The 56,532-nt window shown below is 63.2% G+C and carries 53 protein-coding genes; 24 read left to right on the top strand and 29 right to left on the bottom strand.

Going from position 1 to position 56,532, the window contains the following annotated elements; translation table 11 throughout:
• Positions 1–210: 210 nt before the first annotated feature.
• A complete protein-coding gene (locus F757_RS0116010; RefSeq protein ID WP_027212279.1) occupies positions 211–1,620 on the top strand; it encodes a CoA transferase in 1,410 nt (469 codons plus the stop codon).
• A gap of 15 nt (positions 1,621–1,635) precedes the next feature.
• On the opposite strand, the gene F757_RS0116015 is transcribed toward F757_RS0116010, so the two are convergent.
• Positions 1,636–2,382 (bottom strand): GntR family transcriptional regulator, encoded by a 747-nt coding sequence (locus F757_RS0116015; RefSeq protein ID WP_020069137.1) that lies wholly within the window; start codon positions 2,380–2,382, stop codon positions 1,636–1,638.
• A gap of 5 nt (positions 2,383–2,387) precedes the next feature.
• Positions 2,388–2,762, bottom strand: coding sequence for a hypothetical protein (locus F757_RS35820; protein ID WP_035466970.1), 375 nt, complete (start codon positions 2,760–2,762; stop codon positions 2,388–2,390).
• A 33-nt stretch (positions 2,763–2,795) separates the two neighbouring features.
• Here F757_RS35820 and F757_RS0116025 point away from each other — a divergent pair, with 33 nt between their 5' ends.
• A complete protein-coding gene (locus F757_RS0116025; protein WP_027212280.1) occupies positions 2,796–3,641 on the top strand; it encodes an aldo/keto reductase in 846 nt (281 codons plus the stop codon).
• An 85-nt stretch (positions 3,642–3,726) separates the two neighbouring features.
• On the opposite strand, the gene F757_RS0116030 is transcribed toward F757_RS0116025, so the two are convergent.
• The 11 genes from F757_RS0116030 to F757_RS0116080 form a co-directional block, all read right to left on the bottom strand.
• Positions 3,727–4,209, bottom strand: coding sequence for a hypothetical protein (locus tag F757_RS0116030; RefSeq protein ID WP_027212281.1), 483 nt, complete (start codon positions 4,207–4,209; stop codon positions 3,727–3,729).
• An 87-nt stretch (positions 4,210–4,296) separates the two neighbouring features.
• Positions 4,297–6,456: an ABC transporter ATP-binding protein gene (locus tag F757_RS0116035; RefSeq protein WP_027212282.1), complete on the bottom strand. Its 2,160-nt coding sequence runs from the start codon at positions 6,454–6,456 to the stop codon at positions 4,297–4,299.
• A complete protein-coding gene (locus F757_RS0116040; RefSeq protein WP_027212283.1) occupies positions 6,453–7,322 on the bottom strand; it encodes an ABC transporter permease in 870 nt (289 codons plus the stop codon). Before F757_RS0116040 ends, F757_RS0116035 begins: the two co-directional genes overlap by 4 nt.
• A complete protein-coding gene (locus F757_RS0116045; RefSeq protein ID WP_027212284.1) occupies positions 7,319–8,326 on the bottom strand; it encodes an ABC transporter permease in 1,008 nt (335 codons plus the stop codon). The genes F757_RS0116040 and F757_RS0116045 overlap by 4 nt, the downstream gene beginning before the upstream one ends.
• A 40-nt stretch (positions 8,327–8,366) precedes the next feature.
• Positions 8,367–10,040 (bottom strand): ABC transporter substrate-binding protein, encoded by a 1,674-nt coding sequence (locus F757_RS0116050; protein ID WP_027212285.1) that lies wholly within the window; start codon positions 10,038–10,040, stop codon positions 8,367–8,369.
• 517 nt (positions 10,041–10,557) lie between these two features.
• Positions 10,558–11,586: a HoxN/HupN/NixA family nickel/cobalt transporter gene (locus F757_RS0116055; protein ID WP_027212286.1), complete on the bottom strand. Its 1,029-nt coding sequence runs from the start codon at positions 11,584–11,586 to the stop codon at positions 10,558–10,560.
• 34 nt (positions 11,587–11,620) lie between these two features.
• Positions 11,621–12,142 (bottom strand): cupin domain-containing protein, encoded by a 522-nt coding sequence (locus F757_RS0116060; RefSeq protein WP_027212287.1) that lies wholly within the window; start codon positions 12,140–12,142, stop codon positions 11,621–11,623.
• A 252-nt stretch (positions 12,143–12,394) separates the two neighbouring features.
• Positions 12,395–14,500: an elongation factor G gene (gene fusA, locus F757_RS0116065; RefSeq protein ID WP_027212288.1), complete on the bottom strand. Its 2,106-nt coding sequence runs from the start codon at positions 14,498–14,500 to the stop codon at positions 12,395–12,397.
• A 544-nt stretch (positions 14,501–15,044) separates the two neighbouring features.
• Complete coding sequence (locus F757_RS0116070; RefSeq protein WP_027212289.1) at positions 15,045–15,563, bottom strand: DUF192 domain-containing protein; 519 nt, start codon at positions 15,561–15,563, stop codon at positions 15,045–15,047.
• A gap of 142 nt (positions 15,564–15,705) precedes the next feature.
• Complete coding sequence (locus F757_RS0116075; protein ID WP_027212290.1) at positions 15,706–15,900, bottom strand: hypothetical protein; 195 nt, start codon at positions 15,898–15,900, stop codon at positions 15,706–15,708.
• Between the two features lie 385 nt (positions 15,901–16,285).
• A complete protein-coding gene (locus tag F757_RS0116080) occupies positions 16,286–16,855 on the bottom strand; it encodes a pseudouridine synthase (protein ID WP_027212291.1) in 570 nt (189 codons plus the stop codon).
• Positions 16,856–17,189: 334 nt separating this feature from the next.
• On the opposite strand from F757_RS0116080, the gene icd reads away from it, so the two are divergent.
• The 6 genes from icd to F757_RS0116110 all read left to right on the top strand — a co-directional run bounded on the left by icd (position 17,190) and on the right by F757_RS0116110 (position 21,394).
• A complete protein-coding gene (gene icd / locus F757_RS0116085) occupies positions 17,190–18,452 on the top strand; it encodes an NADP-dependent isocitrate dehydrogenase (protein WP_027212292.1) in 1,263 nt (420 codons plus the stop codon).
• A gap of 342 nt (positions 18,453–18,794) precedes the next feature.
• The gene (locus F757_RS0116090) at positions 18,795–19,208 is read left to right on the top strand and encodes a PAAR domain-containing protein (protein ID WP_027212293.1); all 414 of its coding nucleotides are present in this window, start codon (positions 18,795–18,797) and stop codon (positions 19,206–19,208) included.
• A gap of 3 nt (positions 19,209–19,211) precedes the next feature.
• Positions 19,212–19,703 (top strand): DUF4123 domain-containing protein, encoded by a 492-nt coding sequence (locus F757_RS0116095; protein WP_027212294.1) that lies wholly within the window; start codon positions 19,212–19,214, stop codon positions 19,701–19,703.
• Positions 19,696–20,163 carry a hypothetical protein gene (locus F757_RS36615; RefSeq protein WP_084530917.1) on the top strand — a complete coding sequence of 156 codons (468 nt, stop codon included), beginning with the start codon at positions 19,696–19,698 and terminating at the stop codon, positions 20,161–20,163. The genes F757_RS0116095 and F757_RS36615 overlap by 8 nt, the downstream gene beginning before the upstream one ends.
• Positions 20,051–20,653, top strand: a complete 603-nt coding sequence (locus F757_RS0116105) for a restriction endonuclease fold toxin 5 domain-containing protein (protein ID WP_084530919.1) — start codon at positions 20,051–20,053, stop codon at positions 20,651–20,653. The genes F757_RS36615 and F757_RS0116105 overlap by 113 nt, the downstream gene beginning before the upstream one ends.
• A gap of 3 nt (positions 20,654–20,656) precedes the next feature.
• Complete coding sequence (locus F757_RS0116110; RefSeq protein WP_027212297.1) at positions 20,657–21,394, top strand: immunity 52 family protein; 738 nt, start codon at positions 20,657–20,659, stop codon at positions 21,392–21,394.
• A 186-nt stretch (positions 21,395–21,580) separates the two neighbouring features.
• On the opposite strand, the gene F757_RS0116115 is transcribed toward F757_RS0116110, so the two are convergent.
• Positions 21,581–21,787 carry a cold-shock protein gene (locus F757_RS0116115; RefSeq protein WP_007180614.1) on the bottom strand — a complete coding sequence of 69 codons (207 nt, stop codon included), beginning with the start codon at positions 21,785–21,787 and terminating at the stop codon, positions 21,581–21,583.
• Positions 21,788–22,336: 549 nt separating this feature from the next.
• On the opposite strand from F757_RS0116115, the gene clpS reads away from it, so the two are divergent.
• Both clpS and clpA read left to right on the top strand, forming a co-directional pair.
• Positions 22,337–22,651: an ATP-dependent Clp protease adapter ClpS gene (gene clpS, locus F757_RS0116120; RefSeq protein WP_006050100.1), complete on the top strand. Its 315-nt coding sequence runs from the start codon at positions 22,337–22,339 to the stop codon at positions 22,649–22,651.
• The gene (clpA, locus tag F757_RS0116125) at positions 22,648–24,945 is read left to right on the top strand and encodes an ATP-dependent Clp protease ATP-binding subunit ClpA (RefSeq protein WP_027212298.1); all 2,298 of its coding nucleotides are present in this window, start codon (positions 22,648–22,650) and stop codon (positions 24,943–24,945) included. The genes clpS and clpA overlap by 4 nt, the downstream gene beginning before the upstream one ends.
• An 86-nt stretch (positions 24,946–25,031) precedes the next feature.
• Here clpA and dut read toward each other — a convergent pair whose 3' ends face one another.
• The 6 genes from dut to F757_RS0116160 form a co-directional block, all read right to left on the bottom strand.
• Positions 25,032–25,478: a dUTP diphosphatase gene (gene dut / locus F757_RS0116130; RefSeq protein WP_027212299.1), complete on the bottom strand. Its 447-nt coding sequence runs from the start codon at positions 25,476–25,478 to the stop codon at positions 25,032–25,034.
• A 14-nt stretch (positions 25,479–25,492) separates the two neighbouring features.
• Positions 25,493–26,512, bottom strand: coding sequence for an LLM class flavin-dependent oxidoreductase (locus F757_RS0116135; RefSeq protein ID WP_027212300.1), 1,020 nt, complete (start codon positions 26,510–26,512; stop codon positions 25,493–25,495).
• Between the two features lie 93 nt (positions 26,513–26,605).
• Positions 26,606–27,820 carry a bifunctional phosphopantothenoylcysteine decarboxylase/phosphopantothenate--cysteine ligase CoaBC gene (gene coaBC, locus F757_RS0116140; RefSeq protein ID WP_027212301.1) on the bottom strand — a complete coding sequence of 405 codons (1,215 nt, stop codon included), beginning with the start codon at positions 27,818–27,820 and terminating at the stop codon, positions 26,606–26,608.
• Between the two features lie 134 nt (positions 27,821–27,954).
• Positions 27,955–28,473 carry a signal peptidase II gene (gene lspA / locus F757_RS0116150; RefSeq protein WP_027212302.1) on the bottom strand — a complete coding sequence of 173 codons (519 nt, stop codon included), beginning with the start codon at positions 28,471–28,473 and terminating at the stop codon, positions 27,955–27,957.
• A complete protein-coding gene (ileS, locus tag F757_RS0116155; protein WP_027212303.1) occupies positions 28,473–31,310 on the bottom strand; it encodes an isoleucine--tRNA ligase in 2,838 nt (945 codons plus the stop codon). Before ileS ends, lspA begins: the two co-directional genes overlap by 1 nt.
• A 165-nt stretch (positions 31,311–31,475) precedes the next feature.
• A complete protein-coding gene (locus tag F757_RS0116160) occupies positions 31,476–32,471 on the bottom strand; it encodes a bifunctional riboflavin kinase/FAD synthetase (RefSeq protein ID WP_013340278.1) in 996 nt (331 codons plus the stop codon).
• A 116-nt stretch (positions 32,472–32,587) separates the two neighbouring features.
• On the opposite strand from F757_RS0116160, the gene purN reads away from it, so the two are divergent.
• The 6 genes from purN to nadC all read left to right on the top strand — a co-directional run bounded on the left by purN (position 32,588) and on the right by nadC (position 39,576).
• A complete protein-coding gene (gene purN, locus F757_RS0116165) occupies positions 32,588–33,241 on the top strand; it encodes a phosphoribosylglycinamide formyltransferase (protein WP_027212304.1) in 654 nt (217 codons plus the stop codon).
• Positions 33,238–34,497 carry an RsmB/NOP family class I SAM-dependent RNA methyltransferase gene (locus F757_RS0116170; protein WP_027212305.1) on the top strand — a complete coding sequence of 420 codons (1,260 nt, stop codon included), beginning with the start codon at positions 33,238–33,240 and terminating at the stop codon, positions 34,495–34,497. Before purN ends, F757_RS0116170 begins: the two co-directional genes overlap by 4 nt.
• Positions 34,498–34,582: 85 nt before the next feature.
• The gene (locus F757_RS0116175; protein WP_027212306.1) at positions 34,583–35,980 is read left to right on the top strand and encodes a mechanosensitive ion channel family protein; all 1,398 of its coding nucleotides are present in this window, start codon (positions 34,583–34,585) and stop codon (positions 35,978–35,980) included.
• A gap of 201 nt (positions 35,981–36,181) precedes the next feature.
• On the top strand, positions 36,182–37,378 hold the full coding sequence (locus tag F757_RS0116180; RefSeq protein WP_027212307.1) for a DesA family fatty acid desaturase: 1,197 nt from the start codon (positions 36,182–36,184) through the stop codon (positions 37,376–37,378).
• Between the two features lie 129 nt (positions 37,379–37,507).
• A complete protein-coding gene (gene nadA / locus F757_RS0116185) occupies positions 37,508–38,647 on the top strand; it encodes a quinolinate synthase NadA (protein WP_027212308.1) in 1,140 nt (379 codons plus the stop codon).
• Positions 38,647–39,576, top strand: coding sequence for a carboxylating nicotinate-nucleotide diphosphorylase (gene nadC / locus F757_RS0116190; protein WP_027212309.1), 930 nt, complete (start codon positions 38,647–38,649; stop codon positions 39,574–39,576). Before nadA ends, nadC begins: the two co-directional genes overlap by 1 nt.
• 179 nt (positions 39,577–39,755) lie before the next feature.
• On the opposite strand, the gene nadB is transcribed toward nadC, so the two are convergent.
• From nadB to radC, 4 genes are all read right to left on the bottom strand, one after another.
• Positions 39,756–41,354, bottom strand: coding sequence for an L-aspartate oxidase (nadB, locus tag F757_RS0116195; RefSeq protein ID WP_027212310.1), 1,599 nt, complete (start codon positions 41,352–41,354; stop codon positions 39,756–39,758).
• Between the two features lie 292 nt (positions 41,355–41,646).
• Positions 41,647–41,814, bottom strand: a complete 168-nt coding sequence (gene rpmG / locus F757_RS0116200) for a 50S ribosomal protein L33 (RefSeq protein ID WP_006050116.1) — start codon at positions 41,812–41,814, stop codon at positions 41,647–41,649.
• A gap of 10 nt (positions 41,815–41,824) precedes the next feature.
• Positions 41,825–42,058 (bottom strand): 50S ribosomal protein L28, encoded by a 234-nt coding sequence (gene rpmB / locus F757_RS0116205; RefSeq protein WP_006050117.1) that lies wholly within the window; start codon positions 42,056–42,058, stop codon positions 41,825–41,827.
• 274 nt (positions 42,059–42,332) lie between these two features.
• Complete coding sequence (radC, locus tag F757_RS33670; protein ID WP_027212311.1) at positions 42,333–43,214, bottom strand: RadC family protein; 882 nt, start codon at positions 43,212–43,214, stop codon at positions 42,333–42,335.
• Between the two features lie 178 nt (positions 43,215–43,392).
• Between radC and F757_RS0116215 the strand changes: the two genes are divergently transcribed.
• The 7 genes from F757_RS0116215 (at position 43,393) to F757_RS0116245 (ending at position 50,498) form a co-directional block, all read left to right on the top strand.
• The gene (locus F757_RS0116215; protein ID WP_027212312.1) at positions 43,393–43,848 is read left to right on the top strand and encodes an FKBP-type peptidyl-prolyl cis-trans isomerase; all 456 of its coding nucleotides are present in this window, start codon (positions 43,393–43,395) and stop codon (positions 43,846–43,848) included.
• A 2-nt stretch (positions 43,849–43,850) separates the two neighbouring features.
• Positions 43,851–44,810, top strand: coding sequence for a 4-hydroxy-3-methylbut-2-enyl diphosphate reductase (ispH, locus tag F757_RS0116220; protein WP_013340268.1), 960 nt, complete (start codon positions 43,851–43,853; stop codon positions 44,808–44,810).
• A gap of 538 nt (positions 44,811–45,348) precedes the next feature.
• Positions 45,349–46,551 carry a branched-chain amino acid ABC transporter substrate-binding protein gene (locus F757_RS0116225; RefSeq protein WP_027212313.1) on the top strand — a complete coding sequence of 401 codons (1,203 nt, stop codon included), beginning with the start codon at positions 45,349–45,351 and terminating at the stop codon, positions 46,549–46,551.
• 229 nt (positions 46,552–46,780) lie between these two features.
• Positions 46,781–47,731 (top strand): branched-chain amino acid ABC transporter permease, encoded by a 951-nt coding sequence (locus F757_RS0116230; RefSeq protein ID WP_013340266.1) that lies wholly within the window; start codon positions 46,781–46,783, stop codon positions 47,729–47,731.
• 22 nt (positions 47,732–47,753) lie between these two features.
• Positions 47,754–48,923 carry an ABC transporter permease subunit gene (locus F757_RS0116235; RefSeq protein WP_027212314.1) on the top strand — a complete coding sequence of 390 codons (1,170 nt, stop codon included), beginning with the start codon at positions 47,754–47,756 and terminating at the stop codon, positions 48,921–48,923.
• 79 nt (positions 48,924–49,002) lie between these two features.
• Positions 49,003–49,776: an ABC transporter ATP-binding protein gene (locus F757_RS0116240; protein WP_013340264.1), complete on the top strand. Its 774-nt coding sequence runs from the start codon at positions 49,003–49,005 to the stop codon at positions 49,774–49,776.
• A 17-nt stretch (positions 49,777–49,793) separates the two neighbouring features.
• Positions 49,794–50,498, top strand: coding sequence for an ABC transporter ATP-binding protein (locus tag F757_RS0116245; protein WP_027212315.1), 705 nt, complete (start codon positions 49,794–49,796; stop codon positions 50,496–50,498).
• Positions 50,499–50,661: 163 nt separating this feature from the next.
• Here F757_RS0116245 and F757_RS0116250 read toward each other — a convergent pair whose 3' ends face one another.
• From F757_RS0116250 to F757_RS0116260, 3 genes are all read right to left on the bottom strand, one after another.
• Entirely contained in the window at positions 50,662–51,129 is a 468-nt protein-coding gene (locus tag F757_RS0116250) for a GNAT family acetyltransferase (protein WP_027212316.1), read from the bottom strand.
• 17 nt (positions 51,130–51,146) lie between these two features.
• Positions 51,147–52,331, bottom strand: a complete 1,185-nt coding sequence (locus F757_RS0116255) for an acetylornithine transaminase (RefSeq protein ID WP_027212317.1) — start codon at positions 52,329–52,331, stop codon at positions 51,147–51,149.
• 440 nt (positions 52,332–52,771) lie between these two features.
• The gene (locus tag F757_RS0116260) at positions 52,772–53,803 is read right to left on the bottom strand and encodes a CDP-6-deoxy-delta-3,4-glucoseen reductase (RefSeq protein ID WP_027212318.1); all 1,032 of its coding nucleotides are present in this window, start codon (positions 53,801–53,803) and stop codon (positions 52,772–52,774) included.
• A gap of 155 nt (positions 53,804–53,958) precedes the next feature.
• Here F757_RS0116260 and F757_RS0116265 point away from each other — a divergent pair, with 155 nt between their 5' ends.
• The gene (locus F757_RS0116265) at positions 53,959–54,999 is read left to right on the top strand and encodes an NAD-dependent dehydratase (protein ID WP_027212319.1); all 1,041 of its coding nucleotides are present in this window, start codon (positions 53,959–53,961) and stop codon (positions 54,997–54,999) included.
• A 193-nt stretch (positions 55,000–55,192) separates the two neighbouring features.
• Here the strand turns inward: F757_RS0116265 and F757_RS0116270 are convergent, their stop codons facing one another.
• Both F757_RS0116270 and F757_RS0116275 read right to left on the bottom strand, forming a co-directional pair.
• Positions 55,193–55,381: a hypothetical protein gene (locus F757_RS0116270; RefSeq protein WP_027212320.1), complete on the bottom strand. Its 189-nt coding sequence runs from the start codon at positions 55,379–55,381 to the stop codon at positions 55,193–55,195.
• 169 nt (positions 55,382–55,550) lie between these two features.
• Positions 55,551–56,270 (bottom strand): 16S rRNA pseudouridine(516) synthase, encoded by a 720-nt coding sequence (locus F757_RS0116275; protein WP_027212321.1) that lies wholly within the window; start codon positions 56,268–56,270, stop codon positions 55,551–55,553.
• Between the last annotated feature and the right edge of the window lie 262 nt (positions 56,271–56,532).

The raw sequence follows: 56,532 nt of genomic DNA on the forward strand, positions 1-56,532 counted from the left end.
GCCCCAGCAAGTAGCCCCAGCAAGTAGCCCCAGCAAGTAGCCCCAGCAAGTAGCCCCAGCAAGTAGCCCCAGCAAGTAGCCCCAGCAAGTAGCCCAGCAAGTAGCCGGCGACCAAAGAAATCAATATACGTTGATTATCACAATCAAGATTGATTCAGGCAAGGCGCACACCTAGACTCGTTCACATTTCTCGATTCAACTGTGACCGCCATGACCCCCGAACTCGCGCTCGATTCTCTTTGGACGCTTGCTGGCTGCGAGCCGGCCGCGCTCCGCTCGGTGCACTTCAGCGGTACGGAGCCGGCGTTGCCGTCCGTGTTTCGCGTCGGCGCGCTGGCGTCGGCGACCATTGCTGCAACGGGGCTGGCGGCGGCTGAATATCATCGGCTGCGCACGGGGCGCGGGCAGCGTGTGAGCGTGGACATGCGGCGTGCGCTGGCATCCTTTCGCAGCGAGCGTTATCTGCGAATCGACGGCGGGCCGCCGCCCGCGCTGCGCGATCCGGTAACGGGCTTCTACGAGACGCGCGACAGCCGCTGGATCCAACTGCACACCAACTTCGCGCATCACCTTGCGGGCGTACTGAAGGTGCTGGGCTGCGAGAACGATCGCGCGGCGGTCGCTTCAGCGATACGCGGCTGGGACGGTGCCACGCTGGATAACACGCTCGCCGAGGCGGGGCTGTGCGCTGCGCTGATCCGCACTTCGAACGAGTGGGCCGCGCTCGAACAGGCCAAGGCGATCGCGCGTCTGCCGCTCTTCGAGATCGAGCGTATCGGCGACGCGCCTGCACAGTTGCCGACGCGCCATGCATCGCCGCCGGGCCACGGCGGCAGCAGGCCGCTCTCCGGCGTGCGCGTGCTGGACCTGTCGCGCATCATTGCCGGGCCGGTCGGCGGGCGCGCGCTTGCGCAGCATGGCGCCGAGGTGTTGATGATCAACGGTCCGCATCTGCCGAACATTGCGCCGCTCGTCATCGACAACAGCCGCGGCAAGCGCTCGGCCGTGCTCGATCTGCGCGATGCGGCGGGCCGCGAAACGCTGCGCGGTTTGACGCGCGATGCCGACGTGTTTCTGCAGGCCTATCGCCCCGGCGCATTGGCGGCGCATGGCTTCGGTCCCGACGATGCTGCGCGCCTGCGGCCGGGCATTGTGTATGTGTCGGTGTGCGCGTATGGATATGAAGGGCCGTGGGCCGCGCGGCGCGGCTTCGATAGTCTCGTGCAGTCCGCGAGCGGTATCGCGGTGACCGAACAGCGCGCGGCGGGATTGCACGAGCCGAGACACCTGCCGTGTCAGGCGCTCGATCACGCGACGGGCTATCTCGCCGCTTTCGGTGCGATGGCCGCGTTGTCGCGCCGCGCGATAGAGGGCGGAAGCTGGCACGTAAAGGTGTCGCTGGCACAGACTGGCCGGTGGCTGCAATCGTTCGGCGAAATTCCTGACGGATGGAAGGCGCCTGACGTCACGCTCGACGACGTGCGCGACTGCCTCGATACCGTTCAGTCTGAGTTCGGAGGCGTGCAGGCCGTGCAGCCGGCGGAACGACTCGAGGAGACCCCGGCGTTTCTCGCGTTGCCGCCCTCGCGCATCGGCGCGCATGAGGCGAAATGGCTTTGACCGACCGAGCGCCGCTTACTTGCGCAATTCCGCCACGAAGTCGTAGTAATCGTTGCGGCAATAGGTATCGGTCAGTTCGATTGCGCGTTGATCCGCCGTGTAGCCCACACGCGTGATCAACAGCAGCGCTTCGTTCGGCGCAATGCTCATCTGCTGCGCGATCTCCTCGCTCGCGTTGACCGCGCGAAAATGCTGCAGCGCGCGCACGATCGTCAATCCGCGATTCTCCAGATAGGTGTACAACGAATCGCCAATCGCCTGCGGATCGGGAATCACTGCTGCGGGAAAGGTCGAGTTCTCGACCGCCATCACGATGCCGTCGGCAAGACGCAAGCGCCGCAGGCGCGTGACGGCCGCAGCCGGCGAAAGCCCGAGCTGGATCACTTCTTCGCGATTGGCCGGCAGGATCTCGCGCGACAGCCACTTTGAACTCGGCGTGAAACCTCGGCGCCGCAGCATTTCGCTAAAGCTCGACAGACGCGACAGCGGATCTTCATAGCGCGGTGTGATGAAACTGCCGGCGCCTTGGGTGCGCCGAATCAAGCCCTGTTCGACGAGTAGAGCGATCGCCTTGCGTGACGTGATTCGCGAAACGCCCAGCGCCTCCGAGAGTACGCGCTCGGAAGGCAGCGCTTCGCCGGCGTTCCAGCGGTTCTCGTGAATCGCCGTGCCCAGCTTGCGGGCAAGTTGCAGATAAAGCGGCGTGTCGTTTTCCGGGTCCGGGCGCAGATCGCGCCAGCGGTCTTCCGAGGCAGAGGTCATGGGGCTTACGCTAGAAGGGCGAGGAGCAATTCTAAGACATCGGCGCGTCGCGTTATAGCGGGCTTTTGCCTGGTGGCCTGCCGGATCGCAGCGCAGCCGCTAAACTCGTCGCTATGAATCGGGCAGCATCGTTGCGCGTATGCGCCTTGTGCGTCGGCGCCGGCGTAGGGTCGCAAGCGGCGGTAAAAATCGGCCGCGGACTGTATGGTCAGCAGGATCAGCGCGGTCCGCAAGATCAGCACGACCAGCACGATCAGCACGATCAGCACGATCAGCACGATCAGCACGATCAGCACGATCAGCACGATCAGCGCGGTCGGCATGATCTGCACGATCAACACCGTCCACAACAGCCAGCATAGCCAGCCATAGCCAGCCATAGCCAGCCAAAGTCAGCCACTTCAGGAGTCAGCATGACGAGCGATATTGCAAGCGTGAACCTGCCCGACGGCGAGCGCATCCCCAAACTCGGGCAAGGTACATGGGAAATGGGCGAGCAGCCCGCGCGCCGCGCGGCGGAGATCGACGCGTTGAGATGCGGAATCGAGCTCGGCATGACGCTCGTCGATACAGCTGAAATGTACGGCGACGGTGCAACCGAGTCTCTGCTCGGCGAAGCGCTCGCGGGACTGCGCGACAAGGTGTTCCTCGTCAGCAAGGTGTATCCGCATAACGCGAGCCGGCGCGGCGTGATCGCAGCGTGCGAACAGAGCCTCAAGCGTCTGAAGACGGACCGGCTCGATCTGTATCTGCTGCACTGGCGCGGCTCGGTGCCGCTCGCAGAGACGGTGGGCGCTTTCGAGGCGCTGCGCGCGGCCGGCAAGATTCGCCACTGGGGCGTGAGCAACTTCGATACCGACGACATGGAAGAACTCGTCGCCACTGCCGGCGGCGCAACGTGTGCGACGAATCAGATCCTGTACAACGTGGCGCGCCGTGGGCCGGAGTTCGATCTGCTGCCTTGGCTTGCCGCGCGCAACATGCCGGCTATGGCCTACAGTCCCGTGGATCACGCGCGTTTGCCCAAACGCTCGCCGCTCGACGACATTGCGAGCGCGCGCGGCGTTTCCGTGTTCCAGGTCGCGCTTGCGTGGGTATTGCAGCAGCCGGGCGTGTTCGCGATTCCCAAGGCGGGCCGCGTCGAGCATGTGCACGACAACTACCGCGCGCTCGAATTGCGGCTCGAGCCACACGAACTGGCCGCCATTGACGGCTATTTCAAGCCGCCGCGCGGCAAGCGCGCGTTGGAAATGCTCTGAGCGTGGCGCGTGCCGCAACCACTACATGCAAAGAGCGGACATGGCGCGCACGAAAATCGCGGCGCCATGCAGGCGCCGCGTATCGTCAGTTGCAGCTGTGATGCATGTGCACGGAGCCTAGCACCGCGACTTCGGCGGGCGTGTGCTTGAGCGAGTCGTCGTTGACCTGCGCCGCATCCGCGACGAACTCGTCGACGAGCGTGGACACCGGCGTGTTGCGCAGACACAGCGACACGCGCTGCGTTTCGTTGGCGGGCAGCGACGCGCGCTGGCCGAGGAACAGCACGCCGTACTGATAGCCGTGGATGATGCCGCGAATGGCACCCACACATTGGCCATGCGCGACGTTATCGCTCTTCTGCTTGCAGGTCTGCGCGAGCGAGTAGGCCGAGAAGCTCGGATCGACAGGCGGCGCGGACTGCGACAACGTGGGCGACAGCGGCTGCGCGGCGGGCGCCGCAGCGGGCGTGCCGGTCTGCGCATGGGCGAGCGCAGCGAAGCCGAAAGCGGTGACCGCTGCAAGACCCGCGACCGCTCGTGCCGCAAAGCTGGGGACGTTTGGATGCATGTTGTGGTGCCCTCATATCGAACGTTGAATCTGATATGAGGCAATTGCCGCGCTTTGGTTCCTGGCTCACGCACGCGCCGGCCAGATCTATTGCGATGAGTCCGGCCGGGGTCTCTTTGCCGGGCCGCTCGGCGCGTCGTCGGAAACGTCATGCGACTCGCGTCGCGGGGCCGTTTGCAGCACGCGCAACTCGTCGACGGGAATATGACAGCGGATCAGGTGTGTGGCGCCGTCGCCTGCCTGCGCAAACGGCGGGTCCTGCTGTTCGCAGATCGCGCCCAGCTTGCGCGGGCAGCGCGTATGGAACACGCAGCCGTACGGCGGCGAGGCGGCGCTCGGCAAATCGCCGGAAAGGCGGATGCGGGTTTTGCCCGGATTGCCGCCAAGCGTCGGCACCGACGACAGCAGCGCTTCCGTATAAGGATGCTGCGGCCCGTCGAACACCGCGGCGGCGGGCCCGATTTCAAGCAGCCGGCCGAGATACAGCACGGCGATGCGGTCGGACAGATAACGCACGACATGCAGATCGTGCGAGATGAATACATAGCTGACGCCGCGCTCGCGTTGCAGGTCGGCGAGCAGGTTGAGAATCGCCGCCTGCACCGAGACGTCGAGCGCGGACGTCGGCTCGTCGCACACCACCACGCGCGGCTCACCGGCGAAGGCGCGCGCAATGGCCACGCGCTGCTTGAGCCCGCCGGAAAGCTGGCGGGTGCGCGAGTCGAGATAGCGCTCCGGCAAACGCACCGCGGCGCTCAGGCTGGCAAGCCGCTCGTCGACGGCGGCACCGCGCAGCGCGCCAAGACGCGACAACGCGCGGCCGATCAGCCGCTTGACCGAATGGGCGCGGTTCAGCGCGGAATCCGGATTCTGGAACACGATCTGCAGTGACTTGACCTGCTCGTCGTTGCGTCGCGTGACGCGTGCGGCGAGCGGCGCGCCGTCGAGTTCGAGCACGCTGCCGGCGTCCGGCGTGAGAAGGCCGAGCAGCAGCTTCGCGAGCGTCGTTTTTCCGCTGCCCGATTCGCCGACGAGGCCGAGCGTCTCCCCGGCACCGAGATCGAGCGACACGTTGTCCACTGCACGCAGCGTCGTGCCGGAGACATGGAATGTCTTCGACAGATTCTGGGCGCGCAGCACGGGCTCACACGGCGTGCCGCCGCTCGTCGCATGAGTCTTTACGGGTAAAAGCGCGCTTGCGCGGGGCAACTCGATCGCACGCTCGTGATAATGGCAACGCGACATCTGATCGCCATGCGCCGCGCTCACGCGGTATGGCGGCGGTGCCTCGCGGCGGCAGCGCTCGTCGGCGAGACGGCAACGCTCCGCATAGATGCAGCCTTGCGCCACTGAACCGGGCGCAGGCAGGCCGCCGGCAATCGTGTCGAGCCGCTCGCTGTCCTTGCTGCGTCCCTGCGTGGGCAGGCAGCGCAACAGCCCCACTGTGTACGGATGACGCGGGCGCGTGAAGACGTCCTGGGTCGCGCCTTCCTCGACCAGTTTGCCCGCATACAGCACGCCGACGCGTTCGCACATGCGCCCGATCACGGCGAGGTTGTGGCTGATGAAGAGCACCGCGGTGCCGAGCTCCACGCGCAGTTGCGCGACGAGGTCGAGCACTTCGGCTTCGACGGTGGCGTCGAGGCCGGTGGTGGGTTCGTCGAGAATCAGCAGCGCGGGGTTCGACGCAAGCGCCATCGCAATCACCACGCGCTGTTGCATGCCGCCCGACAATTGATGAGGATAACTGTCCATCACGCGTTCTGGCGACGCAATGCGCACGCGTTGCAGCATCTCGAGCGAGCGCTGCATTGCTTCGTTGTGGGCGACCCCTGCGGCTTCGAATGCCTCCGACACTTGCCGCGCGATCGTCAGCGACGGATTCAGCGCACGGCCCGGGTCCTGATAGACCATCGAAATGGTGTTGGCGCGCAGCATGCGCAGAGCGTCGGCGTCGAGCTTGTTTACCTCGGCGCCCGCGATGACGATCTTGCCCGCCTTGACCTTGCCGTTGCGCGGCAGATAGCGCAGCGCTGCCATCGCCACCGTCGACTTGCCGCAACCCGATTCGCCGACAAGGCCGTACGCTTCGCCGCGCCGCACGCGAAACGACACGTCTTGCAGGACCTCGCGATCGCGCCCGCGTATCCGGTAGGTCACCGTCAGGCCGACGATAGTCAGCGCATCCGTGCGGTCGCTCTTCGACACGTCGAAGGCGGGAAACGAAGAGGGCGGCGGTCCGTTCATCGGTCGAGCACGCCTTGTACGCCGTCGGCAATCAGATTCACGCCTACGACGAGCGTGGCGATTGCGCCGGCCGCGAACACCACGGTCCACCATGCGCCGCCGGCCATCAGCGTGTACGACTCGGACAGCGCGAGGCCCCAGTCGGCGGAAGGCGGCTGAATGCCGAAGCCCAGAAACGACAGCGTGGCCACCGCGAAGATCGCGTACCCGAGCCGCACGGTGGCCTCGACGACGATGGGCGGCAGCACGTTCGGCAGGATTTCCGCGAACATGATGTAGGGCGCGCGTTCCCCGCGCAATTGCGCAGCGGCCACGTAGTCCAGATGACGCTCGGCGAATACGGCGGCGCGCACGGTGCGCGCGGTGATCGGCGCGAAGGTGATGCCGATCACCAGGATCACCGTGAAGTTCGAGGCGCCCACGGCCGCCAGCGCGAGCAGCGCGACGATCACGAGCGGCAGCGCGAGGACGGCGTCGATCGCGCGGCCCACCACGTTGTCGACCCAGCCGTCGAAGTAGCCGACCACGAGCCCGAGCGCCGTGCCACTCACGGTGCCGAGCAGCGTGGCGAGCGGCGCGATGGTGAGAATGTCGCGCGCGCCGACAATCACACGTGAGAACACGTCGCGGCCGAGCTGGTCGGTGCCGAACCAATGCGCGTGATCCGGCGGCATCAGCGAATTGAGCGGGTCGGACGCATACGGATCGACCGGCACGAACCACGGTCCGGCTATCGCGCAACCGATCCACCACGCGACGATCAGCACGCCCACGACAAAAGTCGGCGAGCGCAGCAGCACGCGCAAGCGGTCGAAGCGCGGCTCGCTGGCGGCGCGCGGCGCGGCCGGCGGAACGATCGTGCTCATTCGGCGCTCCTCACGCGCAGGCGCGGATTGAGCAGCACGTGCAACGCATCCGCGACCAGGTTGGCGACGGTGTACACCACACCGATGGTCAGTACGCCGGCTTCGAGCATCGGGAAGTCCTTGGCTTTCGCGGCGTTGTAAATTAGCGAGCCGATGCCCGGATAGCGGAACAGCGTCTCCACCACGACGAGGCCGCCGATCATGTAGCCGAGCTGGGTCGCGGCCACGGTGATGGTCGGCAGGAGCGCATTGCGCAACACGTGCCGCCAGATCACGACGTGACGCGGCAGGCCCTTGAGAATCGCGGTGCGCGTGTAGTCCGCGTCGAGCGCTTCGACGGTGCCCGCACGCGCCATGCGCGCGATGTAGCCGAAGAACACCAGCACCAGCGGCAGCACGGGCAGGACCAGATAGCGCGATTGTTCGAGCGCGTTGGCGTCGGGCGGATACGAGGCCTCGATAGGCAGCCAGCGCAGCCACACGCCGAAGACGAGGATCAGCACGATCGACGAGACGAATTCCGGCACCACGGTGGCCGACAGTCCCGCGATGCTGATCGTGCGATCGAGCCAGCGTCCGGCATGCATGGCCGACCACACGCCGCCCGCAATGCCTAGCGGCACCACCACGATGAACGCGAGCAAGCCGAGCTTCGCGGAATGCGCGAGCGCGTCGCCGATGAACGGCGCCACCGGCTCGCGATACGCGTAGGAAAGCCCCATGTCGCCGCGCACGAAACGCGCGATCCACTCGGCGTATTGCGTCATCAGCGGGCGGTCGGCGCCTAGTTGATGATTGAGCGCCGCGACCGCGCGCGCGTCCGCGAGCGGCCCGAGCACCGCGCGGCCAATGTCGCCGGGCAGCAGTTGCCCGCCGGCGAATACGATCACCGACAACAGCCACAGCGTAATCAGCGACAAGCCGACGCGTGTCGCAAGAAAGCGTGTGACGCGGCCGGCATTGCCGTGCCGCGCGGAAGCGAAAGAGTTCACAGTGCTCGACATGGTGAAGCCTGGCCGGTCAAACACGGCGCACGCGAGACGCTCACGCGCTCAGCACCGCGCGGTCGAAATAAAGCTGCGCGAGCGCGGTGAAGCGTACGCCATTCACGCCCTTGCGCATGGCGATCAGTTGATCGTAGAAGAATGGAATGATGATCGGCGTTTCGTCGAGCAACAGTGTCTGGATCTGGCCGGAGATCTTCTTCTGCGAGGCGAGGTCCACGGCGGCGACGAACTGCGCGACCAGTTGATCGTATTGCGGATTCCTGAAGTGCGCCGCGTTCCATGTGCCGTTGCTCGTGAGCGGCGCATTCAGGAACACGTTGGGCACGCCGCGATGACCGTAGTCGGTGATGCCGAGCGGCGAGTCGAGCCAGTCCGATTTGCCTGGCGTGCCGGCTCCGTAATAGAGCGACTGGCTCTCGACCTTCAGATTGATGCGCACGCCGATTGCCTTCGCCGCGTTCTGCACGACGACCGCGAGATCGGGAATCTCCATGTACTTTTCGGTGGTCAGCGTGACATCGAAGCCGTTCGGTACACCCGCTTGCGCGAGCAGTTGTTTTGCCTTCGCTATGTCGAGCTTGCGCTGCGGCACGCCCGCATCCGATGACGGAAACACGGGCGCAAACGGACTGTCGTTGCCAAGCTGCGCACGGCCCTTGAAGAGCCCGCGCACCAGCACGTCGCGATCGAGCGAGAGGGCTAGCGCCTGGCGCACGCGCTTGTCCTTGAAGAGCGGATTGTCGTTGCGCATATGAATCTGCCGATGCGCGCTCGACTTCACGCCCACTGCCTTGTAGTCCGGATTGTTCAGGATCGCGGCGCCGCCCTGCACGGTGAAGGTGCCCATCACGTCCGCACGGTGGCCTTGCAGCGCGAGCAGTTGTGCCTGCTGATCCGCATAGAACGAAAACTGTACGCGCTCCGGTAACGCTTTCTCGCCCCAGTAGTCGGGGTTGCGCACGAACGACGCGCCCACCTTCGGCTGATACTTCTCGAGCCTGAACGGCCCGGTGCCGATAAAGGTCTTTTCATAACCGCCCGCGTAGTTCGCGGGCAGAATCACGGCGTTGTAATTGTCCGAGGAAACGTAGTAGGGGAAGTTGCCGTTCGGCGCATCCAGATGGAAAGCGACGGTGTGCTCGTCAACCACTTTGGCGCCGCCCTTGGAGAGCACGCCCTTCAAAACCGACAGTGCGGCCGAGCCGCTGGCCGGATCGGCAAGGCGGTCGAAGGTGGCCACCACGTCTTTGGCAGTGAAAGCCTGGCCGTCGTGGAACTTGACGTTCTCGCGCAGCTTGAAGGTCCACACGTCGCCCTTGTCGTTCGGCTTCCACGACAACGCGAGCGCCGGCTTGAGCATGAGTTTTTCGCCGTCGTCGTCGATCAGGAATTCGCCGGTCTGATTGAGCAGCGCGAGGCTCGCGGCATCCGTCACCGTGAGCGGGTCCACGGCGCCCGCCGGCGTGAGATGGGCCACACGAATCGTCTGGTTTGAAGGCGTGCCCGGTTTTGCGCTGCCCTGTGCCGACGCGCGCGGCGCGTCGAGCAGGCCCCCGCCCGCGAGCGACAAACCGATCACGCTCGCATAGCGCAGCAGTTCGCGCCGTGTGATGCGGCCGGCGAGAAATTCGTCGATGGCATGATGGCCATAGGCGTCGGCGTTGCGACGGGCGAGTTCGAGAGCGGGGAATCGGTCTGCGGGAGTCTTCATCGTGGGAATGTCCAGTCCGTTCGGTTGCCGGTTGTGATACGCCGCGCCAGGTGCGCGGCAGGCGACTGCGCGGCGGGCGCAAGTTCGGCGATGCAAGGCTGTTTCAGTTTAAGCGATTGCTCATGGATTGGAGCGCTTGCGGCGGCGGGAGGTTCGCGATCAGCAGATAAAAGGGCCGGTGTGTGTCGTCGCCACAACGGTTGCGCCGCATCCGGGCAGACGGCGCAGACGCTGTGCCGTGCGTGGCGCGCGGCATGCTGCGCGGTGGCGCTCCGCTTGCTGGCGTGATAGCGAACGAACCGCTGTGATGAAATCGCTGCGAGCAAAACAGCCGCCGAACACAAACCGAAGAAGCAAAACCGAAGAAGCCAAAGCGCCGAAGCCAAGGCGCGGAAGCAAAAGCGACGAAGCTAAACCGCCGCAAGAAACCGCAAACGAAAAGCCCCACACAAAACGCCGCACATGAACCGGAAAAATACTCGCCGCAAGCTAGTCCAGCGTTTAAGCGCGGTCGCAGTTACCGCATCGCCGCGGCCGGCCTCCGCCAGCGATGAAACAGCACCGAGCCGATCCAGCACGCAATGAACGCAGCGACGATCCCATAGCCAAGCACACCGAACTGGTCGTTGATGCGCGTCACTGCGTCCCACACCCCGCCATTCAGGCCGAGGCTGTCAGACAGCAGTCGCAGCGCCTCAACGCCGCCGATCACGATCGCCACCATCGCCGAAACGAACGTGATGCTCGCGTTGTAGTAGAGCTTGCGTTTGGGGTCGTCCATGGCCCAGCCGTAGGCGTGGATCATCAGCACGTTGTCCGTCGAATCGACGAGCGTCATGCCCGCGGTGAAAAGCGCGGGAAACACCAGAATCGAATACAGCGGCAGGCCCTTGCCCGCTTCGGACGCGGCAATCGCGAGCAGGCCGATTTCGGTAGCGGTGTCAAAGCCGAGGCCGAACAGTACGCCTACCGGGTACATATGCCAGCTTCGGGTCACGAGCCGGAACAGCGGCCGCAGCGCGCGTGCCAGAAGACCGCCGGGAGCGGACGTCTGCGCGATGTCGAGCGCGGCAACGGCCGCTTCGCCGTGATGTTGCACATGACGATAACGGCGCCATACGTCGCGCAGAATCACCAGGTTCACCGCCGCGAGTATCAGCAGGAACGTCGCCGAAACGAGTGTGCCCAGTGTTGCGCCCACGGCCTTGAAGGTCTCGAAGCGGCCGTGCAGCGAATGCGCGCTCCACGCTATTCCCAGTGTCGCAAGAATCACGATGGTCGAGTGACCCAGCGAGAACGCAAGCCCGACGCTGAGCGGCCGCTGGCCGGTCTGCATCAGCTTGCGCGTGACGGCGTCGATGGCGGCGATATGGTCCGCGTCGACCGCATGACGAAGGCCGAAACCATACGCGAGCAACGCGGTGCCGAGCAGCAGCGGATAGTGGCGAAACGCGATCAGCGCCCATGCCCACGCGGCGAGATTGGCTGCGAGCAGAACCGCATACAACGTGAGAAGGCGAGGGCGCAGCGAGGCAGTCGGCGTCATGAGTCGCGTGGTCGAGGATGAGTGTTGGTGTTAGTTAGTGATCGTGCGGATGCTTGTGAATCGGATCGACCCAATACACCGTTTCCGGTTGCTCTACGGCGTCGATGTTCAGGTTGACCACCACGGCCTCGTTGTCGCTGCGCACCAGCACGCACTCGAGCGGTTCGTCGGTGCTCGCGTTGATCTCCTGATGCGGCACATACGGCGGCACGAAGATGAAGTCGCCGGGACCGGCCTCGGCGGTGAACTCGAGGTGCTCGCCCCAGCGCATGCGAGCCTGGCCGCGCACCACGAAAATCACGCTTTCGAGCGCGCCGTGATGATGGGCGCCGGTCTTTGCATTCGGGTGAATCGTCACCGTGCCGGCCCAGATTTTCTGCGCGCCGACTCGCGCGGCGTTGATCGCGGCGGCGCGGTTCATGCCCGGCGTCTGCGGCGTGTTGGTGTCGAGCTGATCGCCTCTGATGACCTTCACGCCGTGCTCGCGCCAATCGACAGGCACGACCCCTTGGTCCCGCTCGTCGTTGTAATGCGGATGTTCGTGATCCTGGCTCATCGCGTGTCTCCTCGTGGGCTGCAAAGGCGTGGCGAAGTTCGCGGCGCCGTCCTGCATTCTGACATGGTAAAAAAATGAGCGTGGCCGTGTGGGGCGGGCCGCCGCGGGTGCTGCGAGCGCTTCGGGCAAATGGCCGTCGGCGAAAAAAAGCCTGTCCGTGGTGGACAGGCTTTCTGTGTGGCAGTCGGGGCAGCGCGTGCCAGCCGGTGCGCCGCATAGCGGCAGCCCGGCTGTCAGGCTGGCGGCTAAGGCTTACTTCTGCTTCGCGTTGATCACGGCTTCCGCGACGTTGTTCGGCGTTTCCGCGTAGTGCTTGAACTCCATCGTGTAGGTCGCGCGGCCTTGAGTCGCAGAGCGCAGCGACGTCGAGTAGCCGAACATTTCCGCGAGCGGCACTTCGGCGCGCACCAGCTTGCCGCCGCCGCCCGCGATGTCTTCCATGCCTTGCACGAGCCCGCGGCGGCTCGACAGATCGCCCATGACGTTGCCCATGAAGTCTTCGGGTGTTTCCACCTCGACGGCCATCATCGGTTCGAGCAGCACCGGCTTCGCCTTGCGCATCGCATCCTTGAAGGCCATCGAGCCGGCCATACGGAAAGCGTTTTCGTTCGAGTCCACGTCGTGGTACGAGCCGAAGGTCAGCGTCACCTTCACGTCGACCACCGGATAACCCGCCAGTACGCCGGCCTTCAGCGTCTCCTGAATGCCCTTGTCCACCGCCGGAATGTATTCGCGCGGGATCACGCCACCCTTGATCGCGTCGACGAATTCATAGCCCTTGCCCTGCTGCGCCGGTTCGAGCGTAATCACCGCGTGACCGTACTGGCCGCGCCCGCCCGACTGCTTGACGAACTTGCCCTCGACGTCTTCGACCTTGTTGCGCACCGTCTCGCGGTACGCCACCTGCGGTTTGCCGACCGTCGCTTCCACGCCGAACTCGCGCTTCATCCGGTCGACGAGAATTTCGAGGTGCAGCTCGCCCATGCCGGAGATGATCGTCTGGCCCGACTCTTCATCCGTTTGTACGCGGAACGAAGGGTCTTCCTGCGCGAGACGATTGAGCGCGATGCCCATCTTCTCCTGGTCGGCCTTGGTCTTCGGCTCGACAGCCTGCGAGATCACCGGCTCGGGGAAGATCATCTTCTCGAGAATGATGACCTTGTTCGGGTCGCACAGCGTGTCGCCGGTGGTCGCTTCTTTCAGGCCGACGGCCGCGGCGATGTCGCCTGCGCGCACTTCCTTGATTTCCTTGCGTTCGTTCGCGTGCATCTGCAGGATCCGGCCAAGGCGTTCCTTCTTCTCCTTGACCGGGTTGTAGACCGTGTCGCCCGAATTGACCACGCCGGAATACACGCGGAAGAAAATCAGCTGGCCGACGAACGGGTCGGTCATGATCTTGAAGGCGAGCGCGGAGAACGGCTCGTCGTCGTTCGGATGACGCTCCGCTTCGTTGTCGTGTTCGTCGTGACCGAGAATCGCGGGCACGTCCACCGGCGAGGGCAGGTAGTCGATCACCGCGTCGAGCATGGCCTGCACGCCCTTGTTCTTGAACGCGCTGCCGCACAGCATCGGCACGATTTCGTTGGCGATGGTGCGCGCGCGCAGCCCCTGCTTGATCTCCTCTTCGGAGAGCGTCTCGCCGCCGAGATACTTGTCGAGCAGTTCTTCGCTTGCCTCGGCGGCGGCCTCGACCATCTTGTCGTGCCATTCCTTCGCCGTGGCCGCGAGTTCCGCCGGAATATCCTGATACTCGAACTTGATACCCTGGCTGTCGTCGTCCCAGACGATCGCCTTCATCTTGACGAGATCGACGACGCCCTGGAAGTGTTCCTCCGCGCCGACCGGAATCTGAATGGGCACGGCGACGCCCTTCAGACGCTCGCCGATCTGACGCTGCACGCGGAAAAAGTCGGCACCCACGCGGTCCATCTTGTTGACGAACGCGATGCGCGGCACCTTGTACTTGTTCGCCTGGCGCCAGACGGTTTCCGATTGCGGCTGCACGCCGCCCACCGAGTCGTACACCATGCAGGCGCCGTCGAGCACGCGCATGGAGCGCTCCACTTCGATCGTAAAGTCGACGTGTCCCGGCGTGTCGATGATGTTGATCCGATGCTCGGGATAGTTGCCGGCCATGCCTTTCCAGAAGGCGGTGGTGGCCGCCGACGTGATCGTGATGCCGCGCTCCTGCTCCTGTTCCATCCAGTCCATCGTCGCCGCACCGTCGTGAACCTCGCCGATCTTGTGGGTCACGCCGGTGTAGAACAGGATGCGTTCAGTGGTGGTGGTTTTGCCGGCATCGATGTGAGCGCTGATGCCGATATTCCGGTAGCGCTCGATGGGAGTCTTGCGGGGCACGTGAACCTCCTTGGAATAGCGCGCCTGAAACGCTTGGCCGGGCGGCACCTGGTGCCGCCCGGACCGCGGGATTGCTGCGTTGCTAAGAATACTAGGATAGCGCGTCGGCCCGTCTTTTGCAGGAATGTTGCCAGGCGGGCGGCGGGGTAAGGCGCGCGGGGCGGTGGAGTTTCGCGGGCGGCGGGTCCACGTGCGATGCGATGCGCGGCGACAAGGGCAAAGCCGGGGTGTTCGGGTGCGGGACCGGCTTGCGGTGAGAGGAGGGCTCGGTTGTGGCGTGCCGTCAGCGTCCTGGCTGATCGAGGACACGGCTATGCAGTGCGGCGCAGTCTGACGAGTATCAGGTGCCACCTGACGGAGCAACTGCCACCCGACGGGCATTGAGCCGCGCGATCAGAGGCCCCGTCTGCCGCACATTCAGACGTCCGATCAGCCCAGAACCGCGTGTGTGGCGGCGCACCCACGCGCGGCTTGCGCGCCAACTGACGCGCGATTCTGCGCCGGCTTACTGGACCGGCTTACTGCGTCTGCTTACTGCGCCGGCTTATTGCGCCGCGGGCAGCCCCTGGATTTTCATGCCTGGCTTGATGCCCTTCGACGTGAACCAGCCCTTGCTCATCTCGAGCGCGTACACGCCGTTGTTCTTCGGGCAGTGGTTGCTGGTCGTCTCGGCCTGCATCTCGTCGATGTCGGTCACAGTGCCGTCCGCGCGCATGAACGCGATCGACAACGGGATCAGCGTGTTCTTCATCCAGAAGCAATGCACTGCGTTTTCGTTGAACACGAACAGCATGCCTTCGTTCGGCGCGAGGCTCGTGCGGTACATCAGACCCTGCTCGCGGTCCGCGTCGTTAGCGGCGACGGCCGCGTCGATTACGAACATGCCGGCGGTCAGCCGCGCACGCGGAAATTCGCCGGGTTGCTTCGCGCCGGCCGGCAACTGCTGCGCATGAGCGGGGGGCGCGCTGAGCGCGGAGAACGACAGCGCTGCGAACGCCACCACAGTGGGCAACACAGCGGCGACGGCGAAACGCGCCATTAACGAGCGCAGGGGAAATCGCACGGCATGACTCCTTGCTGGAATGAATCGGAATGGTACGCGAGCGCGTCAAAAACAAAAAGGCAGATCGCCTTGCGGTGACCTGCCTTCCAACGCCGTAAGAACGGCAATGAAGCGTAGTTCTTGACTGCGTTTTACAACAAACTTACTCCGAAGCTGCCGAAGCGGCTGCTGCAGCAGCTGCCTTCTTGTGCGACTTCTTGTGAGCGTGCTTCGTGGTCTTCTTTGCCGACGAAGCTGCTGCTGCCGGAGCTGCCGAAGCTGCTGCCGGTGCCGAAGCTTGTGCGAATGCTGCCGTTGCGAAGAGGCCAGCGACCAGAGCGGCGATCAGTTTGTTCATTTTGAAAATCCTCAGCTTGAGTTAATTAACCAAATGACCCGGTTATGTTTGAGTCATGTCGGTAAACGTGCCATCCACCTTTCGGTTGACAGTCGCATCGAACAAATTTTCGACGCGTCTGCCGAGCGCTCAGACTGCCTCCACTGACCGCGCGAGCGGCATGTACAAAGGCCCTTAAGGCTGAATGCCGGACAGCTTCGGGCGGCATCTGCGTCGAATAACGCATGAGTTCGCGAGCCGGTTGACGTGAATCGTGCCGAAACTTTTCACGCGTACACTGAGGTGAACCATGTTGTGTGAAATGGGCGCGCAATTCGCTGTTTCACGCTTTTTCACCGATTCGTTTCACGGGCGGTTTCATTCGCGCATACAACGAGTTAGCGATTTATGCGACGCCTTCCCAAGGTGCGTTGAGCGGCAAATCGACGCTCTCGCCCGGCATGAGCCCGAGCGCGAAAATATCGAGCGCGCCGATGCCGACCCGCACGAGCCGCAGCGTCGGAAAGCCGACTGCGGCGGTCATGCGGCGCACCTGGCGGTTTTTGCCCTCGGCGATGGACAACTCGATCCACGTGGTCGGAATCGCGGCGCGATAGCGAATCGGGGGCGTGCGCGGCCAGAGTCTGTCAGCCGGGTCCACGTAGTCGGCGCGACACGGTTTCGTCACATAGTCGCCGAGGTCGACGCCGCGCGCGAGCTTCCTGAGCGCGGCGGCATCCACCGCGCCTTCCACTTGCGCCCAATAACGCTTGACGAGCTTGTGGCGCGGTTCGGCGATACGCGCTTGCAAGGCGCCGTCGTCGGTGAGAAGCAGCAGGCCTTCGCTGTCCGAATCGAGGCGGCCGGCCGGATAAACGCCCGGCACGCTAACCCAGTCGGCCAGCGTCGCGCGCGTCTCGTGCGCAGAAAACTGGCAGATGGTGCCGAACGGCTTGTTCAGGGCAAGTAAACGCATGAGCAAGGAATTGAGTTGTGCAGCGCGCGCCGCGGCATGGTCGGCACGGCGCGACACCGCAGCGCAGGGGCGATGCCTGCGGCAAATGGCGGGATAATAAAGCATGCGGCGTCGCCTGGCGGGCGCGGTCCTGGATACGGCGGGCGGTGGGCGCCGTGCCTGGTCGCCGCATGCATGTTGGAAAACCCCGAGCCGCCCGCGCCTCGAAGCGGCTCCCGCGTGGGCTAGAATAACCGCCAGGCCGCGTGCGCGCGTGCGGCACTGCGCGTAGCGAGAAGCACCATATTGGCAGTCTCCCCTCAGCTTTCAGCACAGCTTTCACTGGAGTCCGATCATGCCGTATCAGCACATCAAGGTTCCGACCGGTGGTGACAAGATCACCGTCAACGCGGATTTCTCGCTCAACGTTTCGGATCAGCCGATCATTCCGTTTATCGAAGGCGACGGCACCGGTCTCGACATTACGCCCGTCATGATCAAGGTCGTGGACGCCGCTGTCGAAAAAGCCTACGCGGGCAAGAGAAAAATCCAGTGGATGGAAATTTACGCTGGCGAAAAATCGACCAGGGTCTACGGCCCGGACGTGTGGTTGCCGGAAGAAACGCTGCAGGTGCTGAAGGAATATGTGGTGTCCATCAAGGGGCCGCTGACCACGCCCGTGGGCGGCGGCATCCGTTCGCTGAACGTCGCGTTGCGTCAGGAACTGGACTTGTACGTGTGCCTGCGCCCCGTGCAGTACTTCAAGGGTGTGCCCTCGCCGGTGCGCGAGCCGGAGAAGACCAACATGGTGATCTTCCGCGAGAACTCGGAAGACATCTACGCGGGTATCGAATGGCCGGCCGAATCGGAGCAGGCGAAGAAGGTCATCAAGTTCCTGCAGGAAGAAATGGGCGTGAAGAAGATCCGCTTTCCGGAAACTTCGGGAATCGGCATCAAGCCGGTGTCGCGCGAGGGCACGGAGCGTCTCGTGCGCAAGGCGATCCAGTATGCAATCGACAACGACCGCCGCTCCGTCACGCTCGTGCACAAGGGCAACATCATGAAGTACACGGAAGGCGCCTTCCGTGACTATGGCTATGCGCTCGCGCAGAAGGAATTCAATGCCGAGCTGATCGACGGCGGCCCGTGGATGAAGGTGAAGAACCCGAAGACAGGCGGCGACATTGTGGTGAAGGACGTGATTGCGGACGCTTTCCTGCAGCAGATTTTGCTTCGTCCTGCGGAATACGACGTGATCGCCACGCTGAACCTGAACGGCGACTATGTGTCGGACGCGCTCGCCGCGCAAGTGGGCGGCATCGGTATTGCGCCGGGCGCGAACATGTCCGATTCGGTCGCGATGTTCGAGGCCACTCACGGGACGGCACCGAAGTACGCGGGCAAAGACTACGTGAATCCGGGGTCGGAAATTCTCTCGGCGGAAATGATGCTGCGCCATCTCGGTTGGGTCGAGGCGGCGGATCTGATCATCAAGTCGATGGAAACGTCGATTCTGCAAAAGCGCGTCACATACGACTTCGCGCGCCTGATGGAAGGCGCGACGCAGGTTTCCTGTTCGGGCTTCGGGCAGGTGATGATCGAGAATATGAATCTTTGATTCAACGGGCGTTCCGCGACGCCCGCTCTGATTTTGAAGACCCAGCTGGATTTGACGATCGGCTGGGTTTTTTTGTTGCCGCGAGGGTGCGGCACTTTGCCGTGGCGTCAGCCTGCGGGGGCTTTCTGGCGACGTGCGTGGCTAGCGTCTCCAGCGAGTCTGGGGAGTTGCCGTTTGCGGTGTCGTTGTCCGTTCATTGCTCCATGCACGGCGCTCTGGCTCTTGTCGGTGAGCCGGAACGATGGCCTCGCAGTTGCCGCCGCGGTTTTTGAGTTCTCTCCGGTGCTTTTTGAGCAGGGCTAATGATAAAGTTCAGACAAAACAGCACAGAGAGAGGGCCACGTGTCACGCAGCATTATTTGCGTCGGCGACGCCACGTCGCACGGCGGCAGGGTACTGGAAGGCAACCCGGCTGCAACGCTGGAGGGTAGGCCCATTGCGGGCGTGGGGCACATGGTCGCGTGTCCTCAATGCAAGGGCACCTTTCCCATCTTGCCTGACGTGCTGGGCCGCCGTTATCCGCACGCAATTGACGGCCGAAACACGGCCGTGGAGGGTATGCGCACTGCATGCGGCGCGACGCTCATCGCGTCCCAGGCGAATTCAACCATTCGTGACGACGGCGAGGGGCGCGCAAGTACTGGCGCAGCGGCTGCTGCGGTCGGTGCGCTCGGGCTGTCACCAAGCCCGACACTGTGTCTCGAATGCCTGAAGGCCGCAGCGGAAAGCGGAGCAACGATGGTCATGCGGGGATAGAGCGTGGTATCGCAAATCGAGGCGTATTTCGAGCAGCGCCAGGAGCGGGTGTCGTTGCCCGTGCGACTTTACGCGCTTGTTGACGCGCTGCTTTTTGCAGGCGGCGAACAAATCAAACGGCCACTGGCCACCATCGGATTGTTCGACGGTACGGCAGACGCGTCGTTGGCCGACGCAGGACCGTGGCTGATCGATTTTGCAGAGACAACAGGCGACGTGCGGCAGTCGTTGTTCGCAATGGGCGAGAGTACCGCGGGCGTGTCGTGGCTGATCAGTGCATATCCCTTCGCTGCGCTCGCAGAGGAGCTCGCCAGACGGCTGGACGCCCGTCTGCCGGACGGGCGCACGGCATTGCTTCGCTTCTACGATGCGCGACTGATGAGCGAGATTACGAGCCTGTTTTCGTTGGCGCAGCGCGCCGAATTCTTTGTGCCGGCGTTCGATTGGCTCGTGCAGATCAATGGCGAACTCACGAAGGTGCATCCGCATGCTTGAACTGACGACGGAGCAGATAGCCGCGCTTGCCGAGATCGATGCAAAGCGATTCGTTGAGAGCGTGCGCGCTGATTTCTGCAGAGAGGATCCGAAGCTCGCCGACGACACCACACTTTCTTCGCGACTGTGGCGGGCGTTCAAAGCTGCGCGTGAACTGGGTATTGAGCGTGACGACAATCTCGTCGCTTTCCTTCGTCTCGAGGCTTACGCGCCCAGCTTTTACGACCAACCCGCGATACATGCGTGGTTGACACGGCCGGGCCGTTCTGCCGACGAACGTTTCCACGACTATTTGCGCGTCATGCGTTGGAAAATCGAACATCCCGAATTTCGGAGAGGATTGAATAATGGCGGGTCTGGCGATACCAGTGATAGAGGGGGCGGTGGAAGCCCTTGGGCCGATCTTGGCGCGCGCTGGCGCAGCTTTATTGGGCGGGGCAGCAGTGGGGGCAACGGGTAGCCTGTCCGGCGACACGAAGAAGGAGGACAGCAAAGCTGCGCCCGCTGTGCGAACCTTGCCGCGCACGGACGAAAGCTGCAAGAAATGTCCGGCCGAGGAAGGCTTGAAGGTGCGTGTCAACCATGGGGTAAATTGGACTTCGTATCGGTATCAAGCGCGAATCACAGGGTTCCCGTTCGATAGCGAAGAGTGCCGATGGAGTGACGAATGGAAGTGGCAGGGCATCGATTTCGACGGCTTCATGCCGGCTGCCTGCATGCTGCAGGAGACAAAGGGCGATTACGACCAATTCATCGACCCGTTCACCGGCGAGGTGAAGCCGTTTTTCAGCGGATTCATCGGGATGCAAGAGCAGATCGTGACGCAGGCAAACGCGGTCAACTCGCATCCTCCGGCGCGGCTGACGTGGTATTTCATGACGCCGCTTGCGCGACAGTTGATGCTTCGCGTGCTCACTCGCCAACGCGTCCTATCAGTTTACGAACCGTAATCTATGAACATTCTTGCGCAATTTCGTGACCCGCCCGACTTCGCCAGTACGGGACAGTTCGATGTTCATCTGCGGCGCTTGTGGGCCGTCGTAGAAGTGCTTGCCGCAAAGGACGACCGCCTTGCGCAATGGTTTTTGACGGGCGAAACGGAAGAAGAGGCACGCCTGTATCCGGTTTTCGAAGCTCGAGGCGTGCCGTCGTCCGCCATATTGGCCGTTCTGTCCACCCGCTACGAAGGCGCGAAGAAGAACCGGCCCAAGGTGATCGGATTCTGGAACGGGCACAACAGTCCAACGGATGGCGCGCAACTAAAACTCACGATTGACGCTGGCGTGATGCCGTCGGAAATCGAAATTGACCTACCGGACCAGTCTGAGCCGATCCAGCGATTAGGTGATTGCGTCGCGATGCAGACGGTTGTTTCCGAGATTGCTGGCAGCTATAGCCCACTCTATGTGTCGGTCGCGCCAAAAGCATATTTCGAGCGGCAGGTCTTTGACGACAAGCCCGGCGTCGGCTGGATGCTGTACCTGCCGCGCAAGATCACCGTGCAGCAGGTTCCCGAAGCGCGGGCGCTCGTTCCTGTGAAGGGGAAAGACGGCAAGGAAATCGGAACGATCATCGTGAGCGTCACGGATGCCGTGTTCTCGGTGGACAACCCGGAGCATGTCGAGGTCGCGAACCGCATCGAAATCCGCCTGGTCGATCAGGACCTGCTGCCCGCCTACGCGGATCTGTGAATGTGACACTCGCGAGTAAGAACGCGCGCCGCCCGATCGCCGGTCCGTTGCTTACCCGTTATTTGGGAACTCGCTGCGGTCGCAAACAAAAACTGAAGCAAGTAAAGCGATCGCTCTAAAAAAAATCGCCCCAAAAAGAAACCCGGCGCGAAGCCGGGTTTCAAAAGGACGGGTATCGAACAGATATCAGGCAGGTGCCTGGATGTTCGATGCCTGCTTGCCTTTCGGGCCTTGCACGACCTCGAAGGTCACCTTTTGGCCTTCCTTGAGGGTCTTGAACCCATTCATCTGGATGGCCGAGAAGTGTGCAAACAGATCCTCGCCGCCTTCATCGGGCGTGATGAATCCGAAACCTTTTGCGTCATTGAACCATTTGACCGTACCAGTTGCCATTCCAACTTCCCCTGTAACTCATGTCACTACCACGAGCCCTCGAAAAGCTCGACGACCGCGCAATGCAGCCGCTCCCTCCTCACAAGCTCACCATCGGCATTTTTTCGAATTTGGCGCAGTGAAAAAAGTGCCAGCTTGATTGTTGAGGCTCTTTATTCGGGTGTCAAGAAAATTTTGAGACGTCGTTGTACGCGTTGCAAACAGGCCGTTTCCAGGGGTTTTTCCCGCTTTCGTTATGTGCGGTTGCGCAAGCGGGCTGTCTTGAAAAGTCGCATAATCGTCTCACATGCAGTTCTGCGGGTGGCTTTGCTGCCGGTGGCGCGAGCGGGCTGCGCCCAGCCAGCTCCGGCAGGTTGTGCGATACTCGATCCGACTGCGGCGCAACAGGCCGCAAGGCAACATCTGGATCGGGGCCGGCTCCGCAATCGGCTCGTTGATTGGCGCACGCGGGCGGTGCATTTCCGCCGGGCGGCAGCGTTCGGGCGTACTGGCCGGCTGGCCGGGTTTTGACAGGATTGCGGGCCTGTCCTAGTTGTTTAGAATGGGTGTATGGCGATTATCCCGGACAAGCAGGACGGCACCGTACTGGAGCGGCAGGAGAAAAAGCTCAAGCCGCCATCCATGTACAAGGTGGTGCTGCTGAATGACGACTTCACGCCAATGGAATTTGTCGTGATGATCGTGCAGGAATATTTCAATAAAGATCGTGAAACCGCAACACAGGTTATGTTGAAGGTGCATCGCGAGGGCAGGGGAGTTTGTGGGGTCTATACGCGGGACATCGCGTCGACCAAAGTCGAGCAAGTCGTTACCCACGCACGGCAGGCCGGGCATCCGCTGCAGTGTGTGATGGAGGAAGCATGATTGCCCAGGAACTGGAAGTCAGCCTGCACATGGCGTTCATGGAAGCACGCCAGGCGCGGCACGAGTTCATAACGGTCGAACATCTTTTGCTGGCACTGTTGGACAATCCGACAGCGGCGGAGGTGTTGCGTGCATGCGCGGCCAATATCGAGGATCTGCGCCAGAACCTGCGCAACTTCATTCATGACAACACGCCGACCGTGCCAGGCACGGACGACGTCGACACGCAGCCCACGCTGGGTTTCCAGCGTGTGATCCAGCGCGCGATCATGCATGTGCAGTCCACCTCGAATGGCAAGAAGGAAGTGACCGGCGCGAACGTGCTGGTCGCAATCTTCGGCGAGAAGGATTCGCATGCGGTGTACTACCTGCAGCAGCAGGGCGTGACGCGTCTGGACGTGGTCAATTTCATCTCGCACGGCATCGCCAAGACGAGCGGTTCGGACGCCGCGAAAGCGAGCGACGCGAATGCCGAATCGGACGAAGCCGCGGCGCAGAAAGAAACGCCGCTCGCCCAGTTCACGCAGAACCTGAACCAGATGGCGAAAGACGGCCGCATCGATCCGCTGATCGGGCGCGAGTCCGAAGTCGAGCGCGTCGTGCAGGTGCTGTGCCGCCGTCGCAAGAACAATCCGCTACTGGTGGGCGAGGCCGGCGTCGGCAAGACGGCGATTGCCGAAGGGCTCGCCTGGCGAATTACGCGCGGCGAAGTGCCGGACATTCTGGCCGACGCGCAAGTGTATTCGCTCGACATGGGCGCGCTGCTCGCCGGCACGAAGTATCGCGGCGATTTCGAACAGCGCCTGAAGACGGTCCTGAAGGAACTCAAGGAGCGTCCGCACGCCATTCTGTTCATCGACGAAATTCATACGCTGATCGGCGCGGGCGCCGCGTCGGGCGGCACGCTGGATGCGTCGAACCTGCTTAAGCCGGCGCTCTCGTCGGGCACGCTCAAGTGCATCGGCGCGACCACGTTCACCGAATATCGCGGCATCTTCGAAAAAGACGCGGCTTTGTCGCGCCGTTTCCAGAAGGTCGACGTGACAGAACCGTCGGTCGAACAGACAGTGGCGATTCTGCGCGGTCTGAAGTCGCGTTTCGAAGAGCATCACGGCGTGAAATATTCGTCGGGTGCACTGTCGGCGGCGGCTGAGTTGTCGGCACGCTTCATCACGGATCGTCATTTGCCGGACAAGGCGATTGACGTGATCGACGAAGCGGGCGCGGCGCAGCGCATTCTGCCGAAGTCGAAGCAGAAGAAGACCATCGGCAAGAACGAGATCGAAGAAATCATCTCGAAGATCGCGCGCGTCCCGCCGCAAAGCGTGTCGCAAGACGATCGAAGCAAGCTGCAAACGCTGGATCGCGATCTGAAGAGTGTGGTGTTCGGGCAAGACCCGGCTATCGACGCGCTGTCGGCAGCGATCAAGATGGCGCGTGCCGGCCTCGGCAAGCTCGACAAGCCAATTGGCGCGTTCCTGTTCTCGGGCCCCACGGGCGTCGGCAAGACGGAAGTGGCGAAGCAGCTGGCGTTCACGCTCGGCATCGAGCTGATCCGCTTCGACATGTCCGAGTACATGGAGCGTCATGCGGTGAGCCGGCTGATCGGCGCGCCTCCGGGCTATGTCGGCTTCGACCAGGGCGGTCTGCTGACCGAGGCGGTCACCAAGAAGCCGCACTGCGTGCTGCTGCTCGACGAAATCGAGAAGGCGCATCCGGACATCTACAACGTGCTGCTGCAGGTCATGGACCACGGCACGCTGACGGACAACAACGGCCGCAAGGCGGATTTCCGCAACGTCATCATCATCATGACGACGAACGCGGGCGCCGAGGCAATGGGCAAGTCGGTGATCGGCTTCACGAACCGCCGCGAAACCGGCGACGAGATGGTCGACATCAAGCGCATGTTCACGCCGGAGTTCCGTAACCGTCTGGACGCGACCATCAGCTTCCGTGCGCTGGATGAGGAAATCATCATGCGCGTGGTCGACAAGTTCCTGATGCAGCTGGAAGATCAACTGCACGAGAAGAAGGTCGACGCGCTCTTCACCGACGCGCTGCGCAAGCACCTGGCGAAGCATGGTTTCGATCCGTTGATGGGCGCCCGTCCGATGCAGCGGCTGATTCAGGACACGATCCGTCGCGCGCTTGCCGACGAGTTGCTGTTCGGCAAGCTGATGAACGGCGGCCGCGTGTCGGTCGACGTCGATGCGGAAGACAAGGTGCAACTGACCTTCGACGAGCATCCGGCGCCGCGCAATCCGAATCCGGAAGCAGTCGAAGTCGAGTAAGCGTTCAGCAAGTCGGCAACGAGTTGGCCAAAACAGAAACGGCGTGGACCTCAGGGTCCACGCCGTTTTTTTATGTTGCCGCGAGCTTAGTGCTTGCCGGTGCTGCCGAAGCCGCCCGCGCCGCGCTCGCTCTGCGCAAATTCATCGACGATATTGAACCTGGCCTGCACGACCGGCACGATCACGAGTTGCGCAAGGCGCTCCATGGGGTTCAGCACGAATGTCGTTTCACCACGGTTCCACGTCGAGATCATCAATTCACCTTGGTAGTCCGAATCAATCAGACCCACCAGGTTGCCGAGCACGATGCCGTGCTTATGGCCGAGACCCGAACGCGGCAGGATCAGCGCGGCATAGCCGGGATCGCCGACATGAATCGCGAGTCCCGTCGGCACTAGCGCGGTGTCGCCCGGCTTGAGCGTCAGTGGTTCGTTCAGGCATGCGCGCAGGTCGAGGCCCGCACTGCCGCTGGTCGCGTAGGCGGGAAGCTGATCGCGCATACGCGCATCGAGGATCTTCAGGTCGAGATTCATGCAGGTTCGAAGGGTTAGGGTGTTGAAGCCGGGCGCTCGAGTTCGAACGCTTCGGCAAGAAGTTCATAGGAACGCAGGCGCGCCCGGTAACTGCCCGCGACGGTCAGCACGATGAGCTCGTCGGCCTTGAATTGCTCCTGCAAAGCGTGGAGCCGTTCGGTCACGACTTGCGGCGTGCCAATGATGCTGCGCGGTTTTTCGCGGTCGATCACCAACTGCTCGCGCTCGCCGTACTCCTGCGCGATGCCTTGTTCAACGGTCGGAATCGGCTCGTTCAGGCCATACGCCATTTGCACGCGACGCAGGTCGACGGCCTTTTCCAGGTTCGCGGCTTCCTGTTCCGTGTCCGCGCAAATCACAAAGACGGCGGCGGCCAGATACGGTTGCTGCGCCTCCCGGCTAGCCTCGAAACGCTCGCGATACGCGTGCGCGACCTGATGCCCGAAGTGGGCATTGATGAAATGCGCGAACGCAAAGCGAATGCCTAGTTGCGCCGCGAGCAGGCCGCCGAATTCGCTGGACCCCAGCATCCATAGCTGCGGACGCGTCGCGACCTGCGGTTGCAACAGCACACCTTGTGCTACATGGTCGGCAGGCAGCGCGCCGTGCATGAGTCCGACAAGATCGGCCACCTGCTGCGTGAAGATTGCGCCGCGATTGTAGTCGCCTGCGGCCACGGCTTGCGCGGTGCGCATGTCGCCGCCGGGCGCGCGGCCCACGCCGAGGTCGATGCGGTTCGGAAACAGGGCTTCCAGCATCATGAACTGTTCGGCGACCTTGAACGGGCTGTAGTACGGCAGCATGATGCCGCCGGAGCCAAGCCGGATATGCCGCGTGACGCTGCCAAGGCGCGCCAGCATTACTTCGGGGCACGGGTTTGACACCCCGCGCAAGCCGTGATGCTCGGCGCACCAGTAGCGGGTGTATCCGAGCTCGTCGGCGAGTTGCGCGAGCTCGACGGTGGCGGCAATCGCGTCCGCCACCGAGTGCCCTGCAATGACGGGCGTTTGATCGAGCACGGAAAGTAGCGTCATGTCAGTGGCTCCAGGTGCTTCGGTTCGCTCGGACTCGCTTTGCTTTGTACGGCCCGGTCCGCTTCGTTCAGGTCGCGGCGTGCCGCGGCAGGCTCAGCGAATCAGGCTGGTGTCGGGCAGACGCTTCGCGATCTCGGCGATCAGCGCGCGCGCGAGCGTCTGCTTGTCGGCGCGCGGCAGCCGGGTGGCTCCCCCGGCTTCGAAGAGGATGACTTCGTTGTCGTCCATGCCGAAAGTAAGCGGCCCCAGATTGCCGATCAGAAGCGGCACCTTCTTGCGCATGCGTTTTTCTTCGCCGTGCACCTCCAGATCGCCGCTTTCCGCAGCGAAGCCCACAGCGAACGGCGGATGCGGCAACGCGGCGACGGAAGCGAGAATGTCAGGGTTTTCGACGAACGAAAAAGTGGGCAGCGCATGGTCCGCTGCCTTTTTGATCTTGTGCTCGCTCGCGTGATCGACGCGCCAGTCGGCGACTGCGGCCACGCCAATGAAGATGTCCGCATCCGCCACCGAGCGCATCACCGCCTCGTGCATCTGCTGGGCGGTTTGCACGTCTTCGCGCAACACGCCCCACGGCGTGTCGAGCGCAACGGGGCCGGCGACGAGTTGCACTTCCGCGCCGGCTTGTTGCGCAGCGCGGGCAAGCGCGAAACCCATCTTGCCACTCGAACGATTGGTGATGCCGCGCACGGGGTCGAGCGGTTCAAACGTCGGACCGGCGGTGAGCAATACGCGGCGTCCGGAAAGAATCTTCGGCGCAAAGAACGATGCGATGGCTTCGTAGGTCGCCGCGGCTTCCAGCATGCGGCCGTCGCCGATTTCGCCACACGCCTGCGGGCCGGAGTCTGGGCCGAGTACTTCGATGCCGTCCGCGCGCAGTTGCGCGACATTGCGCTGCGTCGCCGGGTTTTGCCACATCTGCCGGTTCATCGCGGGCACGACGAGCAGTGGGCAATCACGCGCGACGCACAGCGTGGCGAGCAGATCGTCGGCCATGCCATGCGCGAGTTTGGCGAGGAAGTCGGTGGAGGCGGGCGCAATCACGATCGCGTCCGCTTCACGCGACAGATCGATGTGCGCCATGTTGTTCGCAATGCGCGCGTCCCACTGGCTGGTGTAGACCGGCCGGCCGGAGAGCGCCTGCATGGTGACGGGGGTAATGAATTGCGTGGCCGCTTCGGTCATGACAACCTGCACGGTGGCGCCCGCTTTGGTCAGTAGACGCGTGAGTTCGGCGATCTTGTAGCAGGCAATGCCGCCCGTCATGCCGAGGACGAGGTGTTTTCCTGCGAGTTCTGCGGTTGCCAACGAAAGCCTCCGACAAAGCGTGGTGGCCGGGCGCGGCGCGCTTGCACCGTTGCCGGCCGTCAAAGCGGACCTGTGGCGCGCCGCGGCGGGTCCGAACGTAATGAACCCGCCGCGCGCTGTTGAATGAGGCGCCGTTAGCGTGAGCCGCGCACGCGCCGCAACTCGTCGATCACAAGCAGAACCGCGCCGATGGTAATCGCGCTGTCGGCGAGATTGAACGCCGGCCAGTGCCAGGTGCGCACGTGAAAGTCGAGAAAGTCGATCACGTGGCCATAGGCGAGCCGGTCGATCACATTGCCGAGCGCGCCGCCGAGAATCAGCGCGAGCGCCGTGCAGAACAGTTTTTGCGCGCCGTGACGCTTGAGCAGATAGCAGATTACCAGCGCGGCGATCACGCCGAGCGCCGTGAAAGCCCAGCGCTGCCAGCCGCCCGCCATGGCGAGAAAACTGAAGGCGGCGCCGCGGTTGTACACGAGAATCAGATTGAAGAACGACGTGACCTCGTGTGGAACACCGTAGGCAAACACCTTCTGCACCGCGATTTTCGTCAGCTGATCGAACAGAATGACGATTAGCGCGACGCCCAGCCACGGCGCCAGCGAGCTGTTTGCCGCGGAAGCTTTGGATGTGGATTTCGCCATGGTTCTCGCCATTATGCCGCGCTCCTCGCTTCACCGTTGCCGAACAGATTGCTCACGCAGCGGCCGCACAGCGTGGGGTGCTCCGCGTTCGCGCCGACGTCCGCGCGGTAGTGCCAGCAGCGCTCGCACTTCAGATACTTCGACGTGATCACCTCGACGCCTTCTTCCGCTTCGCTGTCGACCTTCACCACGCTTGCGGCCGACGTGATCAGCACGAACTTCAGGTCGTCGCCGAGACTCGTCAGTGCGTCGTAACGCGCGCCGCTCGCGCGGATTTCCACTTCCGCCTGCAGCGACGAGCCGATCAGGTTCGCGACGCGCGCCTCTTCCAGCGCCTTGGTCACGTCGCCGCGCGCGGCGCGCAACAGCGTCCATTTGTCGAGCAGCGTGCCGGCGTCCGGCACGGCCGGGAACGCGTGATACGTCTCGGTGAAAATGGTCTCGCTGTCCGGCTGGAACACCTTCCACGCTTCTTCGGCGGTGAAGGAGAGGAACGGCGCCATCAGACGCAGCAAACCTTGCGCGACGTGATACAGCGCAGTTTGCGCCGAGCGGCGCGCGACCGAGTCGGCCGCGGTGGTGTACAGACGGTCCTTGAGCACGTCCAGATAAAAGCCGCCCAGATCTTCCGAGCAGAACGTTTGCAGTTTGGCGACCACCGGGTGGAACTCGTACTTGTCGTAGTGCGAGAGGATGTCGTTCTGCAGGTTTGCCGTAAGCGCTACCGCATAGCGGTCGATTTCGAGCCAGTCTTCCAACGGGCGCGCGTTTTTCGCGTAGTCGAAGTCCGACAGATTCGCGAGCAGGAAGCGCAGCGTGTTGCGAATGCGCCGATAGCTTTCCGTCACGCGTTTGAGAATTTCTTCGGAAATGGCGAGTTCGCCCGAGTAATCGGTCGAGGCGATCCACAAGCGGATGATTTCCGCGCCGAGGCGGTTCGCCACTTCGTGCGGATCGATGCCGTTGCCGAGCGACTTGCTCATCTTGCGGCCTTCGCCGTCGACGGTGAAGCCGTGCGTGAGCAGCGCGTTGTACGGCGGGCGGCCGTCCAGCATGGAAGCAGTGAGCAGCGACGAATGGAACCAGCCGCGATGCTGGTCCGAGCCCTCCAGATACAGATCGGCGGGGAACTGCAGTTCGTCTTTGTGCGAGCCGCGCAGCACGTGCCAGTGCGTGGTGCCGGAATCGAACCACACGTCGAGCGTGTCGCGGTTCTTTTCGTACAGGTTGGCTTCGTCGCCGATCAGCTCGCGCGGGTCGAGCGTTTGCCACGCTTCGATACCGGCTTGCTCCACGCGCTTCGCGACTTCTTCCAGCAACTCGAGCGTGCGCGGGTGCAGTTCGCCGGTTTCCTTGTGCACGAAGAAGGCCATAGGCACGCCCCATTGGCGTTGACGCGACAAGGTCCAGTCCGGGCGGTTCGCGATCATGCTGAAGAGGCGCTGCTTGCCCCATGCGGGATAAAACGCCGTATTCTCGATGCCTTCCAGCGCCGTTTCGCGCAGCGTCCTGCCGCTGTCGTTCGGCTTCACGTCCATGCCGGCGAACCACTGCGAGGTTGCGCGATAAATGATCGGCGTCTTGTGGCGCCAGCAATGCATGTAGCTGTGCGTGTACTTTTCGGTGCGCAGGAGCGACCCCGCGCCTTGCAGCGCTTCGACGATCTGCGGATTTGCCGCCCAGATCGACAAGCCGCCGAACAGCGCGAGCGATTCGATGTAACGGCCGTCGCCCATCACCGGATTGATGATGTCCGAGTCGGCCATGCCGTGCGCCTTGCACGACACGAAGTCTTCCACGCCGTAGGCCGGCGACGAGTGCACGATGCCCGTGCCGGTTTCGGTCGTCACATAGTCGCCGAGGTAGACGGGCGAGGTGCGCTTGTAGCCCGGATGCGCGGACGCAAGCGGATGATTGAAGCGCAGATTGACGAGCTTCGCGCCCGGCGTGGTGGCGACTACCCTGCCTTCCAGGTTGTAGGCCTTCAGGCAGGCCTCGACGCGTTCTTCAGCGAGAATCAGCAGACCGCGCGGCGTGTCGACGAGCGCATAGACGATTTCCGGGTGCAGGTTCAGCGCCTGGTTCGCCGGAATGGTCCACGGCGTGGTGGTCCAGATCACAATGCCGCCCTCGTTGCGCGGCAGCGCGTTCAGGCCGAACGCTTGCGCCGTTTTTTCCGGCTCGGCGAAGCTGAATAGTACGTCGATGGTCGGGTCGGTCTTGTCCTTGTACTCGACTTCCGCCTCGGCGAGCGCCGAGCCGCAGTCGAAACACCAGTTGACCGGCTTCAGGCCGCGGAACACGTAGCCCTTCTCCATGATCTTTGCGAGCGCGCGGATCTCGCCGGCTTCGTTCGCGAAGTTCATGGTCTTGTACGGATTGTCCCATTCGCCGAGTACGCCGAGCCGCCGGAAGCCGACCTTCTGCTTCTCGATCTGCTCGGTCGCGTAGGCGCGCGCCTTCTGCATGACTTCCGCTGCGGGCAGCGATTTGCCGAACTGCTTTTCGATCTGGATTTCGATCGGCATGCCGTGACAGTCCCAGCCCGGCACGTAGACCGCGTCGAAGCCCGCCATGTTGCGCGCCTTGACGATCATGTCCTTCAGAATCTTGTTCACCGCGTGGCCGAGGTGGATGTCGCCGTTCGCATACGGCGGGCCGTCGTGCAGGATGAACTTCTTGCGGCCTTTGGAAGCCGCGCGGATCTTCTCGTAGACCTTGCGTTCCTGCCATTCCTTGACCCATTGCGGCTCGCGCCTGGGCAGGTCGCCGCGCATCGGGAACGGCGTGTCGAGCAGGTTCACGGGGTAGCGTGACTGCGGTTTCGAATCGGCTTTCTTGTTGCTCATGATGTGGTCGCGGTGAATTCTTGATAAGCGCAGCGGGGCGCGGGTTGCGCACGATGCGCGAGAACGTTGGGCGCGCCCGGCGGGCATGTCGCGCTGTAGCGCGGACGCCTTTCGATGCGCGCAGCAAAGGTCCATGCGGTGTTGAACGCGCAGGGACCGCGGCGGCTATCTAATTCGGTCGGTGGCCGACGTGGCGAAGCCGGTGGAGCGGCTGCCCGGCGTGCCCGCGCCGACGGCCGCAAACCACGCGCGCGCATTGGCGACGTCGCGCGCAATGGCGGCGGTGAGCGTTTCCAGGTCGACGTACTTTTCTTCGTCGCGCAGTTTTTTCAGGAATTCCACGCGCACCAGCTTGCCGTATGCGTCGCCGTGCCAGTCGAGCAGGTGCACTTCGAGCAGCACGCGCCCCGAATCGTCGACGGTGGGGCGCAGGCCGAGGCTCGCAACGCCCGGCAGCGGCTCGTCGGTCACACCATGCACGCGCACGACGAAAATGCCCGCGAGCGCCGGACGCTTGTGCGCGATCGGCAGATTCAGCGTGGGAAAGCCGAGATCGCGGCCGAGCTTCATGCCGTGCACGACATGGCCGCTGATCAGATAGTCGCGGCCGAGCGCGGCGCGCGCCGCGTCCAGGTCGCCCGCCACCAGCGCCGCGCGCACGCCCGAGCTGGAAATGCGCGCCCCGGACGGATCGGCCACCGTGGCCATCTGCTCGACTTCGAAACCGTACTGCTGGCCTGCCGCTTTCAGCGACGCGAAGTCGCCCGCGCGCCTCGCGCCGTAGCGGAAGTCGTCGCCGATCATCACCCAGCGCGCGTGCAGCCCGTTGACGATGATCCGTTCGACGAACGCGTCCGGCGACTGGCTGGCGAACGTGTGATTGAAGTGCTCGACGACGACACGGTCCACGCCGTTGGTGCGCAGCGCCTCCAGCTTGTCGCGCAGCATCGCGATGCGCGGCGGCGCGCCTGCCGGGTTGAAGAATTCGCGCGGGTGCGGCTCGAAGGTCATCACGCAGACGGGCAGGCCGCGCGCGTCTGCGGCAGCGCGCACGTGCGCGAGCAAAGCCTGATGGCCGCGGTGGACACCGTCGAAGTTGCCGATGGTCAGTGCGCAGGGGGCACGGCTCTCGGCGTTGGGAAGACCGCGGAAAACTCTCACGATAGCGCGTCGGGGTAGGTCGGGCAGGGTGCCGCAAAACAAACGATTATAAACGCTCGGCGCCGCGCACGGCGGCGCGTCGCGGTTTGGCTGCCCCCGAATGATAAAATCCGCGCATGAAAAAACTCATCATCCTGATTTCAGGGCGGGGAAGCAACATGGAAGCCATCGTCCGCGCGTGCGCCGACGAAGGCTGGCCGGCGCAGGTCGCCGCCGTGATTGCCAACCGTCCTGACGCCGCGGGCCTTGCGTTCGCGGCGTCGCACGGCATTGCCACGGCGGTGGTCGATCACCGCCAGTTTCCCGATCGCGAGCGCTTCGACGCGGCGCTCGCCGAACAGATCGACAGCGTTGCGCCGGACCTTGTCGTGCTCGCCGGCTTCATGCGCGTGCTGACGGCCGGTTTCGTCGACCGTTACGCGGGGCGCATGCTGAACGTGCACCCTTCGCTGCTGCCGAGCTTTCCGGGCCTCAAGACGCATCAGCAGGCGCTCGACGCTGGCGTGCGCGTGCACGGCGCGTCGGTGCATTTCGTGACCTCGCAGCTCGATCACGGGCCGATCGTCGTGCAGTCGGCGGTGCCCGTCGTGGCTGGCGACACGCCCGCCACGCTCGCCGGGCGCGTGCTTGCCACCGAACACATTATTTATCCACGCGCGGTGCGCTGGTTCGTCGAAGGGCGCCTCGCTCTCGACGGCCTGCGCGTCACGCTTACGCCGCCGGAGCCGCAATGGCTCTTTGCCGGTCACACCGCCGGAGAGGGCGCATGAGATTACATGGTTTCCTGATTGGACAAACTGAGACGTTGCTGGCCGAAGTCCTAAGACTGAACGGTCCCGCCGACGCCACCACCAGCCGCTTTTTCCGCGCGCATCCGAAGCTCGGCCACGGCGAGCGCGGCGTGATCGCGGAAGCGGTGTTCGCGGTGCTGCGCCGGCGCATGGAGTTCGCTCATCTGGCGGAAAGCGGCGCAGGCAGCCCGGCGCGCCGCATGGCGCTGCTCGGTCTGATGCAGACGGCCGGCCGCAGCGCGCTCAAGCCGTTCGTGTCGGAAGCGGAGTCGAAGTGGCTCGACCACGTCGCGACCATCGACCCCGAAAGCCTGCCGCTGCGGATTCGCCTGAACCTGCCGGACTGGATCCACCAGGCGCTTGCGAAACGCTTTGAAGCCGCCGAGCTGGCGCAACTGGCCGCCGCGCTCAATTACCCGGCGCCGCTGGACCTGCGCGCCAACCCGATCAAGGCGAGCCGCGACGAAGTGCTGAGCGCGCTCTCGAAGGCGGGCATCGAAGCCGGCGCCACGCCGTTCGCGCCGTTCGGCGTGCGGGTGGCCGGCAAGCCGCCGCTCACCAAACTCGACGCGTTCCAGCAGGGCTGGCTCGAGGTGCAGGACGAAGGCAGCCAGTTGCTGTGTTCGCTGGTCGCGCCCAAGCGCGGCGAGATGATCGTCGACTTCTGCGCGGGCGCCGGCGGCAAGACGCTCGCGCTCGGCGCGGCGATGCGTTCCACTGGACGTCTGTACGCGTTCGACATCTCGGAGCGGCGCCTCGCCAAGCTCAAGCCGCGCCTTGCGCGCAGCGGCCTGTCGAACGTGAACCCAGTGCTGATCGACAGCGAACACGACGCGAAAATCAAGCGCCTTGCCGGCAAGATCGACCGCGTGCTCGTGGATGCGCCGTGCAGCGGCCTCGGCACGCTGCGCCGCAATCCGGATCTGAAATGGCGCCAGTCGCCGGAATCGGTCGCGGAACTCGCGCCCAAGCAGGCGTCGATTCTGGCGAGCGCCTCGCGGCTTGTGAAGAAGGGCGGGCGCCTCGTCTACGCAACCTGCTCGATTCTGGAGGCGGAAAACGAGGCGGTCGTGCAGCAGTTTCTCGCCGATCATCCCGATTTTGCGCTGGTTCCGGCGCGCGAGGTGCTGGCTGAGCAGCGCATCGACCTTGAAATGGGCGATTACCTGTCGCTGTGGCCGCACCGTCATGCGACGGACGGCTTTTTCGCCGCCGTGCTCGAACGGCAGAGCTGAGCGGCGGGACGAAATGCCATAGGTCTGTCGGCCGGCTCAGGGCGTCTGGCCTCATCTGATGCGAGCCGGCCATTTCAGCGACATCATGCAAAACCGTATCTTTGCTCATCTGTTTGGCGATCTCACGCGCGACTTCGGCCAGCCTGCAATGCTCTGGCAAGTCGCCGTGCTGGTCGGCACGCTCGCACTGGCCTGGCTCTTTGCGCGCCTCGCGCGCCGGGCGCTCGACTTGCGCCGTCAAACGCGCTACCAGACGTTGCGCTTCGGCGCGGAAAGCCTGAACCGCGCGTTTTTTCCGCTGATCGGCGCGGCGCTGGTGTGGCTCGCGCGCGCGATTGCGGGCCGGTTCATCCACACGTCGCTGCTCGATCTGGCGTTGGTGCCGCTGTTCGGCATCGGCCTGATCTACATTGTGTTTTTCTTCGCTCGACGTGTGTTCAGCCAGGACGGCGAGACGCATCCGTGGCTTTTCCTCGTCGAAAAGATTGTCTCGCTGCTGGTCTGGGTCGGCATGGTCCTGACCGTGATGGGCATTCAGGACGACGTGATCGCGTGGATGGCGAGCGTGCATTTCCGCGTCGCCAATGCGCACATGACGCTGCTGTCGCTTTGTACCGGCCTGCTGTGGGTGTGCGTGACGATGATCGTCGCGATGTGGCTCGGCTCGGCGTTCGAAGACAGGCTCATGCGCGCCACCACGCTCGACGCCAATCTGAAAGTCGTGGTGGCGCGCGTCGGCCGCGCAGCCTTCGTGCTGGCGGCGGTGCTCGTCAGCCTGTCGCTCGTCGGCATCGACATTACGGTGCTGGGCGTGTTCGGCGGGGCGCTCGGCGTGGGGCTCGGGTTCGGGCTGCAGAAGATCGCCAGCAACTATGTGTCGGGCTTCATCATCCTGATCGACCGGTCCTTGCGGATCGGCGACACGATCAACGTGAGCGGCCTGCAAGGCATGGTCACGCAGATTCGCACCCGCTACACGGTGGTGCGGGGCCTGGACGGCATCGAGACGCTGATTCCGAACGAGAAGCTGATTACCGACGTGGTGCAGAACCAGTCGTCCTACCTGACGCGCGGCTATGCGAAGGCGGCCGTGCAGATCGCCTATACGGCCGACGTCGAGCAGGCCATGGCGCTGCTCGCGCAAGCCGCCGAGAACGTGCCGCGCGTGCTGACGGACCCGGCGCCGACCCCTTATCTGGTGGGCTTCGGCGCCGACGGCATCAACCTTGAGCTCGGTTTCTGGATTGCCGATGCCGCAACCGGCACGTCGGCTGTGCGCTCGGCGGTCAATCGCAATATCTGGCAGCTCTTCTCCACGCACGGCATTTCCATTCCGTTCGCGCAACGGGAAGTGCGCATCATCGGGGCCGCCGGCACGGTGGCGAATCTCGGTAATCCGATTGCCCAACCGGTAACGATGACCGGTGCGGCTGCCAACCAGGCGGGCAACGAGGCAGACAACAAGGCAAACAACGCTCTTTAAGGGCACTTCCCCGCGCGCGGCTGGTCGAAATTCCTTCGACGCAAGCTATCGCCCGTTGATGTCGCACAAAAAATCCCTATTTGTTACAAACACTTGGAACGCTTCCAGTAGAATGTCGTCCAATCCCGCTGTATGCTTTCACTTTCTTGACACGTGCGGTTCGCGCGTGCCTCGTGTCTCTCGTTTCACAGGTAAATTGCCTTGTTGAATTCCTTGCTCGATTTCCTTGCCCACGGCCTGATGCACTTCTCGTGGTGGCAACTTGTGCTGTACACGCTCGCGGTAACGCACGTCACCATCATCGGTGTGACGGTGTACTTGCACCGCTGCCAGGCGCACCGCGCGCTGGAGCTGCACCCGGTCGTCAGTCATTTTTTCCGTTTCTGGCTGTGGATGACCACAGGCATGCTGACCGGCCAGTGGGCGGCTATCCACCGTAAGCACCACGCCAAGTGCGAGACGGAAGAAGATCCGCACAGCCCGCAAACCCGCGGCATCTGGAAGGTATTGCTGGAAGGCGCGGAACTGTATCGCGCCGAAGCGAAGAACGAAGAAACCATGCGCAAGTTCAGTCACGGCACGCCGAACGACTGGATGGAACGCAACGTCTACACGAAATACCCGATTCTCGGCGTGAGCCTGATGATGGTGCTGAACGTTGCGCTGTTCGGTGCTGTCGGGCTGACCGTCTGGGCCGTGCAGATGGTGTGGATTCCGTTCTGGGCCGCCGGCGTGGTCAACGGTCTTGCGCACTTCTGGGGCTACCGCAACTTCAATTCGTCGGACGCCAGCACCAACATCTTCCCGTGGGGCATCATCATTGGCGGCGAAGAGCTGCATAACAATCACCACACGTATGCGACTTCGGCCAAGCTGTCGAACAAGTGGTACGAGTTCGACATTGGCTGGATGTACATCCGTATCATGTCGGCATTTCGCCTGGCCAAGGTGAAGAAGGTTGCGCCCACGCCGCGTCTGACTACCGGCAAGCTTGTGCTCGACCAGGACACGCTGCAGGCCGTTCTGGCCAACCGCTATGAAGTCATGGCGCGTTATGGCAAGGCGCTCAAGCGCGCGTACCGTCAGGAGCTCGCGCATCTGAAGGAAGTCGGCGCACGCGAAAAATACCAGCTCATGCGCGGCGCGCGCAGCTGGTTCCACAAGGAAGAAGCGGGACTCGACGAGCCGCAGAAACGTCTGCTGCCGCAAATTTTCGCGAACAGCCAGAAGCTGAAGACCTACATCGACATGCGCAATGAACTCGCGGCAATGTGGGAGCGCTCGAATGCGTCGCGCGATCAGTTGCTGGTCCAGTTGCAGGACTGGTGCCACCGCGCCGAGGCGAGCGGCATCAAGGCGCTGCAGGAATTCGCGATGCGACTGCGCCGTTATGCTTGATCACGAAATCCATTAAAATTTCGTTACGTCACAAAACCCCGCGTTGGCGGGGTTTTGCTTTTTGGGCCGCCGAAAATGCAGCATGACACGAGGGCAATCAGCGGCAGCAAAGCGAAGGCAGAGGAAACTATGGATCAGCAGGCGATCAGGACGATCGAATACGATCGGCCGCAGGCGCAGGGTACTTCGTGCGGAATCGGACAGGCGTGGGCAAAGGTGCCGGACACGCCGTCGGCGGAGCAGAAGGTGGCGCTGAAGGAGCGCATCCGCGCATTGCTCGTGCGCGAGAAGGCTGTGCTCGTGGCGCACTACTACGTCGATGCCGAATTGCAAGAGCTTGCCGACGAAACCGGCGGCTGCGTGGCCGATTCGCTGGAAATGGCGCGCTTCGGGCGCGATCACGATGCGCAGACGCTGGTCGTTGCAGGCGTACGCTTCATGGGCGAAACCGCGAAGATTCTGAGCCCCGACAAGCGCATTCTGATGCCCGATCTCGACGCGACGTGTTCGCTCGACCTCGGCTGCCCGGCAGATGAGTTCTCGGCTTTCTGCGACGCCCACCCGGACCGCACTGTCGTGGTGTACGCAAACACTAGTGCCGCGGTGAAGGCTCGCGCAGACTGGATGGTGACTTCGTCGATCGGACTGGAAATCGTTGCCGACCTGCACGCGCGCGGCGAGAAAATCATCTGGGCGCCGGACAGACACCTGGGCGCTTATATCCAGAAGAAGACCGGCGCGGATATGCTGTTGTGGCAGGGTTCGTGCCTCGTGCATGACGAATTCAAAGGTATCGAACTCGACCTGCTTCGCGCAGAGTATCCGGGCGCGAAAGTGCTGGTGCATCCGGAGTCGCCAGCCAACGTGGTAGCGCTCGCCGATGTCGTCGGTTCGACCACTCAGTTGATCGACGCGGCGCGTACGCTCGATGCGACGCATTTCATCGTGGCCACGGACCTGGGCATTCTGCACAAGATGCAGCTCGCGGCGCCGGGCAAGACGCTGATTGCCGCGCCCACGGCCGGCAACAGCGCCACGTGCAAGAGTTGCGCGCACTGTCCGTGGATGGCGATGAACGGTCTCGCGAACCTGGCGGATGTGCTCGAGCGTGGTCACAACGAGATTTTCGTCGACCGTGCTATTGGCGAGCGGGCGCGCGTGCCGATCGACCGGATGCTGGACTTCGCGGCGCGTCACAAGAAGCGCGTGCGGGCAAGCGGCGACCTGGCCCGCGACGCGCAGTTGTATTCGAACGTGGGGGCGGCTTGATGAACGCGGTAGCGCAAAGCTCAGCAACAGGCCGTTCCGCCGGTTATAGCCCGGCCGACGCTGTATCGCCGCTGTTCGCCGAAATCCGCTCGCAGTACGGCGCGGCGTTCGACGCTGCGCTCGCGCGCAACGTCGCGGACGCGCTTGCAGAAGATATCGGCAACGGTGATCAGACCGGCCGCCTTGTCCCCGCGGACGAAGTGCGCGACGCGCGTGTGATCGTTCGCGAGGACGCAGTGTTGTGCGGCGTGCCCTGGTTCAATGCCGTCTTGCGCCAGGTTGATCCGCGCATCGAAGTCCGATGGTGTTATCGCGAAGGCGAGCGGATGTCGGCGGACACTCCTGTGTGCGAACTACGCGGGCCGGTCCGCGCGCTGCTTACCGCCGAACGCAACGCGCTCAACTTCCTGCAGTTGCTCTCCGGCGTGGCGACTGCCACGCGACGGTACGTCGACGCGATATCCCATACGCGCACGCGTATTCTCGACACGCGCAAGACTTTGCCCGGCTTGCGGCTCGCGCAGAAGTACGCGGTGCGTGTGGGCGGCGGTGCGAACCAGCGGCTCGCTTTGTACGACGGCATTCTGATCAAGGAAAACCACATCGCCGCCGCGGGCGGAGTGGGCCCAGCCATGAGTGCAGCGTTGGCACTGAACGCCGGCGTGTCGATACAGATCGAAGTCGAGACGCTGGAGCAGCTGGAAACCGCTCTGGCGCATCGCGCGCAATCCATTCTGCTCGACAATTTTTCGTTCGACGCAATGCGTGAAGCCGTCCGCATCACCGCTGGACGCGCAGTGCTGGAGGTGTCGGGCGGCGTGAACTTCGACACGGTCAAGACGATCGCGGAAACGGGCGTCGACCGTGTGTCCATCGGAGCGCTGACGAAAGACGTGCGCGCGACCGATTACTCTTTGCGGATCGTCTGACGCGGGTTTGCCGCGACCACGCGGTTCACCGAACGCCATCTGTGGCCCGAGCGGGCAGGCATGGCGTTGCCGGTTGCATCTGCTTGGTCCGTTGCCGTCACATCCTGCAAACGGATGCCTGCGGGCACAACGCCAAGCGCCACGCCCTGCGGGCACCGGCCCGCCCAGGCCCGCTTGCGTCACACGTTCCTGTTGCGTACGTGCTCAGGCGAAAGCACCGTCGGCAAGGCTTTAGGCAACGTTGCAGGCCAGTCGCGGCTGAAATGAAGGCCGCGGCTTTCGCGCCGTGAGCGGGCGCCGTCGACAATCAACGAAGCCACGTCCACCAGATTGCGCAACTCCAGCAGGTCGCGGCTCACCTTGAAGTTCGCGTAGTACTCGTGAATCTCCTCGCGCAATAAGGCGAGCCGGTGCCGCGCGCGGGCGAGCCGTTTGTCCGTTCGCACAATGCCCACGTAGTTCCACATGAGCCGGCGAAGCTCGTCCCAGTTGTGTGCGACCACCACTTCCTCGTCCGGGTCCGACACGCGGCTTTCGTCCCAATCCGGCAATGGTGCGTGAACAGCGCCGCTAAAACCTTCTTGCTCCATGGCGCGTGCGGCCGAACGGCCAATCACGAGACACTCGAGCAGCGAATTGCTGGCGAGGCGGTTGGCACCGTGCAGCCCGGTGCACGATGTTTCTCCGACTGCATAGAGACCCGCCAGGTCGGTACGGCCCGCGAGGTCCGTGACGACGCCGCCGCAGGTGTAGTGCGCCGCCGGCACGACCGGAATCGGTTCCTTTGTGATGTCGATGCCGAATTCCATACAGCGCGCAAGGATGGTCGGAAAATGCTCGCGAAGAAAGTCCGCCGGCTGATGGCTGATGTCCAGATACACGCAATCAATGCCGCGTTTCTTGATCTCGAAGTCGATCGCGCGAGCGACGATGTCGCGCGGCGCAAGTTCGGCGCGCTCGTCGTGATTCGGCATGAAACGCGTGCCGTCCGGCAGCTTCAGCAGGCCGCCTTCGCCGCGCACGGCTTCTGAAATCAGAAACGACTTCGCGTACGGATGAAACAGGCAGGTCGGGTGGAACTGGATGAACTCCATGTTCGAGACGCGGCAGCCCGCGCGCCATGCCATGGCGATGCCGTCGCCCGTCGCCGTGTCCGGGTTCGTGGTGTAGAGATAAACCTTGCCGGCGCCGCCGGTGGCGAGCACAGTGTGCGGCGCTTCAATCGTGACGGTGCGGCCGCGTTGCACGTCGAGCGCGTACAGGCCGTGACAACGGCGGCCCGGCAGTCCGAGCCGGTCGGACGTAATCAGGTCGATCGCGTAGTGATCTTCGAGCAGCGTGATATTCGGATGACGACGCACACGCTCGCTCAACGTGGTGACCACCGCGTGGCCAGTTGCGTCCGCTGCATGAATGATGCGCCGGTGGCTATGACCGCCTTCGCGAGTGAGGTGAAAGCCGAGTTCCGCGGCGTCGTCTTTCGTGAACGGTACGCCTTGCTCGATCAGCCATTCGATCGCGGCACGCCCGTTTTCGACGATGAAACGTGTCGCCGCTTCGTCGCAGAGGCCGCCGCCTGCAACGAGTGTGTCGCGTACGTGGTTTTCGACGCTGTCTGCCGAATCGAGCACCGCGGCAATGCCGCCTTGCGCCCAATCGCTCGCGCCTTCGGTCATCGACCGCTTGGCGATCACCGCAACCCGCCGCGTCTCTGCGAGGTTGAGCGCGACGCTCAGGCCCGCCAGACCGCTACCGACAATCGCCACATCGAATTCCATTGCTTGCATCTCCGTCTTTCGTTTTGCTGTGCCAGCGCGCGATTCACGCACTGCTAAAACGAGAAAGGATACGCGCCGCGGCGGTGGAGGGAAAGCTGGCCGGGTGGTATAGGACTGCGTCAACGCGAAGAGAGCTGCTGCGCGGGTGATCTGATAGGCCGGGAACAAGCGGAAGAAGACGCCTAAAGCCGGCCCAAGAGGCAAAAGCCCGCCCAAAAGAAAAAAGCCCCGCACTGATGCGAGGCTTTTTGCACATGTCTTTGCCTTCGTCAAAAGGCAGGAGAGCCAAGACTTACTTGATCTTGGTTTCCTTGTAATCAACGTGCTTGCGGACGACCGGATCAAACTTCTTGATCAGCATCTTTTCCGGCATGTTGCGTTTGTTCTTGGTGGTCGTGTAGAAGTGACCCGTGCCAGCGGTCGATTCCAACTTGATCTTGTCGCGTGCGCCTTTCGCCATGATTTACTCCTTAGGCTTCACCGCGTGCGCGCAGATCTGCGAGCACAGCGTCGATACCGTTCTTGTCGATCAGGCGCAGGCCGGCGTTCGAAATACGCAGACGCACCCAACGGTTTTCGCTTTCCACCCAAATGCGGCGGCTTTGCAGGTTCGGCAGGAACCGGCGCTTGGTTTTGTTATTCGCGTGGGAAACGTTGTTGCCGCTCATCGGCGCTTTCCCAGTTACTTGGCATACGCGTGCCATGAGAGCACTCCTAATACGCTAATTCTGAGTTCGAACGCCGTGAAAGTTTCCCGAAAAGAGTCGCGCTGAAATCAGGCACGTATCCTTTCCGGAACGCCTTGGTGGCTTCGGAACAGGGGGTTGGAAATAGGCAAACCGGAATTCTAGCAGGAAAAAGGCCGCAAAATCAAACCTTATTTGCGGCGGCGAGACGCGGCCCCAGGCCATTTGCGGCCGGGTTCACGCTTTCCCGATGCAGCCCAAACACCCCCGACAGGCGGTTCATCCGGCAGCGTCACGGCCAGCCGGCGCGGGCGAACGAGTACACACCCTCTGCGCCAATGACCAGGTGATCGACTAGTTGCACGTCGATTAGCGCAAGCGCCTCGCGCAACGAGCGCGTCAGGCTGCAGTCGCTCGCGCTCGGCTGCACGGCCCCGGACGGATGATTGTGCGCGACGATCAGGCTCGCCGCGTTGAGCGCCAGAGCGCGCCGCACGATTTCGCGCGGATACACGGCCATGCGCGTAAGTGTGCCGCGCGCGCTCTCCTCACTGCGGATCAACCGATGCCGGGCGTCCAGGAACAGCGAGACGAACACTTCCTGTGGCCGGCCGCGAATCAGGAGCCGCAGGTAACTTTCGACGACCTCGGGCGAATTCATCAGCGAGCGCCGGCGCATTTTGTCGACGAGCGAGCGGCGCGCCATTTCCATGATGGCGAGCAGTTGCGCTTTTTTCGCGGGGCCGATGCCGCGCAGGCCGTCGAAATCCGCGTAAGTCGCGTCGAGCATCGCCCGCAGCGAGCCGAAGCGGTCGAGCAGTTCGCGCGCCACGCTGAACACGTCGTGGCCCGGCAGTCCCGAGCCGAGCACGAGCACGATCATCTCGAGGTCTGACAGCACGCCGGGGCCCTGGTCGATCAGCCGCTCGCGAGGCATGTCGTGCTTGCGCCATTTTTGCGACTTGCGCCCTGGACGCGCTTCAGGCGCTTCAGGCGCTCCTCGTGCCTCGGGCACCTCGTGTGCCTCTGAGGATCCAGAGCATTCAGAGGATTCAGAGGATTCAGAGGATTCAGAGGATTCAGAGGATTCAGACGCATCCGGAGCGCGACTGACTGGCGGAGAACGAGCGAAATCCAACGTTGCTTCGTCGATTGTGGACGCATAATCAGACATATACAGACAATTCCTCCGCTGGGGGGGCGGGCCAGGTGCGCGTGATGGACGCAAGCCGAGGCCGGCCATGTGGCTTACAATAGACGCTTTGCGCACGGCACGCCGACGGTTTGCCGCACGCGTCGGGCTGCGCCAGCGGCGCACGCGTGAGAGCGCGCTTCGATTGAGCGAGCACTGCATGAGCATCATCGACATTTCCGAAGTGAAGGCCGGTTCACACGTGACGCTTCACTACCGGCTTTCCCTTGCCGATGGCGCCGAAGTCATCAACACCTTCAACGACAAGCCCGCCACGCTGCTGCTCGGCGCCGGTCAGCTCGCGCCGCCGCTGGAAGACATTCTGCTGGGTTTGAAGGTCGGGCACCATTCGACCTTTCAGCTAGCCCCGGGCGTCGCGTTCGGTCCGCGCAATCCGGAGTTGATCCAGCGCGTGTCGCTTGCCACGCTGCGCGAAAACAGCATGATCGGTGAGGATTTTTCGCCGGGCGACCTGGTCGAATTCAACGCGCCTGGCGGCGGCCGCTACGCCGGCGTTCTGAAAGAAGTGAACGAAACGTCGGCCCTGTTCGATTTCAACCACCCGCTCGCCGGTCAGGCGCTGGCGTTCGAAGTGAAAATCATCGGGATTCTGTAAACATGAGCATCGCGGATACGACCCTAGCCGAAACCGAGATCCTGCTGGCGCAGCCGCGCGGGTTCTGTGCCGGCGTCGATCGGGCTATCGAAATCGTCGAGCGCGCCATCAAGCTGCACGGCTCGCCGATCTACGTGCGTCACGAAATCGTCCATAACGCTTACGTCGTCGAAGATCTGCGCAAGAAGGGCGCAATTTTCATCGAGCGGCTGGAAGAGGTGCCGCCCGGCAATACGGTTATCTTTAGCGCCCACGGTGTGTCGAAAGCGGTGCGCAGCGAGGCCGAGTCGCGCGGGCTGCGCGTGTACGACGCGACCTGTCCGCTCGTAACCAAAGTGCATATTGAAGTCGCGAAGATGCGCCAGGACGGCTTCGACATCGTCATGATCGGCCACAAGGGTCACCCGGAAGTGGAAGGCACGATGGGCCAGGCGGGCGAGGGCATGCATCTGGTCGAAGACATCGAAGACGTGCAGGCGCTCCAGCTCGCCGACCCGGAGCGGATTGCGTTTGTCACACAGACCACGCTGTCGGTAGACGACGCGGCCGAAATCATCCGCGCGCTGAAGGCCAAATATCCATCCATTCGCGAGCCGAAAAAGCAGGACATCTGTTACGCCACGCAGAATCGGCAGGACGCCGTTAAATTCATGGCGCCGCAGTGCGACGTAGTGATCGTGGTCGGCAGCCCGAACAGTTCGAATTCCAACCGGCTGCGCGAGCTGGCCGAAAAGCTCGGCGTGCCTGCCTATATGGTGGACTCGCCGGACCAGATCGATCCGGTCTGGGTCGAGGGCAAGCGCCGGATTGGCGTGACTGCCGGCGCTTCGGCTCCCGAAGTGCTGGCTCAGGCGGTTATCGCCCGTTTGCGCGAGCTCGGCGTGCGCAATGTGCGCGCGCTTGAGGGCATCGAGGAGAACATCGCGTTCCCGCTGCCGCGCGGCCTGGGTTTGCCGGCCTGAATCCGCTATAGCGATCGTCGTAAGCGCGCCTTCGGGCGCGCTTTTTTTTGGTCCTGGCGCCAGGCATCGCTGAAAAAAAACGGTGACACATCGAGCGCGCACAAACTTTTTTCGCCGCATCCACCGATTTTTTTTGAAATTTCATCTGGCACTCAATTCGTTTTGCACCGATACGTCCCCTTTTCCTTGTCGTAATCTTACTGCAATCTTTTTTGGCGCACTAAGATGGTGCGGGACCGAGCGGGCCTCCGTTGCTGTCCAGACCCGACGCGAACCGCGTGCTGATCAGGCGAGACGCGCTCAAGCCGCAACACTTGATGCAGCGCGCCACTGCCTTGGTGCAACTGATGCACGAAAATGAGTCGCAACCAGGTTGCGCCTTTTAGCCGGCCGTCGTCTCAAAATGCGGTTGCAATGCAGGAAAACCCTGCCGGTTCAACAATATTGCCCGTCGCAAAATTGGAGTTACAATGCGCGCGTTCTCAAGGCCTTAGGGCCTTTCGAACACGAGATTGAGCAAGGGCGGGAGACCTATTTAATGCGAGTCAAGTTTGCTTACGCCGTGTCCATCGCGGCCGCGGTTGCGATGTTGACCGCGTGCGGCAAAAAACAGGATGGCGAGGCGGGAGCAGGCGCATCGGCGACGACGGCGGCGTCCGCGGCGCCGGCAAGTGAAGCGATTGTCGTGAGGATCGGCCATGCGGCCCCGCTGACGGGCGGCATCGCGCATCTGGGCAAGGACAATGAAAACGGCGCGCGTCTCGCAGTCGAGGAAATCAATGCCCAGGGCCTGACAATCGACGGCCACAAGATCGACTTGCAACTGGACGCGCAGGACGACGCTGCGGACCCGAAAGCGGGTACCGCGGTCGCGCAGAAGCTGGTGGACGACCACGTGGTGGCGGTCGTCGGTCATCTCAATTCGGGCGTGTCGATTCCGGCTTCGAAGATTTATAGCGATGCGAGCATCGTGCAGATCTCGCCGTCGTCGACAAACCCCGCGTACACGCAGCAGGGCTTCAAGACGACCTACCGTGTCGTCGCCACCGACGCGCAGCAGGGTCCGGCGCTCGCCAATTACGCGACCAAGGCGCTGGGCGCCAAACGCATCGCCGTAGTGGACGATGCAACCGCCTACGGTAAGGGGCTCGCGGAAGAATTCGCGAAGACCGTCGAGGCGAATGGGGCGAAGATCGTCGCGCGTGAAGCGACGAACGACCGGGCCACGGACTTCCGGGCCATCCTCACGAAGATCAAGAGTGTTCATCCCGACGCAATCATGTTCGGCGGCATGGACGCAACGGGCGGGCCGTTTGCCAAACAGGCGGCGGCGCTCGGTATCAGGGCAAAAATCCTTGGCGGCGACGGCGTGTGTACCGACAAGGTAGGTGAGCTGGCGGGAACCGCCGTGCAAAACCTGGTCTGTTCGGAAGCGGGACTCGCGCTTTCGAAAATGGACAGGGGAGCGGACTTCGAAAAGAAGTACGTCGACCGCTTCCACACGCCGGTGCAGATCTACGCACCGTTCACGTATGACGCTGTGTACGTGATTGTCGATGCAATGAAGCGCGCTAATTCGATCGAGGCGCCCAAGGTGCTGGCTGCGATGCCGTCCACCGATTACAACGGGGTAATCGGCCGCATCGCGTTCGACGACAAGGGTGATTTGAAAGAGGGCGCCATTACGCTTTACGACTTCAAGGACGGCAAGAAAGCGGTTCTCGACGTCGTGAAGATGTAATGACGGGACGTTCAGCCTGACGGCACCGAACCATCCAACGGTGCCGTTTTTGCATCCGCCGCAGGCGAGCCAGCGACTGTGACCCAGTCGTCGTGGCAAACCGGCGGCAGATAAACCCTTACCGGTCTTTTACATCAGTACCCGCAGTGCCGTTGAGATTCCGTGATGCATCACCGCCCACCGGCTGATGAGGAACGCGAATCCAGTCGCACGGGCTAAGGAGCATTAAATGGATATCTTCATCCAGCAGATCCTAAACGGACTGGTGCTTGGCAGCGTTTATGCCATCATCGCACTGGGCTATACGATGGTTTACGGCATTCTCGGCATCATCAACTTCGCTCACGGCGATGTGTTGATGGTCGGCGCGATGGTTGCGCTGTCCGCCATAGGCGTGCTGCAGAACCACTTCCCCGGCTTGGGCAATGTGCCGACGCTGTGCATCGCGCTGGCGATTGCCGCCGTGGTCTGCGCGGTAGTCGGCTACACGATCGAGCGCGTGGCCTACCGGCCGTTGCGCAAGGCGCCGCGTCTCGCGCCGCTGATCACCGCGATCGGCGTGTCGATCCTGCTGCAGACGCTCGCCATGATGATCTGGTCGCGCAACCCGCTGCCGTTCCCGCAGCTCCTGCCCACCGACCCGCTGAACGTGATCAAGGCCACCGACACGACGCCCGGCGCCGTGATCTCGATGACTGAAATCGTCATCATCGTCGTCGCGTTCCTCGTGATGGCGGGCCTGCTGCTCCTCGTGCACAAGACCAAGCTCGGCCGCGCAATGCGCGCGATTGCCGAGAACCCGGGCGTCGCCTCGCTGATGGGCGTGAACCCGAACTTCGTGATCTCGGCCACCTTCATGATCGGCTCGGCGCTTGCTGCGCTAGCCGGCGTGATGATCGCGTCCGAATACGGCAACGCGCACTTCTACATGGGCTTCATTCCCGGTCTGAAGGCATTCACCGCGGCGGTGCTGGGTGGCATCGGCAACCTCGGCGGCGCGATGGTCGGCGGCGTGATTCTGGGGCTGATCGAACAGTTGGGCGCAGGTTACATCGGCAACCTGACGGGTGGTGTGTTCGGCAGTAACTATCAGGACGTGTTTGCGTTCATCGTGCTGATCATCGTGCTGGTGTTCCGTCCGTCGGGTCTGCTCGGCGAACGCGTTGCGGATCGCGCTTGATCCAGGCCAAGGAGTAAATCAAATGACCTCAATTCAACCGATCGAGCCGTCCACGACGCTCATTCCCGAACGCAACCTGGCGAAGACGCTGACGGTCGGCATCATCACCGCTGTGCTCGTGATCGCCGCGCCGATGATCATTGGCACCGCCGGCGGCAACTACTGGGTCCGCGTGCTCGACTTCGCGATGCTGTACGTGATGCTCGCGCTCGGCCTCAATGTGGTGGTGGGCTTCGCCGGCCTGCTGGACCTCGGCTACATCGCGTTCTACGCGGTCGGCGCGTACACGGCGGCGCTGCTGTCCTCGCCGCACCTGTCGTCGCAGTTCGAGTGGATCGCGCACATTGCGCCGAACGGTCTGCATGTGCCGTTCCTCATCATCGTGCCTTGCGCGATGGCGATCGCCGCGCTGTTCGGCGTGCTGCTCGGTGCGCCGACGCTCCGTTTGCGTGGGGACTACCTCGCCATCGTGACCTTGGGCTTCGGGGAAATCGTGCGGATCTTCCTGAACAACCTCGACCGTCCGGTGAACATCACGAACGGCCCCAAGGGCATCACGGCGATCGCGCCGGTGCATCTGGGCGACTTCAGCCTCTCGCAGACGCACTCGCTGTTCGGTATGCAGTTCCCATCGGTGTACTCGTACTACTACCTGTTCGTGCTGGCCGCGCTGCTGGTGATCTGGGTGTGTACGCGGTTGCAGCATTCGCGTATCGGCCGTGCCTGGGCCGCGATCCGCGAAGACGAAATTGCCGCCAAGGCCATGGGCATCAACACGCGTAACGTGAAGCTGCTGGCATTCGCGATGGGCGCGTCGTTCGGCGGCCTGTCGGGCGCGATGTTCGGCGCGTTCCAGGGCTTCGTGTCGCCGGAATCGTTCACGCTGCCGGAGTCCATCGTCGTTCTGGCTTGCGTGGTGCTGGGCGGCATGGGCCACATTCCGGGCGTGATTCTCGGCGCTGTGCTGCTCGCTGTGCTGCCGGAATTCCTGCGCTCGACTATGGGCCCGCTGCAGCACATGATCTTTGGCCATGAGATCGTCGACACGGAAGTGATCCGTCAGCTGGTCTACGCACTCGCAATGGTGCTGATCATGCTGTACCGCTCCGAAGGTCTGTGGCCTTCGCCGAAGCACGAAGACAAGATTGCGAAACTGTCGAAACGGGCCGGCAAGAAGCCGGTGCGCGCGTAACCGGCGCAGGGCCGCGGCCCCGCATGGGACCGGAGCAGGGCGCGAAAGCGCGAGCTCCGGTCGACAAAGGAGAACATACATGAGCGACAACATTCGACTGTCGGTGAAAGGCGTCAACAAGCGTTTTGGCGGTTTGCAGGCGCTGTCCGACGTCGGCCTGGAAATCAAGGCCGGCCAGATCTACGGTTTGATCGGCCCGAATGGCGCCGGCAAGACCACGTTCTTTAACGTGATTACGGGCCTCTACACGCCCGACTCGGGGGACTTCAAGCTCGACGGCCAGAACTACACGCCGACCGCGGTGTATCAGGTGGCGAAGGCCGGCATTGCGCGCACGTTCCAGAACATTCGTCTGTTCGGCGGCATGACCGCGCTGGAAAACGTGATGGTGGGCCGGCATGTGCGCACGAAGCACGGCCTGCTCGGCGCAGTGTTCCAGACGCCGGCCGAGCGCAAGGAAGAGCGCGAGATCAAGGAGCGCGCGATCGAACTGCTGGAGTACGTCGGCATTGCGCAGTACGCGGACTACACGTCGCGCAATCTGTCGTATGGCCACCAGCGCCGTCTGGAGATTGCGCGCGCGCTGGCAACGGATCCGAAACTGCTCGCGCTCGACGAACCCGCCGCCGGCATGAACGCGACGGAGAAGGTCGAACTCACGCGCCTGCTCGACAAGATCCGCGCCGACGGCAAGACGATCCTGCTCATCGAGCACGACGTGAAGCTCGTCATGGGTCTGTGCAACCAGATGACGGTGCTCGACTACGGCAAGGTGATCGCGCAAGGTCTGCCGCAAGACGTGCAGAAGGATCCTAAGGTGATCGAAGCTTATCTGGGTGCAGGAGTCCACTGATGTCCACGACGCAAACCATGTTGAAAATCAAGGGCCTGCAGGTCAATTACGGCGGCATCCAGGCAGTCAAGGGCATCGACCTCGAAGTCGGGCAGGGCGAACTCGTCACGCTGATCGGCGCGAACGGCGCGGGCAAGACCACGACGATGAAGGCAATCACGGGTCTGAAGCCGTACGCGGCGGGCGACATCGAGTACATGGGCCAGTCGATCAAGGGCGTGCCGCCGCACGAGCTGCTCAAGCGCGGCCTCGCGATGGTGCCGGAAGGCCGCGGCATCTTCGCGCGCATGTCGATTGTCGAGAATATGCAAATGGGCGCGTACCTGCGCAGCGACAGCGACGGCATCAAGGCCGACGTCGAGCGCATGTTCGGCTTCTTCCCGCGTCTGAAGGAGCGCGCCACGCAGTTCGCGGGCACGCTCTCGGGTGGCGAGCAGCAGATGCTGGCGATGGCGCGCGCGATCATCTCCAAGCCCAAGCTGTTGCTGCTCGACGAACCGTCGATGGGTCTGTCGCCGATCATGGTCGAGAAGATCTTCGAAGTGGTGCGCGCGATTTCCGCCGAAGGCATGACGGTGCTGCTCGTCGAGCAGAATGCGCGTCTCGCGCTGCAGGCGGCGAACCGCGGCTATGTGATGGACTCCGGTCTTGTCACCATGTCCGGCGACGCGAAGCAGATGTTGGACGATCCGAAGGTGCGGGCAGCTTATCTGGGTGAGTGAGCTAGCTGAGTAACCTGGTGATAAGCGCAGGTAACGCGCGCAGGTGATAAGCGAGTAGTTAGTCACTCACCTTCACCGCCGCTGAAAAAAGGCCGCATGCGTAAGCAGACGCATGCGGCCTTCGTCTTTGTAGGGCCTTGATGGAGCGTGCGGCGCGCCGTCTTCAACCCGCCGCAGTAGCGGCCAACTCGCCAAGACGCTTGCCGAGGCTGACCACTTCGTCCGCGCGGTAGCCTAGCGCCTCGTAAAACGCGCGCACCTCGCGCTTTGCGGACAACACCTGTAGATTCAGCTTCGGGCAGCCGAGCGCGGTCAACGCCTCTTCGACATGCGCGACGAGCCGCGTGCCGATGCGGTGCCGCCGCCACGCTTCGTCCACCGCGAGCGAGTAGAGCCAGCCGCGGTGACCGTCGTAGCCGCCCATCACCGTGCCGACCACGCGCTCGTTCAGCACCGCCACGAAAAACAGCTCCGGCTGAGTGGCGAGCTTGTTGGCAATCGACAGATGCGGATTGCGCTGCGGCTTCGTCGCGTCCCGATACTCTGGAAAAGCCTGCTGCCAAAGCGCAATCACCGCAGGCGTGTCGTGTGCGTCGAAGCGGCGGATGCAAAGCGCGTCGCTCGTGCTCATCAGGTGCTCCGGTTTCGTTACAGCGTGTCGAGAATCGAACGTAGCATCGCCATCATCTGGTCGATTTCTTCGTTGGTGACGTTGAGCGCCGGCATGAAGCGCAGCAGGTTCGGGCGCGCGGCGTTCAGCAGCAGACCGTCGGGCTGCATGTCGCGCGCCTTCTCGACGATCTGGTTGCCGATGTCCTTGCCGAGCAGCAGCGCCCGCAGCAGACCTTCGCCGCGCTCGCCCTTGAAGCCGCGCTCTTCCGACAACTCCAGCAGCTTTGCGCGCAGATAGTCGCCGCGCGCGCGCACGCCTTCGAGGAAGCCCGGCGCCGTGAGTTGCGAGATCACCGAATAGCCGACCGCCGTCATCAACGGATTGCCGTTGTAGGTGCCGCCCTGGTCGCCCGCTTCGAATACCGCGACCTCGGCTTTCGAGAGCAGCGCCGCGAGCGGCACGCCGCCGCCGATGCCCTTGCCGAGCGTCATGATGTCCGGCTCGATGCCCGACAGCTCATACGCGAACAACGTGCCCGCGCGGCCACAACCGCTTTGCACTTCGTCGACGATCAGTAGCAGGTTGTGCTTGCGGGTCAGCTCGCGCAGTTGTTGCATGAATTCGCGCGTGGCGGGAATCACGCCGCCTTCGCCCTGGATCGGCTCAAGCATCACCGCAACCGTCTTTGCATTGATCAGCTTTTCGACCGACGCGATGTCGTTCAGATCCGCTTTCGGAAAGCCCGGTACTTGCGGCGCGTAGATCGTGTCCCAGCCCGGCTTGCCGCTTGCCGACATGGTTGCGAGCGTGCGGCCGTGGAAGCTGTGATCGAAGGTGATGATCTCGAACGCGCCGTCCTTGAATTTCCTGCCCCACTTGCGAGCAAGCTTGATTGCGCCTTCGTTCGCTTCCGCGCCGCTGTTCGCGAAGAACACCTTGTCGAAGCAGCTATGCTGCGTGAGCAGGCCGGCGAGTTTGGCCATCGGCTCGTTGTAGAAAGCCGGCGACGGATTGAAGAGCAGCTTCGCCTGTGTGTTCAGTGCTTCGATCATGCCTTCGTTGCAATGACCGAGAGAATTGACCGCCCAGCCCTGAATGAAGTCCAGGTAGCGCTTGCCGTTGTTGTCGTAGAGCCACGAGCCCTTGCCGTGCGTGAAAACGATTTCGGGCCGGTTGGTGATGTACATCAGCGACTCGATCGGATACTCATTGAAATTCATGACGGCAGGCTCCAGACAGCGGGTAAGAGGTGGATGAAGGCGGATGAGGCGGAAAAGCAAAAAAGCCACGGCATGCCGTGGCTTTCATGATTCGAACAGCTTGCGCTTTGTATAGCGCGAATCCGTGACGAAGCCGGCGGCGTCCCTAAGGAAGCGGCGAGCGGCGACGTCGAAGTTCGGACTGGATGCGGTTCATGCGCGAAAGAATACGACAAGGAAAGCGCCGGTGTAAACCATGAATTTGCATCGATTCACGGCAAAGGGCGCAAACGCGAGTTGTGCGCGGCTGTCTTGATGCTGACATACGGCTCATGCGCGCAAAGCTCGATCGCTGTGCTGATCGGGCCTTGCGTGCAGAGATCTGGGCGGCTTGGGCCCCCGCCGGGACGTGTTGCAGCGGATTGCGTCGGGGCTCGTGGGCCGCGCTCCGCGGCGTTCGCTCAGACTGCGTTAGCCAGATCCGCCGCGCTCGTGAACGAGTCTGCGTAGAACTCGTCCTGGGGCAGGCCATGGTGCTGCGTGAAATCGCGCACTGCCGATTCCACCATCACGGGCGCACCGCACGCGTAGACCTGGTACGCGGACAGATCGGGCAGGTCCTCGATCACCGCGCGATGCACGAAGCCGACACGGCCCGTCCACGCATCGCTCGCGTCCGGCTCCGAGAGCACCGGCACGAACTTGAAGTTCGGAATTTCACGCGCCCATTGCTCGGCGAGTTCGAACAGATACAGGTCTTTCTTGCGACGCGCCCCCCAGTAAAGCGTCATCGGGCGGTCAAGGTTCTTGAATACCGCGTGCTCGACGATCGCCTTCAGCGGCGCGAAGCCCGTGCCCGATGCAAGCAGCACGATCGGCTTGTCCGAGTCTTCGCGCAGAAAGAAAGTGCCGAGCGGTGCCTCGAAGCGCAGGATGTCGCGCTCCTTCATCGTGTTGAACACGTGGTCGGTGAAGGTGCCGCCGGGCATGTGACGGATATGCAGCTCGATCGGGCCTTCCGCGTGCGGCGCGTTCGCCATCGAGTAGCTGCGGCGCTTGCCGTCCTTCAGAATGAATTCGAGGTACTGGCCGGCCAGATACTGAAGGCGCTCGTTCGCCGGCAGTTGCAGCTTGAGCACGATCACGTCGTCGGCCTTGCGTTCGATTGCGCTCACGCGGCACGGCAGTTTTTTCACCTGCACGTCGCCCACGCCCGCGACTTCGCGAATGTCGATTTCCAGATCCGAGCACGCCGTCGCGCAGCAGAAAAGCGCCATGCCACGCGTCTTTTCTTCGTTCGACAATGCCGACGACGAGTGCGCGCGCTGCTCCACCTGGCCGCTCACCACGGCGCCCTTGCACGAACCGCACGCGCCGTTCTTGCAGCCGTACGGCAGGCCGATGCCCTGACGCAATGCCGCGGTCAGTACCGGTTCGTCCTGTTCTACCTGAAACTGCCGGCCGCTTTGCCGGAGCGTGACGTTGAATGCCATAAGTGTGCGAAATGGAAAAGTCGGTAATCGTAAATTGGTCGCAAGGCCAGTGAGACGAGCGAGCCCAGTGAGACCGGCAGGAACTACAGCGCCAACAGAGCCGGCAACACCGGCGTCCGCTGCCCGCGGCGCTTGACGGCTACAATGCGTGCACCATGAAAGCGACACGAACCTTCCGCCGTCCGCGCGTGTTGATCGTAGGTTGCGGCGATGTCGGCATGCGCTGTGTGCCACTGCTGCGGCCGCACGCTCACGTCTTCGCCCTTACCAGCCACGCGGAGCGCAGCGCCGAATTGCGCGCTGCCGGTGTCTCGCCGTTGCTCGGCGATCTCGACGATCGCCGCAGCCTGAAACGGCTTGCGGGCCTCGCGCCGACCGTGCTGCATCTCGCCCCTCCGCAGAAAACCGGCGACGACGACCGCCGTACCCGCGCGTTGCTCGCCACCTTGGGCATGCGCCGCGACGTTGCCTTGCCGCGCACGGCTGGCAGCTTTGCGCCGATTGGACGCTTGCGCCGCGCGCGCGCCTCGTGGGCAGCAACTGAACCAGCCAATATTGTACCCGACGGTGTTCGCCGCACCGCCGCTTCGCGTGCGCCGCTGCGCCTGGTTTACGCGAGCACCACGGGCGTGTACGGCGATTGCGGCGGCGCGTGGATCGACGAGACACGTAGTGCGGAGCCGGCCAATGCGCGGGCGAAGCGGCGCGTGTGCGCCGAACGCCAACTGCGGCGCGCGACGGCCCGCGGCACGATTGCCGCGAGCATCGCGCGGATTCCTGGCATTTATGCGGGCAATCGCCTGCCGCTTGCGCGGCTCGAAAAGCGCACGCCTGCATTGATCGACGCGGACGACGTCTACACCAATCACATTCACGCCGACGATCTCGCCGCGATCCTCGTGCGCCTCGCCACGCGCGGGCGGCCGGCGCGCGTGGTCCATGCGTCCGACGACTCCTCGCTGAAGATGGGCGAGTACTTCGATCTGGTCGCCGATGCATTCGGCTTGGCGCGACCGCCGCGCATCACACGAGCGCAAGCGGAGCAGCAGATCGAGCCGACCTTGCTGTCGTTCATGCGCGAATCGAGGCGGCTCTTGAATCGCCGCCTGAAGGAAGAGCTGGGTGTGCGCTTGCGCTATCCGAGCGTCGGGCACTTTCTGCGCGAGGCAGGGGCCGGCAAGGCAGACGCGAAGTAACGTGTGCGGCGTCAGCGTGCAGCGCGCCAGCCGCGTCGCGAGCCGCAAAAAGCCCCGCAACACGGCAGCCATGACAAAGGCGCCTCGCGACGTGCGGGAAATACGAAAGATGCGAAAAATGCGGGCAGGCGCGGCCGCCGGCCGGAACGGCGGGGCGTGACAGCCGCACCGGATGCGCCGGCGGCCGCGCCGCTCAGGTAAGAGCCGGCAGCGCCTCGAGCAACAGGAAACACAGCAACCCGCCGATCAACGCGCCTATCAGGTTGGGATGGTATTTGTGTCGCAGCCGCATTGCGACCAGCAGTGCGCCGATCAGCAACACCGCGAGAAACGCGAACGCCACCATCACATATGAGTTCATGACTCCGCTATGGACAATCATGGCCCCTCCTTGAGCGCTTTCTAGTCTTTGTTTAGACGAGTATAGGGCGAGGCATGACGAACCGCATGCTGCGTCGCAGCGTCCGTGCGGCAGCGTTGCTTTGAAGCTGCGTTCGCGTACATGGATTGCGCCGACGGTCGCGCAAGCCCAGCGCGCAAGCGGTTCAAGGTTACGTGTTCGGCGTTGCCCGGAGCGATTCGAGCGCGGCTTCGTCAAGCCATTGCCATGCGCCCGGCGCGAGCGTCGCCGGCAATGCCAGTCCGCCCACGCGCTCGCGATGCAGCGCTTCGCAACGATTACCGGCCGCCGCGATCATCCGCTTGACCTGGTGATACTTGCCCTCCATCACGGTGAGCGCCAACGAGCGCTCGCCGCGCAGCTGCGCGGCGACGGCCGCGACCGGCTTCGACTCGCCGTGCAGCAGCACGCCGTTGCGCAGCAGGCTCAACTGCGTGTCGTCGACAGGATGGCGCGTGCTCGCCACATACACTTTCGGCACCTTGCGCTTGGGCGACGTGAACAGGTGCACGAACTTGCCGTCGTCGGAGAGCAGCAGCAAGCCCGTAGTGTCCTGATCAAGCCGGCCCACACATTGCACGCCCCGCTCGGCGAATTGCGGCGGCAACAGGCAGAACACGCTCAGATGATGCTGCGGATCGCGCGAGCATTCATAGCCCGCCGGCTTGTTGAGCAGCAAATAGGCACGCTCGTGGTACGGCCACATCACGCCGTCGACGTTGAAGCAGAACGACGCGTCTTCGGCCGGGAACTCAGCGTCGGCGTCGGTGCATATGATGCCGCCGATCGTGACGCGGGCGTCGGCAATCAGCGCGCGGCATTGGCGGCGCGAGCCGAAGCCCTGGGTGAAGAGGATGCTTTCGAGATTCATGGCGAGCGAAGAATAACACCGCACGAGGACACCGCACCAAGCGGGCGTGCCGAGCCGCGCTCAGTGCGACGCCGCCTGCGGTCCGGCGCATTCGCAAGGCCCCGCTGTGGCTTGCCGCAAATCAACTCGAACATGCAGCCAGCACCAGGGCAAACCCGGAAAAATGAAAATGAATTTTTTTTCGGACGATTTCCATGTAAATATACTTTCACGCATTCGCCTTACATGGTGAGGCGATCCGTGCTGCTTGCCGAGAGGCTGG

The organism is Burkholderia sp. WSM2232 (assembly GCF_000472545.1).
Taxonomy (GTDB): domain Bacteria; phylum Pseudomonadota; class Gammaproteobacteria; order Burkholderiales; family Burkholderiaceae; genus Paraburkholderia.

Excerpts from the sequence above, each read along its gene's own strand:
- F757_RS0116010 (WP_027212279.1), top strand. The coding sequence starts at position 211 with ATGACCCCCGAACTCGCGCTCGATTCTCTTTGGACGCTTGCTGGCTGC.
- F757_RS0116015 (WP_020069137.1), bottom strand. The coding sequence starts at position 2,382 with ATGACCTCTGCCTCGGAAGACCGCTGGCGCGATCTGCGCCCGGACCCG.
- F757_RS35820 (WP_035466970.1), bottom strand. The coding sequence starts at position 2,762 with ATGGCTGGCTATGGCTGGCTATGCTGGCTGTTGTGGACGGTGTTGATC.
- F757_RS0116025 (WP_027212280.1), top strand. The coding sequence starts at position 2,796 with ATGACGAGCGATATTGCAAGCGTGAACCTGCCCGACGGCGAGCGCATC.
- F757_RS0116030 (WP_027212281.1), bottom strand. The coding sequence starts at position 4,209 with ATGCATCCAAACGTCCCCAGCTTTGCGGCACGAGCGGTCGCGGGTCTT.
- F757_RS0116035 (WP_027212282.1), bottom strand. The coding sequence starts at position 6,456 with ATGAACGGACCGCCGCCCTCTTCGTTTCCCGCCTTCGACGTGTCGAAG.
- F757_RS0116040 (WP_027212283.1), bottom strand. The coding sequence starts at position 7,322 with ATGAGCACGATCGTTCCGCCGGCCGCGCCGCGCGCCGCCAGCGAGCCG.
- F757_RS0116045 (WP_027212284.1), bottom strand. The coding sequence starts at position 8,326 with ATGTCGAGCACTGTGAACTCTTTCGCTTCCGCGCGGCACGGCAATGCC.
- F757_RS0116050 (WP_027212285.1), bottom strand. The coding sequence starts at position 10,040 with ATGAAGACTCCCGCAGACCGATTCCCCGCTCTCGAACTCGCCCGTCGC.
- F757_RS0116055 (WP_027212286.1), bottom strand. The coding sequence starts at position 11,586 with ATGACGCCGACTGCCTCGCTGCGCCCTCGCCTTCTCACGTTGTATGCG.
- F757_RS0116060 (WP_027212287.1), bottom strand. The coding sequence starts at position 12,142 with ATGAGCCAGGATCACGAACATCCGCATTACAACGACGAGCGGGACCAA.
- F757_RS0116075 (WP_027212290.1), bottom strand. The coding sequence starts at position 15,900 with ATGAACAAACTGATCGCCGCTCTGGTCGCTGGCCTCTTCGCAACGGCA.
- F757_RS0116080 (WP_027212291.1), bottom strand. The coding sequence starts at position 16,855 with ATGCGTTTACTTGCCCTGAACAAGCCGTTCGGCACCATCTGCCAGTTT.
- icd (WP_027212292.1), top strand. The coding sequence starts at position 17,190 with ATGCCGTATCAGCACATCAAGGTTCCGACCGGTGGTGACAAGATCACC.
- F757_RS36615 (WP_084530917.1), top strand. The coding sequence starts at position 19,696 with ATGCTTGAACTGACGACGGAGCAGATAGCCGCGCTTGCCGAGATCGAT.
- F757_RS0116105 (WP_084530919.1), top strand. The coding sequence starts at position 20,051 with ATGGCGGGTCTGGCGATACCAGTGATAGAGGGGGCGGTGGAAGCCCTT.
- F757_RS0116110 (WP_027212297.1), top strand. The coding sequence starts at position 20,657 with ATGAACATTCTTGCGCAATTTCGTGACCCGCCCGACTTCGCCAGTACG.
- F757_RS0116115 (WP_007180614.1), bottom strand. The coding sequence starts at position 21,787 with ATGGCAACTGGTACGGTCAAATGGTTCAATGACGCAAAAGGTTTCGGA.
- clpS (WP_006050100.1), top strand. The coding sequence starts at position 22,337 with ATGGCGATTATCCCGGACAAGCAGGACGGCACCGTACTGGAGCGGCAG.
- clpA (WP_027212298.1), top strand. The coding sequence starts at position 22,648 with ATGATTGCCCAGGAACTGGAAGTCAGCCTGCACATGGCGTTCATGGAA.
- dut (WP_027212299.1), bottom strand. The coding sequence starts at position 25,478 with ATGAATCTCGACCTGAAGATCCTCGATGCGCGTATGCGCGATCAGCTT.
- F757_RS0116135 (WP_027212300.1), bottom strand. The coding sequence starts at position 26,512 with ATGACGCTACTTTCCGTGCTCGATCAAACGCCCGTCATTGCAGGGCAC.
- lspA (WP_027212302.1), bottom strand. The coding sequence starts at position 28,473 with ATGGCGAGAACCATGGCGAAATCCACATCCAAAGCTTCCGCGGCAAAC.
- ileS (WP_027212303.1), bottom strand. The coding sequence starts at position 31,310 with ATGAGCAACAAGAAAGCCGATTCGAAACCGCAGTCACGCTACCCCGTG.
- purN (WP_027212304.1), top strand. The coding sequence starts at position 32,588 with ATGAAAAAACTCATCATCCTGATTTCAGGGCGGGGAAGCAACATGGAA.
- F757_RS0116170 (WP_027212305.1), top strand. The coding sequence starts at position 33,238 with ATGAGATTACATGGTTTCCTGATTGGACAAACTGAGACGTTGCTGGCC.
- F757_RS0116175 (WP_027212306.1), top strand. The coding sequence starts at position 34,583 with ATGCAAAACCGTATCTTTGCTCATCTGTTTGGCGATCTCACGCGCGAC.
- nadA (WP_027212308.1), top strand. The coding sequence starts at position 37,508 with ATGGATCAGCAGGCGATCAGGACGATCGAATACGATCGGCCGCAGGCG.
- nadC (WP_027212309.1), top strand. The coding sequence starts at position 38,647 with ATGAACGCGGTAGCGCAAAGCTCAGCAACAGGCCGTTCCGCCGGTTAT.
- nadB (WP_027212310.1), bottom strand. The coding sequence starts at position 41,354 with ATGGAATTCGATGTGGCGATTGTCGGTAGCGGTCTGGCGGGCCTGAGC.
- rpmG (WP_006050116.1), bottom strand. The coding sequence starts at position 41,814 with ATGGCGAAAGGCGCACGCGACAAGATCAAGTTGGAATCGACCGCTGGC.
- rpmB (WP_006050117.1), bottom strand. The coding sequence starts at position 42,058 with ATGGCACGCGTATGCCAAGTAACTGGGAAAGCGCCGATGAGCGGCAAC.
- radC (WP_027212311.1), bottom strand. The coding sequence starts at position 43,214 with ATGTCTGATTATGCGTCCACAATCGACGAAGCAACGTTGGATTTCGCT.
- F757_RS0116215 (WP_027212312.1), top strand. The coding sequence starts at position 43,393 with ATGAGCATCATCGACATTTCCGAAGTGAAGGCCGGTTCACACGTGACG.
- ispH (WP_013340268.1), top strand. The coding sequence starts at position 43,851 with ATGAGCATCGCGGATACGACCCTAGCCGAAACCGAGATCCTGCTGGCG.
- F757_RS0116225 (WP_027212313.1), top strand. The coding sequence starts at position 45,349 with ATGCGAGTCAAGTTTGCTTACGCCGTGTCCATCGCGGCCGCGGTTGCG.
- F757_RS0116230 (WP_013340266.1), top strand. The coding sequence starts at position 46,781 with ATGGATATCTTCATCCAGCAGATCCTAAACGGACTGGTGCTTGGCAGC.
- F757_RS0116235 (WP_027212314.1), top strand. The coding sequence starts at position 47,754 with ATGACCTCAATTCAACCGATCGAGCCGTCCACGACGCTCATTCCCGAA.
- F757_RS0116240 (WP_013340264.1), top strand. The coding sequence starts at position 49,003 with ATGAGCGACAACATTCGACTGTCGGTGAAAGGCGTCAACAAGCGTTTT.
- F757_RS0116245 (WP_027212315.1), top strand. The coding sequence starts at position 49,794 with ATGTTGAAAATCAAGGGCCTGCAGGTCAATTACGGCGGCATCCAGGCA.
- F757_RS0116250 (WP_027212316.1), bottom strand. The coding sequence starts at position 51,129 with ATGAGCACGAGCGACGCGCTTTGCATCCGCCGCTTCGACGCACACGAC.
- F757_RS0116255 (WP_027212317.1), bottom strand. The coding sequence starts at position 52,331 with ATGAATTTCAATGAGTATCCGATCGAGTCGCTGATGTACATCACCAAC.
- F757_RS0116260 (WP_027212318.1), bottom strand. The coding sequence starts at position 53,803 with ATGGCATTCAACGTCACGCTCCGGCAAAGCGGCCGGCAGTTTCAGGTA.
- F757_RS0116265 (WP_027212319.1), top strand. The coding sequence starts at position 53,959 with ATGAAAGCGACACGAACCTTCCGCCGTCCGCGCGTGTTGATCGTAGGT.
- F757_RS0116270 (WP_027212320.1), bottom strand. The coding sequence starts at position 55,381 with ATGATTGTCCATAGCGGAGTCATGAACTCATATGTGATGGTGGCGTTC.
- F757_RS0116275 (WP_027212321.1), bottom strand. The coding sequence starts at position 56,270 with ATGAATCTCGAAAGCATCCTCTTCACCCAGGGCTTCGGCTCGCGCCGC.